Annotated in this window: 55 protein-coding genes and 1 riboswitch (2 of these 56 cut by a window edge); of the genes, 41 read left to right on the top strand and 14 right to left on the bottom strand. The window is 70.9% G+C overall.

All coding sequences use genetic code 11. The annotated features are described in order from the left end of the window. Both cobJ and ACYVF3_RS15440 read left to right on the top strand, forming a co-directional pair. Positions 1-1,119: the 3' portion of a precorrin-3B C(17)-methyltransferase gene (gene cobJ / locus ACYVF3_RS15445; RefSeq protein WP_461154913.1), read on the top strand. Its footprint begins 639 nt before the window's first position; only the last 1,119 of its 1,758 coding nucleotides appear in the window; its start codon lies off the left edge, out of view; the stop codon is at positions 1,117-1,119. Between the two features lie 50 nt (positions 1,120-1,169). Further along, positions 1,170-2,594: an aminotransferase class I/II-fold pyridoxal phosphate-dependent enzyme gene (locus tag ACYVF3_RS15440; RefSeq protein WP_461155003.1), complete on the top strand. Its 1,425-nt coding sequence runs from the start codon at positions 1,170-1,172 to the stop codon at positions 2,592-2,594. Here ACYVF3_RS15440 and ACYVF3_RS15435 read toward each other — a convergent pair whose 3' ends face one another. After that, positions 2,595-3,515 carry a DMT family transporter gene (locus ACYVF3_RS15435; protein WP_461154912.1) on the bottom strand — a complete coding sequence of 307 codons (921 nt, stop codon included), beginning with the start codon at positions 3,513-3,515 and terminating at the stop codon, positions 2,595-2,597. 92 nt (positions 3,516-3,607) lie between these two features. Between ACYVF3_RS15435 and ACYVF3_RS15430 the strand changes: the two genes are divergently transcribed. From ACYVF3_RS15430 to ACYVF3_RS15420, 3 genes are all read left to right on the top strand, one after another. Then, on the top strand, positions 3,608-4,462 hold the full coding sequence (locus ACYVF3_RS15430) for a LysR substrate-binding domain-containing protein (RefSeq protein ID WP_461154911.1): 855 nt from the start codon (positions 3,608-3,610) through the stop codon (positions 4,460-4,462). A gap of 277 nt (positions 4,463-4,739) precedes the next feature. Beyond that, a complete protein-coding gene (locus tag ACYVF3_RS15425; protein ID WP_461154910.1) occupies positions 4,740-6,530 on the top strand; it encodes a sensor histidine kinase in 1,791 nt (596 codons plus the stop codon). Further along, on the top strand, positions 6,515-7,153 hold the full coding sequence (locus tag ACYVF3_RS15420) for a LuxR C-terminal-related transcriptional regulator (RefSeq protein ID WP_461154909.1): 639 nt from the start codon (positions 6,515-6,517) through the stop codon (positions 7,151-7,153). Before ACYVF3_RS15425 ends, ACYVF3_RS15420 begins: the two co-directional genes overlap by 16 nt. A 48-nt stretch (positions 7,154-7,201) precedes the next feature. Here the strand turns inward: ACYVF3_RS15420 and ACYVF3_RS15415 are convergent, their stop codons facing one another. Beyond that, the gene (locus tag ACYVF3_RS15415; protein WP_145737584.1) at positions 7,202-7,471 is read right to left on the bottom strand and encodes a DUF1876 domain-containing protein; all 270 of its coding nucleotides are present in this window, start codon (positions 7,469-7,471) and stop codon (positions 7,202-7,204) included. A 182-nt stretch (positions 7,472-7,653) separates the two neighbouring features. Continuing rightward, positions 7,654-7,777, top strand: a riboswitch (cobalamin riboswitch). A gap of 79 nt (positions 7,778-7,856) precedes the next feature. Here ACYVF3_RS15415 and ACYVF3_RS15410 point away from each other — a divergent pair. Next, complete coding sequence (locus tag ACYVF3_RS15410) at positions 7,857-8,912, top strand: HoxN/HupN/NixA family nickel/cobalt transporter (protein ID WP_461154908.1); 1,056 nt, start codon at positions 7,857-7,859, stop codon at positions 8,910-8,912. 417 nt (positions 8,913-9,329) lie between these two features. Continuing rightward, a complete protein-coding gene (gene cobA, locus ACYVF3_RS15405) occupies positions 9,330-10,541 on the top strand; it encodes a uroporphyrinogen-III C-methyltransferase (protein WP_461154907.1) in 1,212 nt (403 codons plus the stop codon). 199 nt (positions 10,542-10,740) lie between these two features. Here the strand turns inward: cobA and ACYVF3_RS15400 are convergent, their stop codons facing one another. From ACYVF3_RS15400 to yaaA, 3 genes are all read right to left on the bottom strand, one after another. Beyond that, positions 10,741-12,231, bottom strand: coding sequence for a DEAD/DEAH box helicase (locus tag ACYVF3_RS15400; protein WP_461154906.1), 1,491 nt, complete (start codon positions 12,229-12,231; stop codon positions 10,741-10,743). A 219-nt stretch (positions 12,232-12,450) separates the two neighbouring features. After that, positions 12,451-13,380: a serine protein kinase RIO gene (locus ACYVF3_RS15395; RefSeq protein ID WP_461155002.1), complete on the bottom strand. Its 930-nt coding sequence runs from the start codon at positions 13,378-13,380 to the stop codon at positions 12,451-12,453. 257 nt (positions 13,381-13,637) lie between these two features. After that, positions 13,638-14,378, bottom strand: a complete 741-nt coding sequence (gene yaaA / locus ACYVF3_RS15390) for a peroxide stress protein YaaA (RefSeq protein ID WP_461154905.1) — start codon at positions 14,376-14,378, stop codon at positions 13,638-13,640. A 140-nt stretch (positions 14,379-14,518) separates the two neighbouring features. On the opposite strand from yaaA, the gene ACYVF3_RS15385 reads away from it, so the two are divergent. The 4 genes from ACYVF3_RS15385 (at position 14,519) to ACYVF3_RS15370 (ending at position 19,250) form a co-directional block, all read left to right on the top strand. Continuing rightward, positions 14,519-15,463 carry a hypothetical protein gene (locus ACYVF3_RS15385; RefSeq protein WP_461154904.1) on the top strand — a complete coding sequence of 315 codons (945 nt, stop codon included), beginning with the start codon at positions 14,519-14,521 and terminating at the stop codon, positions 15,461-15,463. Positions 15,464-15,612: 149 nt separating this feature from the next. Then, positions 15,613-16,356: a DUF4352 domain-containing protein gene (locus ACYVF3_RS15380; RefSeq protein ID WP_461154903.1), complete on the top strand. Its 744-nt coding sequence runs from the start codon at positions 15,613-15,615 to the stop codon at positions 16,354-16,356. Positions 16,357-16,598: 242 nt separating this feature from the next. Further along, complete coding sequence (locus tag ACYVF3_RS15375) at positions 16,599-18,344, top strand: proline--tRNA ligase (protein ID WP_461154902.1); 1,746 nt, start codon at positions 16,599-16,601, stop codon at positions 18,342-18,344. Between the two features lie 81 nt (positions 18,345-18,425). Further along, positions 18,426-19,250 carry a phosphatidylinositol-specific phospholipase C/glycerophosphodiester phosphodiesterase family protein gene (locus ACYVF3_RS15370; protein WP_461154901.1) on the top strand — a complete coding sequence of 275 codons (825 nt, stop codon included), beginning with the start codon at positions 18,426-18,428 and terminating at the stop codon, positions 19,248-19,250. A gap of 166 nt (positions 19,251-19,416) precedes the next feature. Here ACYVF3_RS15370 and ACYVF3_RS15365 read toward each other — a convergent pair whose 3' ends face one another. Further along, a complete protein-coding gene (locus tag ACYVF3_RS15365; RefSeq protein ID WP_461154900.1) occupies positions 19,417-19,827 on the bottom strand; it encodes a YjbQ family protein in 411 nt (136 codons plus the stop codon). Between the two features lie 57 nt (positions 19,828-19,884). Between ACYVF3_RS15365 and ACYVF3_RS15360 the strand changes: the two genes are divergently transcribed. Further along, positions 19,885-20,910: an aminotransferase class V-fold PLP-dependent enzyme gene (locus ACYVF3_RS15360; RefSeq protein WP_461154899.1), complete on the top strand. Its 1,026-nt coding sequence runs from the start codon at positions 19,885-19,887 to the stop codon at positions 20,908-20,910. 61 nt (positions 20,911-20,971) lie between these two features. Beyond that, positions 20,972-21,814: a hypothetical protein gene (locus tag ACYVF3_RS15355; protein ID WP_461154898.1), complete on the top strand. Its 843-nt coding sequence runs from the start codon at positions 20,972-20,974 to the stop codon at positions 21,812-21,814. Here ACYVF3_RS15355 and ACYVF3_RS15350 read toward each other — a convergent pair whose 3' ends face one another. Further along, complete coding sequence (locus ACYVF3_RS15350) at positions 21,815-22,261, bottom strand: ferritin-like domain-containing protein (RefSeq protein ID WP_461154897.1); 447 nt, start codon at positions 22,259-22,261, stop codon at positions 21,815-21,817. Next, a complete protein-coding gene (locus tag ACYVF3_RS15345; protein ID WP_461154896.1) occupies positions 22,258-22,746 on the bottom strand; it encodes a hypothetical protein in 489 nt (162 codons plus the stop codon). Before ACYVF3_RS15345 ends, ACYVF3_RS15350 begins: the two co-directional genes overlap by 4 nt. Before the next feature lie 335 nt (positions 22,747-23,081). On the opposite strand from ACYVF3_RS15345, the gene rimP reads away from it, so the two are divergent. From rimP to ACYVF3_RS15310, 7 genes are all read left to right on the top strand, one after another. Next, on the top strand, positions 23,082-23,639 hold the full coding sequence (gene rimP / locus ACYVF3_RS15340; RefSeq protein WP_461154895.1) for a ribosome maturation factor RimP: 558 nt from the start codon (positions 23,082-23,084) through the stop codon (positions 23,637-23,639). Further along, positions 23,636-24,706: a transcription termination factor NusA gene (gene nusA, locus ACYVF3_RS15335; protein ID WP_461154894.1), complete on the top strand. Its 1,071-nt coding sequence runs from the start codon at positions 23,636-23,638 to the stop codon at positions 24,704-24,706. The genes rimP and nusA overlap by 4 nt, the downstream gene beginning before the upstream one ends. A 104-nt stretch (positions 24,707-24,810) precedes the next feature. Beyond that, a complete protein-coding gene (locus ACYVF3_RS15330) occupies positions 24,811-25,134 on the top strand; it encodes a YlxR family protein (RefSeq protein WP_461154893.1) in 324 nt (107 codons plus the stop codon). A gap of 92 nt (positions 25,135-25,226) precedes the next feature. Continuing rightward, positions 25,227-28,235 carry a translation initiation factor IF-2 gene (infB, locus tag ACYVF3_RS15325; RefSeq protein WP_461154892.1) on the top strand — a complete coding sequence of 1,003 codons (3,009 nt, stop codon included), beginning with the start codon at positions 25,227-25,229 and terminating at the stop codon, positions 28,233-28,235. A gap of 64 nt (positions 28,236-28,299) precedes the next feature. Then, positions 28,300-28,593 carry a DUF503 domain-containing protein gene (locus ACYVF3_RS15320; protein WP_461154891.1) on the top strand — a complete coding sequence of 98 codons (294 nt, stop codon included), beginning with the start codon at positions 28,300-28,302 and terminating at the stop codon, positions 28,591-28,593. 123 nt (positions 28,594-28,716) lie between these two features. Further along, positions 28,717-29,217, top strand: a complete 501-nt coding sequence (gene rbfA, locus ACYVF3_RS15315) for a 30S ribosome-binding factor RbfA (protein ID WP_461154890.1) — start codon at positions 28,717-28,719, stop codon at positions 29,215-29,217. Between the two features lie 71 nt (positions 29,218-29,288). Further along, positions 29,289-30,311, top strand: a complete 1,023-nt coding sequence (locus ACYVF3_RS15310) for a DHH family phosphoesterase (protein WP_461154889.1) — start codon at positions 29,289-29,291, stop codon at positions 30,309-30,311. Between the two features lie 122 nt (positions 30,312-30,433). Here ACYVF3_RS15310 and ACYVF3_RS15305 read toward each other — a convergent pair whose 3' ends face one another. Then, on the bottom strand, positions 30,434-30,973 hold the full coding sequence (locus ACYVF3_RS15305; protein WP_461154888.1) for a CGNR zinc finger domain-containing protein: 540 nt from the start codon (positions 30,971-30,973) through the stop codon (positions 30,434-30,436). A 67-nt stretch (positions 30,974-31,040) separates the two neighbouring features. Here ACYVF3_RS15305 and ACYVF3_RS15300 point away from each other — a divergent pair, with 67 nt between their 5' ends. The 15 genes from ACYVF3_RS15300 (at position 31,041) to ACYVF3_RS15230 (ending at position 47,167) form a co-directional block, all read left to right on the top strand. Next, positions 31,041-32,369, top strand: a complete 1,329-nt coding sequence (locus tag ACYVF3_RS15300; protein ID WP_461154887.1) for an MATE family efflux transporter — start codon at positions 31,041-31,043, stop codon at positions 32,367-32,369. A gap of 55 nt (positions 32,370-32,424) precedes the next feature. Continuing rightward, positions 32,425-33,333 (top strand): tRNA pseudouridine(55) synthase TruB, encoded by a 909-nt coding sequence (truB, locus tag ACYVF3_RS15295; RefSeq protein WP_461154886.1) that lies wholly within the window; start codon positions 32,425-32,427, stop codon positions 33,331-33,333. A 127-nt stretch (positions 33,334-33,460) separates the two neighbouring features. Beyond that, a complete protein-coding gene (locus ACYVF3_RS15290; protein WP_461154885.1) occupies positions 33,461-34,447 on the top strand; it encodes a bifunctional riboflavin kinase/FAD synthetase in 987 nt (328 codons plus the stop codon). A 122-nt stretch (positions 34,448-34,569) separates the two neighbouring features. Then, a complete protein-coding gene (locus tag ACYVF3_RS15285; protein WP_461154884.1) occupies positions 34,570-35,052 on the top strand; it encodes a helix-turn-helix domain-containing protein in 483 nt (160 codons plus the stop codon). An 18-nt stretch (positions 35,053-35,070) separates the two neighbouring features. Beyond that, positions 35,071-35,631: a 2'-5' RNA ligase family protein gene (locus ACYVF3_RS15280; RefSeq protein ID WP_461154883.1), complete on the top strand. Its 561-nt coding sequence runs from the start codon at positions 35,071-35,073 to the stop codon at positions 35,629-35,631. Positions 35,632-35,763: 132 nt separating this feature from the next. Further along, the gene (gene rpsO, locus ACYVF3_RS15275; RefSeq protein ID WP_461154882.1) at positions 35,764-36,051 is read left to right on the top strand and encodes a 30S ribosomal protein S15; all 288 of its coding nucleotides are present in this window, start codon (positions 35,764-35,766) and stop codon (positions 36,049-36,051) included. 255 nt (positions 36,052-36,306) lie between these two features. Next, a complete protein-coding gene (locus tag ACYVF3_RS15270; RefSeq protein ID WP_461154881.1) occupies positions 36,307-38,553 on the top strand; it encodes a polyribonucleotide nucleotidyltransferase in 2,247 nt (748 codons plus the stop codon). 99 nt (positions 38,554-38,652) lie between these two features. Then, a complete protein-coding gene (locus tag ACYVF3_RS15265; protein WP_461154880.1) occupies positions 38,653-39,993 on the top strand; it encodes a M16 family metallopeptidase in 1,341 nt (446 codons plus the stop codon). A gap of 190 nt (positions 39,994-40,183) precedes the next feature. Next, complete coding sequence (gene dapB, locus ACYVF3_RS15260) at positions 40,184-40,927, top strand: 4-hydroxy-tetrahydrodipicolinate reductase (protein ID WP_461154879.1); 744 nt, start codon at positions 40,184-40,186, stop codon at positions 40,925-40,927. Between the two features lie 16 nt (positions 40,928-40,943). Next, on the top strand, positions 40,944-41,393 hold the full coding sequence (locus ACYVF3_RS15255; protein ID WP_461154878.1) for a hypothetical protein: 450 nt from the start codon (positions 40,944-40,946) through the stop codon (positions 41,391-41,393). 386 nt (positions 41,394-41,779) lie between these two features. Further along, positions 41,780-43,600: a hypothetical protein gene (locus ACYVF3_RS15250; protein WP_461154877.1), complete on the top strand. Its 1,821-nt coding sequence runs from the start codon at positions 41,780-41,782 to the stop codon at positions 43,598-43,600. Positions 43,601-43,696: 96 nt separating this feature from the next. Then, positions 43,697-45,337: a hypothetical protein gene (locus ACYVF3_RS15245; protein WP_461154876.1), complete on the top strand. Its 1,641-nt coding sequence runs from the start codon at positions 43,697-43,699 to the stop codon at positions 45,335-45,337. 9 nt (positions 45,338-45,346) lie between these two features. Beyond that, on the top strand, positions 45,347-46,585 hold the full coding sequence (locus ACYVF3_RS15240) for a YeeE/YedE family protein (RefSeq protein ID WP_461154875.1): 1,239 nt from the start codon (positions 45,347-45,349) through the stop codon (positions 46,583-46,585). Positions 46,586-46,630: 45 nt separating this feature from the next. Further along, complete coding sequence (locus ACYVF3_RS15235; RefSeq protein ID WP_461154874.1) at positions 46,631-46,822, top strand: hypothetical protein; 192 nt, start codon at positions 46,631-46,633, stop codon at positions 46,820-46,822. Between the two features lie 69 nt (positions 46,823-46,891). Then, entirely contained in the window at positions 46,892-47,167 is a 276-nt protein-coding gene (locus ACYVF3_RS15230; protein ID WP_461154873.1) for a hypothetical protein, read from the top strand. A 153-nt stretch (positions 47,168-47,320) separates the two neighbouring features. On the opposite strand, the gene ACYVF3_RS15225 is transcribed toward ACYVF3_RS15230, so the two are convergent. Both ACYVF3_RS15225 and ACYVF3_RS15220 read right to left on the bottom strand, forming a co-directional pair. After that, complete coding sequence (locus tag ACYVF3_RS15225) at positions 47,321-47,812, bottom strand: VTT domain-containing protein (protein WP_461154872.1); 492 nt, start codon at positions 47,810-47,812, stop codon at positions 47,321-47,323. A gap of 22 nt (positions 47,813-47,834) precedes the next feature. Further along, positions 47,835-48,398 carry a GNAT family N-acetyltransferase gene (locus tag ACYVF3_RS15220; RefSeq protein ID WP_461154871.1) on the bottom strand — a complete coding sequence of 188 codons (564 nt, stop codon included), beginning with the start codon at positions 48,396-48,398 and terminating at the stop codon, positions 47,835-47,837. A gap of 100 nt (positions 48,399-48,498) precedes the next feature. Between ACYVF3_RS15220 and ACYVF3_RS15215 the strand changes: the two genes are divergently transcribed. Next, on the top strand, positions 48,499-49,728 hold the full coding sequence (locus tag ACYVF3_RS15215) for a winged helix-turn-helix domain-containing protein (protein WP_461154870.1): 1,230 nt from the start codon (positions 48,499-48,501) through the stop codon (positions 49,726-49,728). Between the two features lie 4 nt (positions 49,729-49,732). On the opposite strand, the gene ACYVF3_RS15210 is transcribed toward ACYVF3_RS15215, so the two are convergent. Together ACYVF3_RS15210 and ACYVF3_RS15205 are read right to left on the bottom strand one after the other, a co-directional pair. Further along, positions 49,733-50,707, bottom strand: a complete 975-nt coding sequence (locus ACYVF3_RS15210) for a DUF4097 family beta strand repeat-containing protein (RefSeq protein ID WP_461154869.1) — start codon at positions 50,705-50,707, stop codon at positions 49,733-49,735. Positions 50,708-50,737: 30 nt separating this feature from the next. Beyond that, positions 50,738-51,349: a toxin-antitoxin system HicB family antitoxin gene (locus tag ACYVF3_RS15205; RefSeq protein WP_461154868.1), complete on the bottom strand. Its 612-nt coding sequence runs from the start codon at positions 51,347-51,349 to the stop codon at positions 50,738-50,740. A 142-nt stretch (positions 51,350-51,491) separates the two neighbouring features. Here ACYVF3_RS15205 and thyX point away from each other — a divergent pair, with 142 nt between their 5' ends. The 5 genes from thyX to ACYVF3_RS15180 all read left to right on the top strand — a co-directional run bounded on the left by thyX (position 51,492) and on the right by ACYVF3_RS15180 (position 56,378). Continuing rightward, positions 51,492-52,244, top strand: a complete 753-nt coding sequence (gene thyX, locus ACYVF3_RS15200) for an FAD-dependent thymidylate synthase (protein ID WP_461154867.1) — start codon at positions 51,492-51,494, stop codon at positions 52,242-52,244. Between the two features lie 136 nt (positions 52,245-52,380). Next, positions 52,381-53,007: a TIGR03085 family metal-binding protein gene (locus ACYVF3_RS15195; RefSeq protein WP_461154866.1), complete on the top strand. Its 627-nt coding sequence runs from the start codon at positions 52,381-52,383 to the stop codon at positions 53,005-53,007. 135 nt (positions 53,008-53,142) lie between these two features. Further along, the gene (gene dapA, locus ACYVF3_RS15190; protein WP_461154865.1) at positions 53,143-54,075 is read left to right on the top strand and encodes a 4-hydroxy-tetrahydrodipicolinate synthase; all 933 of its coding nucleotides are present in this window, start codon (positions 53,143-53,145) and stop codon (positions 54,073-54,075) included. Between the two features lie 43 nt (positions 54,076-54,118). After that, positions 54,119-55,807, top strand: a complete 1,689-nt coding sequence (locus ACYVF3_RS15185) for a ribonuclease J (protein ID WP_461155001.1) — start codon at positions 54,119-54,121, stop codon at positions 55,805-55,807. A 382-nt stretch (positions 55,808-56,189) separates the two neighbouring features. Continuing rightward, positions 56,190-56,378, top strand: coding sequence for a hypothetical protein (locus ACYVF3_RS15180; protein ID WP_246537957.1), 189 nt, complete (start codon positions 56,190-56,192; stop codon positions 56,376-56,378). A gap of 58 nt (positions 56,379-56,436) precedes the next feature. Here ACYVF3_RS15180 and ACYVF3_RS15175 read toward each other — a convergent pair whose 3' ends face one another. Further along, positions 56,437-56,875, bottom strand: partial view of an ESX secretion-associated protein EspG gene (locus ACYVF3_RS15175; protein WP_461154864.1) — the 3' portion only. Its footprint extends 386 nt past the window's final position; only the last 439 of its 825 coding nucleotides appear in the window; the start codon falls outside the window, past its right edge — the gene reads right to left on this strand; it ends in the stop codon at positions 56,437-56,439.

Raw genomic sequence — 56,875 nt, 5'->3', positions numbered from 1 at the left:
ACCGCGGTCACCGAGACCATCGCCAGGCTCGACAGCGAGCGAGGCCTGGATCCGCGCGCCATCCGCGCGTTCGCCACCGCCGACGTCAAGGCGGAGGAGGCGGGCATCCTCGACGCGGTGCAGGACCTGGGGTTCTGGCACTCCAGCGACGGCGGCGACGAGCTGTCGCTGCTGACCTACCCGTCCGAGGTGCTGGCCGGCGTCGTCGTGCCCAACCCGAGCGAGGTGGTGCGGTGCGAGGCCGGAACTCCCAGCGTCGCCGAGGCGTCCGCGCTGCACGCCGCCGCCGAACTCGCCTACGGGGCTCCGGTCGAGCTGGTCGCGGACAAGATCAAGGGCGAGGGCGTCACCGCGGCCGCCGCGCGCATCCGGCCGCGCGGCAGGCTCGCCATCGTCGGCCTCGGACCCGGCGCGCCCGATCTGCGCACGCCTCGCGCCGACGCCGAGCTGCGCCGCGCCTCGGTGGTCGTGGGCCTCGACCGGCACCTCGACCAGATCCGGCACCTGCTGCGGCCCGGCACCGAGGAGCGCGGCACCCCGCTGGGGGCCGATGACGCCCGCGCGGCCGATGCGGTGGAGCAGGCCGAGCGGGGCCGTGCGGTCGTGCTGATCGGCTCGGGCGACTCGGGCGTGTTCGCGATGGCCAGCCCGGCGCTGGAGAAGGCCGACGTGGACATCGAGGTCGTCGGGGTTCCGGGTGTCACGGCGGCGCTGTCGGCATCGGCGTTGCTGGGTGCGCCGCTCGGCCACGACCACGCGCTGATCAGCCTGTCCGACCTGCACACGCCGTGGGAGGTCATCGAGCGCCGGATCCGGGCGGCCGCCGAGAGCGACCTGGTGGTCTGCTTCTACAACCCGCGTTCCCGCAACCTCCACTGGCAGCTGGCCCGCGCGCTGGAGGTACTCGCCGAGCACCGCCCGGCGACCACGCCGGTGGGTGCGGTGCGCCAGGCGAGCCGCGCGGACCAGACGGTCTGGTGCGCCCCGATCTCCGAGTTCGACCCGGCTGACGTGGACATGCTCACCACGGTCGTCGTCGGCTCCTCGCAGTCCACTGTGGTCGGACGCCGGATGGTCACCCCGAGCGGCCACCGCTGGATGGCCGACGACGCGGGCTGACGCTGGGATCGCCGCGCCCGGGGTGGCAGGCTGACGGCGTGAGCGGAGACATGTCGCCGGAGGAGTTCCGGCGGGTCGGCAAGCAGGTCGTGGACTGGATCGCGGACTACCGGGCGGGGATCGAGTCGTTGCCGGTGCGATCGCAGGTGGAACCGGGCGAGGTGCGGGCGCAGCTCCCGGCGCACCCGCCGGAGCGCGGAGAGGGTTTCGAGCAGGTCCTCCGCGACCTCGACGAGATCCTGCTGCCCGGCGTGACGCACTGGCAGCACCCGGGTTTCTTCGCCTACTTCCCGTCGAACTCGACCGGGCCGTCGATCTTCGGCGATCTGCTCTCCAGCGGCCTCGGCGTGCAGGGCATGGTGTGGGCGACGAGCCCGGCGTGCACCGAGCTCGAAACCACCGTGATGGACTGGCTCGTGGAACTGCTCGGCCTGCCCGCGCACTTCCGCACCGACGCGGCCGGTGGTGGCGTCATCCAGGACTCGGCCTCCAGCGCGGTGCTGGTGGCGTGCCTGGCCGCGCTGCAGCGGACCGGCGAGGACGTCGCCCGCCGGGGCCTGCGCCGCAGGCACACCCTCTACGCCTCCGAGCACACCCACTCCTCGCTGGAGCGGGCCGCGCGGCTGGCGGGCATCGGCTCGGACAACGTGCGGGTGGTCGGCACCGACCCGGACACGCTGGGCATGGATCCGCGTCAGCTGGACGAGCTCATCGCCGCGGACGTGGAAGCCGGTGCGGTGCCGACGATGGTGTGCGCGACGATCGGCACCACCTCGACCACCGCGATCGACCCGGTGCGCGAGATCGGGGAGGTGTGCCGCGAGCGGGGAGTCTGGTTGCACGTCGACGCCGCCTACGCGGGTGTCGCGGCGGTGTGCCCGGAGCTGCGCTGGATCAACGACGGCGTCGCCGAGTTCGCCGACTCCTACTGCACCAACCCGCACAAGTGGCTGCTGACCAACTTCGACTGCAGCGCGATGTGGCTGGCCGACCGGGCGCCGATGATCGAGGCCCTGTCGATCCTGCCGGAGTACCTGCGCAACGCGGCCACCGAATCCGGCGAGGTGATCGACTACCGGGACTGGCAGGTCCCGCTCGGCCGCCGGTTCCGGTCGTTGAAGCTGTTCTCGGTGCTGCGCTGGTACGGCGCCGAAGGGCTGCGCGCGCACATCCGCGGCACCGTCGCGCTGGCCCAGGAGTTCGCCGGCTGGGTGCGCGAGGACCCGGATTTCGAGCTGCTGGAACCACATCCGCTGGCGCTGGTCTGCTTCCGGCCGCGCTACCCGGACCTGTCCGACGCCGAGGCAGACGAGCGCACGCACCGGGTGATGAACGCCCTCAACGACTCCGGCGACCTCTACCTCACCCACACCAAGATCGGCGGGCGAACGCTGCTGCGACTGGCGATCGGCTCCCCGGCGACCGAACGCCGCCACGTCGAAGCGGCGTGGGAGCGGATCCGGAGGGCCGTCTGATCAGACGCGCGGCTCGGCTCCCGACGCCCGTTCCGGGATCGGCGAAGGATCGCGCGTCCCCGAACGGGTGCCCAGCACGCACGCGGTGGCCGCCAAGGCGATTCCGAGAACCGCGGCGGCCGAAGGAGTTTCGCCGAGGATCGGCCACGCGAGCACCGCGGTGACCGGTGGAACGGCGCTGAACAGGGCGCTCGCTCGCGCCGCGCCGCCGACGGCCACCGCTCGCAGGTAGCAGCTCACGCCCAGCACCGAGCCGGTGATCGTCAGCCACAGCACGGAGATCCCCGCCTGCGCCCAATGCGTGACCTGTCCGTGCTCGAACAGGGCGATCAGCCCGACCACCAGCGCCGCGGTGGCGGTCTGCACCGCCGTGCCGGAGCGGAGGTCCACGCCACCGCAGTAGCGCTGCTGGTAGAGGCCGCCGACCGAGAACCCGAGCAGGCCGAGCAGCGTCAGCAGGACCGCCGGGTTCCACTCGCCTTCGGCGGCGACCTGGCCGCCGAGGGTCACCAGCACCGCCAGCACGCCCAGCACGAGGCCGAGCAGGCGCCGCCGGCTCAGCTTCTCCCGCAGCAGCACCGCCGCGAGGGCCGCCGTGAGCACCGGGTTCATCGAGATCACCAGGGCCGTCACCGAGGCGGGCACTCCCGCGGCCATCCCGCCGTAGCAGCCGCCGAACTGCGTCGCCTGCGTGAGCAGGCCGGCCGCGGCGCAGTGGCCGAGCCCGCCGCCTCGCGGCCACACCGCTCCGCTCGCCAGCGCGATCACCGCCAGCACCGCTGTCGCGAGAGCCAGGCGCACCGCGGTGAGCAGGAACGGCGGTGCGGCGGCGACCCCGAGCGCGCCGGTCGGATAGCCGCTGGCCCAGAAGAAGACGATGGGAGTGGCGAGCGAGAGCGGGATCGACCGCGACCGGTGCATGCCCTTGAGGCTTCAGCCCGCGCGCCGCTGTGTCCAACGAGGATAAGAGATCGCGACCGATCGCGGTTGCTTATCGGTCTAGGATGGCGGGCATGAGTGCGGTGCTCGACGTCGTCGCGTTGCGCAGCCTGGTGGCCGTCGCCGACTGCGGCGGGTTCCACCGAGCCGCGGCGGCGCTGTACCTGACGCAGTCGGCGATCAGCCAGCACCTGCGCAAGCTGGAGCGGGTGACCGACCGGAAGCTGGTGGTGCGCGAGGGCAGGCAGGCCCGGTTCACGGCCGAGGGCGAACTGCTGCTGGCCGAGGCCCGCCGCATCCTCGACGTGCACGACGACGCGATCCGCAGGCTCGGCGCCGAAGGACGCGGGACGCTGGTGTTCGGCTCCACCGAGCACGCCGCCGACCGCTTCCTGCCCGAACTGGCCTCCGGGCTGCGCGCCGCCTTCCCGGCCAGGGAGATCCGCTTCCGCCTCGACCGCACCGCCCGGCTCGCGGACTCCGTCGACGGCGGCAGCATCGACATCGCGCTGCTCATCGACGACACCGTCGGCGCGCGCAGCATCGACGCGGGTCAGTTCCGGCTGGAGTGGTTCTCCGCACCGGACTGGCAACCGCCGGATGAGGAGCAGCCGCTGCCGCTGGTGGTGTTCGACCAGCCCTGCACGCTGCGCAGGCACGCGATCGAGGCGATGGACGCGCTGGGCAGGGCGCCGGACCTGGTCTGCGAGGCCGCCGACCTCTCCGGCGTGCTCGCCGCGGCCCGCGCGGGACTGGGCGTGACGTTGTTGCCCTCCACCAGGTCTCGGCCGATCGGGCTGGTCGAGCGGCGCGACCTGCCGCGCCTGGATCCCGCTCAGCTGCGGGTCCGGGCCCGGCCCGGGCTGCCTGCCGACGTCGCCGAAGGCGCGGCGAAGGTGGTCCGCGACGTCCTCGCGGAGGTCGCGTGAGCGGCAGGCAGCGCCAGGGCCGTGGCCGCGATGGTGCCCGGCTCGGCACCCAGCAGCACCAGCACGATCAGCACCACCGCGCCCGGCAGCACGACCGGGTCCGTGGCGAAAGCCCGCGCTCTGCGCAAGTTCCGGTGATCCCTCATGCTCTCGACGCTAGGAATCGCCCGGGCCCCGCGGAATCCGGCTGGCTCCCGCTCGGGGTGGAGCTAGCTCCACCCCTGTCGGGGACGCAGCAGCAGTGTGCGAGCCGTCCCCGGCGGAAAGACTCGGCATCGTGAGAACACGACTGAAGATCGGATCGAGCCTGCTGTTCCTGGGGCTCGCCGGGCCGCTGCTGTTCGCCGGCTACGTCGCGGGACTGACCGCGATCTCGATCGGCGTGCCCGGATCGGGTTGGCTGATCGGCAGGTGCCGCGCCGCCGCCGACCTCTCCCGGCGACTGGCCCGGGACTGGAGCGGGGTGCAGGTCGACGACCCGTACCGCCCCGAGCCGCCCGAACCGCAGCCCGACGCCGAAGGCTGGTACCGCTACGACAACACCGTCTACCGGCGGCCGACCCTGGTCCGCTACCTGCAACGCGTCATGTGGATCGGCGAAGATCCCGCCACCGGGCGCGATCTCGACTTCTTCCTGGTCAACACGATCATCGGTCCGGTGCTGGGGCTCGGGGTCGTGCTGCTCGGACGGGTGCCGCTGGAGCTGCACGGCCGCTGGGTGCGCAGCCGGCTCGGTCCGCGCACCGAACGAGGCTGGCAACGCTGGACGGTCCGCGGCCTCCGCGACCTGTGGCGGCTCGCGGTGCTGTTCGCGCTGTCGCTGCTGAACCTGCTGGTCGCCGCCCTGGTGATCGCGCTGTTCGTGCTCAGCCACGTGCTGTTCGTGCTGCAAGCCTGGCCGGTCGCCGCGGGGCTCTCCGCGCGAGCCGCGGGCCTGGGGCGCAGGCTCGCGGGCTCCTGGTCGGGGGTGCCGACGGCGCAGACCTACCTGCCGCTGGTCGAACCCGAACCCACCAGCGACGGGCTCTACCGGGTCGGCCGCTCGCTCAAAAGGACGCCGACGGCGGCGCTGTGGCGCGCCCGCTACCGACGCACCACGACCGATCCGGCGACCTGGCGAGACCTGCTGTGGCTGCTTGGGGACGCCCCGGTCACGGCCGCGCTGTTCGCCCCGGCGGTCCTGCTGGTCTGGGTCTTCGGCTGGGGAGCGTGGATCTCGGTCTGGGTCCGCCTCGGTGATCTGCTGCTGGGCACCGGCGAGCCGTGGGCGGAGGTGTCCGGGCCCGCGCGGTGGCTCGCGCAGGTACCGCTCGTCGGCATTCCGCTCGGGCTCGCGTGCGGCATCGCGGTCCTGGCCGCGGCTCCCGCGCTGCTGCGCGCCCACGGCCGCTGGACCCGCTGGTTGCTGTCGCCGACCCGCCGCGCCGAACTCGCCCAGCGGGTCGGTGAGCTCTCCCGCACCCGCGCCGACGCCACCGACGCCGAGGACGTCGAGCTGCGGCGGATCGAACGCGACCTGCACGACGGCACCCAAGCCCGGCTGGTGGCGCTGGGGATGAAGCTCGCCGCAGCCGAGCAGCTGCTCGCCCACGACCCCGATCGCGCGCGGGACCTGCTCGACCAGAGCAAGACCGACTCCGGGCACGCGCTCGCCGAATTGCGCGCGCTGGTGCGCGGAATCCGGCCGCCGGTGCTCACCGAGCGAGGCCTGGTGGACGCGATTCGCGCCCTGGCCCTGGATCTCGACGTGTCCGTCGCCGTCGACGGCGACCTGCCCGGTCGGTGTCCGTCGGCGGTGGAGGCAGCCGCCTACTTCACCACCCGCGAGCTGATCACCAACGCGCTCAAGCACGCTCGCGCGAGCACCGTGCGGGTCCGCATCGCCCACGAGGGGCGGTTGCGGATCTCCGTCGACGACGACGGCGTGGGAGGCGCGGATCCCGATCGCGGGAGCGGCCTGCGGGGGATCCGCACGCGGCTCGGTACCTTCGACGGGACCTTGCAGCTCAGCAGCCCACCCGGCGGTCCTACCGAAGCGATCGTGGAGATCCCGTGCGCGTTGTCCTAGCCGAAGACCTGTTCCTGCTGCGGGACGGGCTGAGCACCCTGCTGGCCGCGCACGGCTTCGAGATCATCGCCGCCGTCGAGACCGGACCGGAGCTGGAGCGGGCGCTGCTGGACCTGCGACCCGACATCGCGGTCGTCGACGTGCGCCTGCCTCCCACCCAGACCGACGAAGGGCTGCGCGCCGCGCTGGTGGCGCGCGAGCGGACCCCCGGGCTGCCGGTCCTGGTGCTGTCCCAGCACGTCGAACAGCTCTACGCGCGGGAACTGCTCGCCGACGGCAGCGGCGGCATCGGCTACCTGCTCAAGGACCGGGTGTTCAACGCGGAGCAGTTCGTCGACGCCGTGCGCCGCGTCGCGGCGGGCGGGACCGCGATGGATCCGGAGGTCATCGCCGCGCTGCTCGCTCGTCGATCGACACCGCTGCAGCGGCTGACCGACCGCGAGAACGAGGTGCTGTCGCTGATGGCGGAGGGGCGCTCCAACGCCGCCATCGCGGCCCACCTGCACCTCAGCGATGGCGCGGTGAGCAAGCACATCGCCGGGATCTTCACCAAGCTCGACCTGGCCGCGACCGACGACACCAACCGCCGGGTCCTGGCCGTCCTCGAATACCTCCGGCGCTGACCGGGTGCGGGGGAAGCTCCGAGGCGGAACTTCCCCCTTCCCCTCGGCTCAGGCCGGGAGGTGGACTCGCCGGTGCAGGCGGTCGCCGATGTCGCTGGAGGCGTTGTCCAGGAGCTTGTGCGCGAGTTCGAACAGGGCGCGGGCGATGGCGATCTCGTCGCCGATCTGCGGCACCTCCGGGTCCTCGGGGTGCCTGCGCGCCGTGCCGTGACCGTGCAGCGCCTGGCCGCCGGGCGTGGTGAAACCGACGTCGGCGGTGGTCTTCGCGCCTGCCTCCACGACCTGCAGGTTCAACGTGATCGAGTGCGTCTCGTTCATGGTGGCCTCCTCGAGGCAGCGTCGAGCCCGAGCGCCGGGCTCACCGACCGAATACCCGGATCGAGCCGGTTGAAAGCGCCCCGGACGGCCCGATTCCCCTTCCGAGATCACGGAACGTGATCGAGTTCACCGTGTTTGACCTCGGACCGTTGATCAGGCAAGGATGTCCGTCGCCGACAGTGCAGGAACCCGGTGCGAATCCGGGACGGTCCCGCCACTGTGACCGGGAAGTGGTCCCCACCATCGCCACGGCTGTCACCAGCCGGAAGGCGGGGGAACCACGTCGATCCGGGAGTCAGGACACTGCGCGCCGGCCTCGTGCCGCGAACCCGCGGTGCGGGTCCACCGAGCCCCGGGCGGGAGAACCCAGGAGGTCGGAGATCCCATGATTCGGGATGCCGAAGCGAACCGGACCACCACCACCGGCTGGGGAGCGCGCGAGCGCCGCAAGGCCGCGTACCTGCTGGCCGCGATCGGAGCCCTGCACCTCGCGGGGTGGGGCGCCTACCTGCTGCACCAGCAGGCCTTCAGCGCCGCCGGTGGCCTCGCCGCCGCAGGCACCACCGCCTACCTCTTAGGCCTGCGGCACGGCTTCGACGCCGACCACGTGGCCGTCATCGACGACGCGACGCGGCTGCTGATGCAGCGCGGCAGGCGACCGGTCTCCACCGGCATGTGGTTCGCCCTCGGCCACGCCAGCGTCGTGATGCTGCTGGCGTGCGCGGTCGCCTTCGTCGCCGGACCGGCCGCTCAGCAGTGGGCCGAGGAGACCGGTGTGCAGATGGCCACCGCCGTGGATCTGATCGTGGTCACCGTGCTGCTGACCCTCGCCGTGCTCAACGCGTTCGTGCTGCGCGACGCGTGGCGGCTGCTGCGCCGCGCCCGCTCCGGCGACGTCGACGAGGAGGAGGTCGAGGTCGTCCTCGGGCGACGCGGCCTGCTGGCGCGCGTGCTGCGCGGCCGGATGCAGGGCGTGGCCCGGTCCTGGCACCTGTTCGGCATCGGCCTGCTGTTCGGCCTCGGGATGCAGACCGCCACCGAGATAACCGTGCTGGCGATGGTCTCCCCGGCCGGCGACCTCTCGGCCATCGCCGTGCTGAGCCTGCCCCTGCTGTTCGCCGCGGGAATGTGCACTGTGGACAGCGTGGACGGAATCCTCATGTCCCGCGCCTACACCTGGTCGCTGGCCCGCCCGATGCGCCGGCTGTGGGTAAACGTCACCACCACCGCGCTCACCGTCGGACTCGCCGCGCTGGTCGCCTTCGTCGTGCTCTGCGGGGTCCTGGCCGAGTCCGGACTGGACTTCCTCAGCGGGATCGCCGCCATCTCCGAGGAGTTCGAGCTGCTCGGATACCTGACCCTGGGGCTGTTCCTGCTGGTCTGGGGCGGGGCGGCGATGTGGTGGCGGTTCTCCTCCCGCAAGGGCGCGGAAGTCGCGTGACGACCGACCCGGAGGTGGCCCGAGCGCCGGGAGCGGCCCGCCCGCAGCCGACGCCGAGGTGTGCAAGGTCTCACGCCTCTTGCAGGAGACCTGCCGCTTCGACACTGTTGAAAGAACGTTCATCTCTCAGGCGCCGACGGACACCGGCGGTGGGCTGGGCAGGGCTCGCGGCAGCGGGCCCGGACCGCAGCGGGGCTCGGGCAACGGCCCCGCCGACCACCTGGGAGACTGCGGTGCCCCGGTAGGCCTCGTCGTGGAGCCCACCACGAGATCTCGCACGACGCCCGGATCAACGGCGACACCCGCGCACACCGGGTGCTGCCGCCGGGATTCGAGGACAGACTGGGCGCAGCGCGGACACCCGCACCACCACCCGGACGAACCTGACCGGTCACGGTCACGCACACGGACACGGACATGGCCACTTCATCGGATAACCACTACCTCGCGGGACTCGACCTCAACGAACGCCGCGTCGTGGTGATCGGTGCCGGGACCGTCGCTCAGCGGCGGCTCCCCCGGCTGATCAGCACCGGCGCCGCCGTCGAGGTCATCGCCCCGCTGGCGACGCCCGCGGTGGAAGCGCTGGCGGACTCGGGCGAGATCACCTGGAGCCCTCGCGAATACCGCGACGGCGACCTCGACGGCGCCTGGTACGCGGTCGCCGCGACCGCGTCGGACGAGGTCAACGCCGCCGTCGTCGCGGAGGCCGAGCGCCACCGCGTCTTCTGCGTCCGCGCCGACCACGGCGCGGGAGGCAGCGCGGTCACGCCCGCCGTGGCCGAGCACGACGGACTGCTGTTCGGCGTGCTCTCCGGCGGAAAACCGCGCCGCAGCGCGGGAGTTCGCGACGCGCTGCTCGAAGCCGTGCAGTCGGGAGTGATCGACGAGCACACCGAGCCGCACGCACCCGGCGTCGCGCTGATCGGCGGCGGCCCCGGCGCACCCGACCTGATCACCGTGCGCGGGCGGCGACTGCTGGCCCAGGCCGACGTGGTCATCACCGACCACCTGGCGCCCCGCGAACTGCTGGAGGAGCTGGGCCCGGACGTCGAGGTCATCGACGCCTCGAAGATCCCCTACGGCCGGGCGGCCAGCCAAGCGGTGATCAACGAGACGCTCATCGAGAGCGTCCGCGCCGGCAAGTTCGTGGCTCGGCTCAAGGGCGGCGACCCGTACGTGTTCGGGCGCGGCTTCGAGGAATTGCTGGCCTGCGACGAAGCCGGTGTCCCCGTGACCACGGTCCCGGGCGTGACCAGCGCGTTCTCCGCTCCTGCGATGGCGGAGGTGCCGGTCACCCACCGCGGCGTGGCGCACGAGGCCGTCGTGGTCTCCGGTCATGTCGCCCCCGACGACGAGCGCTCGCTGGTCGACTGGGAGGCCCTGGCCCGGCTGCGCGGCACGCTGGTCCTGCTGATGGCGGTCAAGCGCATCGACGCCTTCGCCGAGACGCTGATCAAGCACGGACGCCCGGCCGACACACCGGTCGCCGTCGTGCAGGAAGCCACCACCGGCACGCAGCGCACCCTCCGCACCACGCTCGCCCGGGTGGCCCAGGACATCCAGGACCAGGACATCAAGCCCCCGGCGGTCATCGTGATCGGCCCGGTGGCAGGCCTCAAGGACTGACCCGCCCGAAGCACACCAGCCCAGCCCAGCCCAGCCCGGCCCAGCCCAGCCCGGCCCAATTTCGCGCGAAATTGAGCCCGATATTTCGCACGGTTGGGTGTGTTTTACGAGTTCAGAGACAGGCCCGGCGCGGTACCGCTCCAATTTCGCGCGAAATTGGAGCGGTACCGCGCCGTCGTGCGTGCAGCCGTCGCTGGAGTCAGCGAGGGGAGTTGGAGCGGCGCGGGCGCTGCTGCCCGCCCGCACGACCACCGCCGCCGGCGGATCCCCGGCGGTTGCGGTTGGCGTGGGAACCGCCGCCTCGGCGGCTCGGCTCGGTGCCTCGCGGCGCGCGCTGCGGGCGGTGCTCACCGCGGGACTTCGACGGCTGCTGCTGCCGCTGCGGAGCGGCCAGCGGCTGACCGGACGGCTCGCGAGCACCGGTGACGCGGGCGAGCTCGGCGTCCTCCGGGCGGATCTCGGTGGTGATCGCCTTGACCCCGGCCTGACCGGCCATGGCCCGGAACGCCTGCTTCTGGTCGTCGGTCACCAGCGTGACCACGGTTCCGCTGGAACCCGCGCGCGCCGTGCGCCCGGCCCGGTGCAGGTAGTCCTTCGGGTCCGCCGGCGGCTCGACGTGCACGACGAGGCTCACGTCGTCGATGTGGATCCCGCGCGCCGCCACGTTCGTCGCCACCAGCGTGCTGGTGGAGGCGTTCTTGAACTCGTCGAGGATGCGGGTGCGGGCGTTCTGGGCCTTGCCTCCGTGCAGCGCACCGGCTTCCACGCCCACCGCGCGCAACTTCTTGGCGAGCCGGTCGGCGTGGTGCTTGGTCCGCACGAACATGATGGTGCGGCCCTCGCGGGCGGCGATGCGCGCCAGCACCGACTGCTTCTCGGTCGCCGACACCAGGAACTGGTGGTGCTCCATGCTGTCGACGCTCGCCGACGGCGGCGCCAGCGAGTGCACGACCGGGTCGGTCATGTACCGCTCGACGAGCTTGTCGACGTCACCGTCGAGCGTCGCAGAGAACAGCAGCCGCTGACCGTCGGACGGGACCATGTCGAGGAGTTCCCGCACCTGCGGCAGGAAACCCATGTCGGCCATCTGGTCGGCCTCGTCGAGCGCGGTGCGCTCCACTTCGGACAGATCGCAGGTGCCCTGCCGCACGTGATCGGCGAGCCGGCCCGGCGTGGCGACCAGGACGTCCACGCCGCGCCGCAGCGTGTCGACCTGCCGGTTGAACGAGGTGCCGCCGACGACCTCGCGAACGTACAGGCCGAGGGCCTTGGCCAGCGGCTTGAGCGAATCGGTGACCTGGGTGGCGAGTTCGCGGGTGGGCACCAGCACCAGACCGCGCGGGCGCATCGGGCGCGCGCTCCCGGTCTGCAGCGCCAGCAGCGGGAGGCCGAACGCCAGCGTCTTGCCGGAACCCGTCTGGCCCCGGCCGAGGACGTCCCGCTCGGTCAGCGCGTCCGGGATGGTGGCGGCCTGGATCGGGAACGCTTCCCGCATCCCGTTGTCGTGCAGCGCGCGCACCAGGCGATCGGGCAGGCCGAGATCGGCGAACGGCGCCGGGTCGACGGCCGTCACACCGACCTCGTCGAACAGGCTCCGCTTGACCGGCTGCGCCTTGGCCTGCGGGCGACGTCGACGCGGACGTCCCTGTCCCTGCTGGTTTCGGCGTGCGGGCGTGGAAGAAGAAGGCACGAAGGAACTCCCCGGGAGGTTGGCACGTCACGGGGAGGCGTCGCGGGTCTTCCCGCGGGCGATCACGAGGACGAGCCCGGCGCGAGGCACGCGCCGATGGGTGGGCGAACGCGGCGGACGCCGCTCGCATTGCGGCCAGGTTCCGGCCGCGGACATCCCGCAGTCTATCCGACCGGGCCCGGCTCCGGTGCGGCGCATCCGAGAGCCGGGCCACATCGCTCAGCGCGCATTCGCCTCGGCTGCAAGCACAACTGCCAGCTCGTCGGGGGCGAAGCGGGACTCGTCACCGCTGCGGGAGCGGAACCACCCCGCGATGTTGCGCACGTCACGCCGCAGGTAGTCCAGGCCCTGCGGGTTGGCCACCACGTCGACCGCCTGAGGCAGGTCGATCAGCACCAACCGGCCGTCGTGCACGAGCACGTTGTAGGCCGACAGGTCGCCGTGGGTGAACCCGTGGCGGGCCAGGGCGGTGAGGGCGTCGACGAGCTGCGCCCAGAGCTCGTCGAGCTCCGCGTCGGACGGGCGCAACGCGGCGAGTCGTGGCGCGGCCGTGCCGTCCGGGCTGCCGATGAACTGCATCAGCACCTCGGTGCCGACCCGCTGCGCCGGGTAGGGGACCGGTGCGCCCGCCTCCCACAGGGCGCTGAGCACCGTGAACTCGGCCACCGCCCACTGCTGGGCGATCATGCCGCGACCGAACGACGTGCGGTTCTCGATGGCCCGCATCTCGCGGGAACGGCGCAACCGCCTGCCTTCCAGGTAGCCGCCGTCGCGGTGGAACATGCGGTGCTCGAGGTCGCGGTAGCGCTTGGCCGCGAGCAGGCACGCATCGCCGCCGGGGACCGAGCGGCGCAGCAGGTGCACGTCGGCCTCCTTGCCGGTCTTGAGCACGCCGAGCTCGTGATCGACCGCTGCCAGCTCGGTCACCAGCCATTCCGGATGCGGCTGCGGTCCGTGGCCGCCGGAATCCCAGGTGGACCAGCGGTCGGCGTCCTCGGGCAGCGGAAGCGGTTCCGACTCGTCGCGGAGATCGGCCAGGTGGCCGCGCTCCTCCTCGGTCAGCCGGCCGCGCCGCACCGGTTCGTCGTCGAAGCGACGACGCTTGGCCGCAGCGGACTTGCGCTGCTTGAACTGCTTGGTGGTGCGGATGAAATCGGGATCGTCGTACAAGACTGAGCGCTCCTCGGGCGGATTCCTCCGCTGGAGCAGCCTGTTTCAGCGCACGCGAAGCGGAGGAAGGTGGTTTGGGGTGTCACAGCGCGGGAAAATCGCGCGCACAACCGTCACTTCGGCCACCACGGCAAACCTCCTTCCCTCAGGGCGTTGTCGGGTGGGGAGGTTTTCATGAGAACTTCCCCATCGACGACCAGTGTCGAGCAGCCCGATGACCGCCCGCAACCGATTTTTCACCGCACGACGATGCAGAGCTTCCGGTCGGCCTCGCGCTCCACGTCCAGCCCGGCGCCGCTCGCGACGTCGAGCACGTCCTCGACACTCGCGGGTTCGTCCGGCGCGCAGGCCAGGGCTCGCGCCAGCCGGCCCTTGTGGGACTTGTTGTGGTGGCTGACCACCTTGCGCTTGCCCGAGGCGTCCTCGGACAGCACGCGCACCTCGACCGCTCCGCCGACCTTCGCCAGCGCCGCGTAGGCGCCCGAGCGCAGGTCCACCACCAGCTCGTCGGCCGAGGCGAGCACGGGTTCCAGCACCGGCCGCCACACGCTGCGCAACGTCCCCAGCTCGGGCAGCGAGCCGCCTCCGGAGAGCCGGTAGGCGGGGATCGAGTCCGTGCCGCGCACCAGCCCGAACAGCGCCGAGGCCACGGCCAGCCGCGCATCGGCCTGCTTGCGCTCGGCCGATTCCAGCGATCCGACGTCCAGGGCGTCGTAGAGCACCCCGGTGTAGCGCTCCAGCGCGGGGGCCGTGGGCGAGGTCCACAGCTCGGCGTTGCGCTGCACCTCGTCGGCCTGCCGCTCGGAAAGCCCCAGAACGTCCAGGCTTCGTGGAACATCACCGGCCAAAGTGGACAGAGCGTCGACCAGCGCGCGCCGGGTCTCGTTCAACTCCGGGTGCGACAGGTTCGCCAGCGACAGCGGCGCTCCGTCTCCACCAGCGGCTTTCGTCTCCGAAGGGGGCAGCAGAACCAACACGGCCCCAGGGTACTCAGGCCGCACCGCGCCTCCGACGCCCGATCAGCGCGGCTCGGAGGCGCGGTGGGCAGCCGTTGTCCCCGCGCGGCGGGCGAGGTGGGGGACACTGGTGGCGCACACCCAGCCCCTGGAGGAACGAGATGGCCTTCACCCCGCAGACCTGGCCCGGCCGGGTCATCCCGGCGGACCGGGAGCAGGCCGAGCTGGCCACCAGGAAGCTCTTCGGCGAGCTCTTCCCAGGTCACCCGGTGACCTCGGAGGCCGTCGCGATCCTCAACCGCTGGTTCGACGCGGGCTGGTGCGTGGATGCGATCAAGGTCGCCCTCGACAACCTCCCGGAGGGCCGGGAGGGTTTCCAGCCGCGACGGGGTGACCGGGAGTCGCCGGAGGACTTCCTGGTCCGGCGGTTGCGGAAGTGGTTCCGCGATGCCGACGACGACCTCGAGCGCAACGCGCGGCTGGCCCCGCCCCGAGCCGGGCAGTCGCTGGACATGCACCTGCGGCTCAAGCGCCAGCAGCAGATCAACGACGGGCTCGTCACCCGGCCCCGGCAGCTGTCCGCCGCCGGGCAGCAGGCCCGCGAGCAGGTGCGGGAACGCGCGAGCAGGGGTCGCCCGGACGCGATCGCCCGTGCCCGCGCCCGGGATGCCCGCGTGCAGCGGGCGATGGACGCGCTCGACGTCGAAGTGCCGCCCGCCCACGCCGAGAACGGCCCGAGCGCACCGGACGATCGGCGCGGGTCGCAGCTGGTGGCCGCGTACGCCGCGCGGACCGCGACGGTCCGCAACGACCCGACCGTGCGCCGCATCCTGGCCCGGCTCACCGAGGAGCGCCGCCGCCCGAACGCGCAGGAGACCACCATCCTCCGGCGCGCCGTGCGCGGCGCCCAGCAACGCGCGAGCCTCGGCACCCTCGACGCCGCGACCGCGGACTCCACCAACGCGGTCCTGGGTGAGGACGCGCAGCGGGTCCTCACCTACCTCGACCACGCCATGAACTCCGGGCTGACCCTCGACCAGACCCTCGCCCTGATGCACACCCAGGTCGAGGCAGTGACGGAACACCCGCAACCCGACCAGCAGTAGCCCGCCCCGCACCACGACCAGTGCTCGGCCGAACGGCCGCGGACAAGATCGCCCGAACGCGAACTCGTTCCGCCATTCCGCGGACGGCGGGCCATGTTCGCACGGTAATGTCCTGACCTCGAAGAGTAACTTCCCTGAAGGAAGAGGTCATGACGACTTCGGTTCACACGCCTCACCAGGCTCCGGTCCAGCCGCGCAACGGAATGGGAACCGCGGCACTGGTTCTGGGCATTCTCGGACTGCTGCTGGCCTGGATCCCGATCATCGGTTTCATCGGGTTCATCTTGGGCGCGCTCGCGATCGTCCTCGGGATCGTCGGCATCGTGCGGGCTCGCGGTGGACGCGCCACCAACCTCGTCGTCGCGGCTGTCGGCACCGGTCTCGGCGGCCTCGCGTTCGTCCTCAGCATCGTCGTGTTCGGACTGTTCGCCACGGCGGTCAACGAGCAGATCAACGCTCCCGGCTCGGTCGTGGGGACCGGGATCACGCAGGGAGAACCGGCGGAACCGACGATGATCGCGTTCGGGCAGGGCCACACCTGGAGCGGCGGCGAGACGGTGAGCCTCTCCGCTCCTCGCGAGTTCACCCCGAACAACCCTTACCTGCAGGCGCCTTCGGGCAAGCGGTTCGTCTCGGTGGACGTCGCGGTCAAGAACGGCACCAGCCAGCCGTACCAGGTGATGCTGGCGCAGCTGACCGCGCAGCACTCCGGCCGCGTCGCGCAGGAGAACTTCGTCGCAGGCGATCCGCTGCCCAACACCGAGATCCCGCCCGGCGGCGAGGTCGCGTTCACCAAGGTCTGGGAGGTCGACCAGCGGGAAGGCGACCTGCAGGTGTCGGTGAAGCCCAGTCCCTTCGCCGGTCAGACGGTGTTCTTCCAGGGCCGCTTCTGATCATCGCCGGTGAGCCCCGGTGCGACTCGATCGGTGGAAGTGCGTTTGCCCGCCGGGGTGATCTCGGCGGGCGGGGGAGGGCTGGGGCGACAGGTGTTCGGATGGGGTGGAAATGGTTTGACCTGGTTGTTCGGGGTTGGGGAGGATGGCGGGATCGGGTGGTTCGACCGCGCAGCGGTGCTGGTCGGGGCGGTCGCTACCCTGCCTGTATTCCCATCGGGCCGAACTAGGAGCCAGTAGCCGTGATCACGAGGATGTCGACGTTGTTCCTGCGTACCCTGCGCGAGGATCCGGCCGACGCCGAGGTGCCGAGCCACAAGCTGCTCGTGCGGGCCGGCTACGTGCGGCGCATCGCGCCGGGCATCTACTCGTGGCTGCCGCTGGGCCTGCGCGTGCTGCGGCGGGTCGAAGAGGTCGTGCGCGAGGAGATGGACGCCATCGGCGCGCAGGAGATCCACTTCCCCGCGCTGCTGCCCAGGGAGCCCTACGAGGCGAGCAACCGCTGGACCGAGTACGGGCCCACCCTGTTCCGCGTCAAGGACCGCAAGAACGCCGACCTCCTGCTCGGGCCCACCCACGAGGAGCTGTTCACCCTCACCGTGAAGGGCGAGTACAGCTCCTACAAGGACTACCCGGTCATGCTGTACCAGATCCAGACCAAGTACCGGGACGAGGAGCGTCCCCGCGCGGGCATCCTGCGCGGCCGCGAGTTCGTCATGAAGGACTCCTACTCCTTCGACATCGACGACGAGGGCCTGTCGCAGTCCTACCAGCGCCACCGCGACGCCTACATCAAGCTCTTCGACCGGGTCGGCCTGCGCTACGTGATCGTGGCGGCCACCTCGGGCGCGATGGGCGGCTCGGCCTCGGAGGAGTTCCTGGCCGAGAGCCCCACCGGTGAGGACACCTTCGTCCGCAGCACCGACTCCGGTTTCGCCGCCAACGTCGAAGCCGTCGTCACCCCCGCGCCGCCCGCGGAGTCCATTGAGGACAAGCCGGCCGCGGAGGTGCACAACACCCCGAACACGCCGACGATCGACTCGCTGGTCGACTTCCTCAACGCCAACACCGACCGCAAGTTCACCGCTGCGGACACCCTGAAGAACGTGCTGGTCAAGACCCGCCGGCCGGGTGCGAAGGAGTGGGAGCTGCTGGCCGTCGGCGTTCCCGGCGACCGCGAGGTCGACATGAAGCGCCTCGAAGCGTCGGTGGAACCCGCCGAGGTGTCGCTGCTGGAGGAGTCCGACTTCGCCGCCAACCCGTTCCTGGTCAAGGGTTACATCGGGCCGAAGGCGCTGCAGGACAACGGTGTTCGCTACGTCGTGGACCCGCGCGTCGTCGAGGGCACGGCCTGGGTCACCGGTGCCGACCGGACCGACCATCACGTGATCGACCTCGTCTGCGGCCGCGACTTCACCCCGGACGGCACCATCGAAGCCGCTGAGGTGCGCGAAGGCGACCCGTCGCCCGACGGCCAGGGCACCCTGGTGACGGCCCGCGGCATCGAGATCGGGCACATCTTCCAGCTGGGCCGCAAGTACGCCGACGCGTTCGGCCTCGACGCGCTCGGCCAGGACGGCAAGCCCAAGCGGATCACGATGGGCTCCTACGGAGTGGGCGTGTCGCGCCTGGTCGCGGCCATCGCCGAGCAGACCCACGACGACATGGGCCTGGCCTGGCCGCGCGAGATCGCACCCGCCGACGTGCACGTGGTCATCGCGGGCAAGGACGAGACCGTCCGGGCGCGCGCCGAGGAGATGGCCGCCGAGCTCGACCGGGCAGGCGTGCAGGTGATCCTCGACGACCGCACGGTCTCGCCCGGTGTGAAGTTCGCCGACGCCGAGCTCGTCGGCATCCCCTCGATCCTGGTCGTCGGCAAGGGCCTGGCCAACGGTGTCGTCGAGATCCGCGACCGGATCTCCGGCGAGCGCACCGAGGTCGCCGCCGACGACGCGGTGGCCAAGCTCGTCGACGTCGTCCGTGGCTGATTCTGGTCAGCGCACGCCCTGACCAGGGCGATCGCACTAGCCTCCGGTGGTGATCAACTGATCACCACCGGAGGCTTTGTCATGCGGTCCCTCTCACGTTTCCTCCTGCCCGCGCTGGCGGCGCTCACCCTGATCGCGCCCGCCGCTGCCAGCGCCGCACCGGCCGTCGCCGAGCCGTTGGCCCAGGCCCACGCGCACAACGACTACCTGCACGAACGCCCCCTGCTGGACGCCCTGGACCACGGGTTCACCAGCGTCGAAGCCGACATCTACCCGCTGGGCGACTCGCTGCTGGTCGGTCACGACCCGTTCCAGCTCCGCCCCGATCGCACCATCGAATCGCTGTACCTGGACCCGCTGGTGGAGCGGGTCAACGCGGATGGCCTCTACCCGGGGCACGACGTGAAGTTCCAGCTGCTGGTCGACTTCAAGACCTTCGGCGAGGACGGCTACAAGCGGTTCGACGAGATCATGCGAGACCCCAAGTACGCGGGCCTGTTCACCCACTACGAGAACGGCACCGTCACCGAAGGACCCGTCACCGTGGTGATCTCCGGTGAGAAGCCGACCGAGTTCATCGAGGGCCAGAACGACCGCTACGCGTTCCTCGACGGTGGTGTCGGAGGCTCGATCGGCGCCGATCCCGCGCTCGTGCCGCTGGTCTCCGACGACTGGACGCAGGTGTTCAGCTGGAACGGCTCCGGCGACATGCCCGCCGAGGAGCGCGACGAGCTGGAGCGGATCGTCGACGACGCGCACGCCGCCGGTCAGCGAGTCCGCTTCTGGGCCACCCCCGACGACGCGGGTGCCGAGCGCGACGCCGTGTGGAAGGTGCTGGAGGAGGTCGGCGTCGACCACATCAACACCGACGACCTCGCCGGACTCCAGGAGTTCCTGAGCAGCTGACACGAGGAGTTCCCGGGCGGACGACACGTTCCGTCTCTCGTGGGGGTGGGGAAGTTTTCATGAAAACTTCCCCACCCCCCACAAGAGGTCCCGACATCCGACGACCTGATCGGACTTCCGCCGAGTCCAACCGAGTCCAACCGAGTTCATTCGACGTCGTTCGGCCTCACCCCGCCAGGAAGCTCAGACGGACCTTCCGGACCGGGTTGTCGACGTTGGTGTCGACCAGGCAGACCGACTGCCAGGTGCCCAGCGCCATCCGCCCGCCCAGCACCGGGATCGTCGCGTAGGGCGGCACGAACGCGGGCATCACGTGGTCGCGACCGTGGCCCGGTGAGCCGTGGCGGTGCCGCCAGCGGTCGTCCGCGGGCAGCAGGTCCCGCAGCGCCATCAGCAGATCGTCGTCGCTGCCCGCGCCGGTCTCGATGATCGCCAGACCGGCGGTCGCGTGCGGCACCCACAGGTTGAGCAGCCCGTCGGCCGCTCCGGCCGAGCTCAGGAACCGATCGCACTCGTCGCGCAGATCGCGCACCGCTTCGCTGCTGCCGGTGCGGATCTCGATCTCTTCGCTGTGCATGCCTCAACCGTAGGCAGACAGGACCGCAGCGGCCCGATCGGTGCGAGGATGGTGACCATGCGGAAGGCTTTCGACGCGGTTTTCGACGTTCCGGACGGCTACCTCAACACCGCCAGCATCGGCATCCCGCCGACAGAGACCGTCCGGAAGGTCTCCGAAGCCGTCCGGCGCTGGGGCAGCGGCCTGGACGGGCCCGGCGATTTCGACTCCCACGTCGCCACCGCCCGCGAGGCCTTCGCCCGCCTCATCGGCGTCCCCGCCGACCGGATCGCCATCGGCGCCAGCGCCTCCCAGGTCGTCGGTCTGGTCGCGGCCAGCCTGCCCGACGGCGCGCGGGTGCTGGTGGCCACCGACGACTTCACCAGCGTGCTGTTCCCGTTCGCCGCCCAGTCCGGACGCGGGATCACCGTCACCGAGGTCGACCTCGACGAGATCGGCGACCGCGCAGCGGAATTCGACCTCGTGGCGGTGAGCGCCGTGCAGTCCAAGGACGGTCGCATCGCCGATCTCGAAGCCCTCGAACTGGCCGGGCAGGAGCGCGGCACCCGCGTCCTGCTCGACGTCACGCAGGCGGCGGGCTGGATGCCGCTGCGGCTGGACTGGGCGGACTGGGTCGCGGGAGCCGGTTACAAGTGGCTGATGGCCCCGCGCGGTTCGGCCTGGCTGGCGGTGCACCCCGATGCGCCGCGACCCGTTCCGCACAGCGCCAACTGGTACGCCGCGGAGGACCCGTGGGAGGCCACCTACGGGCTGCCGCTGCGGTTGGCGGAGGGCGCTCGCGGGCTGGACATCTCGCCGGTGTGGCTCGCGCAGGTCGGCGCCGCCGCGTCGATGGAGTGGCTGGCCCGCCTGAACCTCGACGAAGTCGCCGCGCACTGCAGCGGCCTCGCCGACGGGTTCCGGGCCGAGCTCGGGATGCCCGCGGAGGGGTCCGCGATCGTGTCCGTGACCAGCCCGGACGCCGTGGAGAAGCTGACCGCGGCGGGGGTGGCCTGCGCCAGCCGGGGCGGCAGCGCGAGGGTGTCGTTCCACCTCTACAACACCGCCGACGACGTCGAACGGGCGGTCCGTGCGCTGCTCTGATCAGCGCAACAAGGCATCGGGTTGTCCGTCCCGTAATCCGGAACCGCTACCGTAGGCACTCGTGTCAGACCGACAGGGTGTGCCCGAGGGCATGACGGGAGCACGCGACAACACGCAGCGTGATACCGCCCCGCTGCGGCGGGACAACTCCCAGATCAGGCAGGACCGCCAGGTGGCCGCACCGACCCCGGACCACGCCACCAGGCCGGTGATCACGCATTCGCCGACGCCGCAGCAGGCACCTCACCAGGCGCCTCCGCAGTCCTACCCGGGCACCAGCAGACAGGCCGCGCCGTTGCCCCCGCCGCCGCCACAGCAGCAGCCGCGGGGCGTCACGCCGATGGGCTGGGCGCTGCGCGGACTCGTGCTGGTGCTCGTCGCGCTCGTGTCCGGCCTCATCTGGAGCGCCATCAAGCCGGATGACGAGCAGGAGGCGGCCGCGCCGCCGAAGCTGCGCTACGACTTCACCCTCGTCCGCAAGGAAGAGGCCTTCCAGGGCTGCAAGAACGTCTCCAACGACGACATCCAGAGCTACTTCGGCAAGCAGGAGTGCGACCACCTCACCCGCGCGCTCTACACGACCACGCTCCCCGACGGCCGCCGCGTGCTGACCTCGGTGATCACCGTGCTGATGCCGACACCGCAGTTCGCCGCCAAGCTCAACGAGCTGACCACCAAGGACGGCACCGGCAACATCCGGGACCTGGTGGACGACGAGCGCGACGGCACCAACGACATGCCGGACCTCGACGACGCCGCTTACGCCTCGGCGCGGCAGGACCGGCTGGTCGTCATCGGTGACTCGGCGTACTTCGGCAAGACCTCGAAGCAGGACCCGACGCTCAGCGACGTCACCAACGAGGCGCTGAAGCTCGGCTGGCCGCAGGACCAGGCCCCGCGCTGATCAGGAGGGCCGGCCGGGGAAGTTCTCGACGGCCGGCTGCCTGCCGACGGTCAGCCGCCAGCGGGTGGCCCTGGTCGCCGAGGTGGTCAGGCCGTCCAGCGCGAGGCGGCGCAGGCCGGGGTCCTCGGAGTTGTCCAGCACCGAGCGCCAGCCGACCTGGCAGTCGCCCTCGGCGGTGATCAGCAGCTCGATCGCCTGCTTCTGGTCGCCCACGTCGCCGACGGCGTAGGCGGGTTGCGCCGGGGTGGGGGTCAGACCCGCCTGGCGCATCGCCTCCTCCGCCTGGTCGCGCAGCCGGAGGTGCTGGTCGGTCGCTTCCTCGATCGCGGCGCGCACCCGCGCCTCGCCGACGAAGGCGTTGGCCAGGCCGTGGACCCACATCGCCGCGTGCTCCGCGCCCAGCGCGTCGCCGAGCGCCTGGGCGGCCTGATCCGAGAGCTCGCTCATCCGAGAACCTCCTGAAGGCTCGCGCAGCTGGCCGACACCGAAGCGACCAGGCCGGCTCGGTGGGAGGGCAGCGCGGGGACGAGCGCCGCCGACTCCTCCTGCCCCTGGCGCATCGCGGAGCGCAGCGCCTCCGCCGCGGCACCGGCCGAGGACGGGGCCTTCCGGGGACCGGGGTCGGGGACCGACGGCGGTTCGTCCGGGTCGCGCGGCGTCACCCGGTCGATCTCCTGCTGCAGCGCGGTGGCGTGCGCGGTCCGCGCCGCGGCCAGCTCGCGCGCCGAATCCGCGATCCCGGAGTGCACCCGGGCGATCGCGTTGGCCAGCGCGGCATCGGCCTTCGCGGCGGTCGCCAGGGGCAGCAGCCGGTCGGGCTCCTCGTCCCCGGAGCTGCACGCGGCGAGCGCGGCCGCGGCGGGCGCGGCGGCCAGCAACCGCAGCACGCGCCGACGCGGGAGGACCGGCAGGGATGCGCGGGGGAGTTCCACGAAGATCTATCCTGCCAGGCACCCGGACGATCGCGTTCCAGTGGTCGTCGTGCGCTGCCCCCGTGTCGCGGGCGCAGCGGCCACGACACGGGGAGGGGCAGCGCAGCGGCGCGCCGAGGCCCGCATCCGCTCAGCGATCGGTGATCCGTTCAGGGTCCCCGCCAATCCGCCGATCGTTGGGGTCCCGCGTCGCGCTCGGGTGCGGGACGACGCGATACCCTGGGCGACCGCGGCCGGGGACGATCGGACGTGGGCCGTTCGCGCCCGCAGGTCGGCCCGGGTCGCGACGCATGGGGCCCGAACGAGGCCACGAACCGAAACCTAGGAGTGCCAACGTGTCCAGCCCGCCGCGCGGTGAGATCACCGCGCAGCTGGAGCCCGTCGTCGCCGAGGCCGTCGCCGAAGAGGGCTTCGACCTCGAAGAGCTCGACGTGCAGCAGGCCGGTCGTCGCCGGCTGGTCAAGGTCGTCATCGACTCCGATGACGGTGTCGGCCTCGACGACATCACCGAGGTGAGCCGCTCGGTCGCCAAGGTCCTGGACGCGCACGAGCACGTGCTGGCCGGTTCCTACACGCTGGAGGTCACCTCTCCCGGCGTCGACCGGCCGCTGACCAAGCAGCGACACTGGAAGCGCGCCCGGAACCGGCTGGTCAAGATCCGGCTGGTGGACGGCGAGAAGCTGGTGGCGCGGGTCGGCCGAGCGGATGATGAGAACGTGCAGGTGCTGGTAGGCGCTGAGATCCGCCAGGTGGCCTACCGTGATGTGGAGCGCGCGGTGGTCGAGGTGGAGTTCCAGCAGCCACCGGCGGAAGACCTGGTCAAGCTGGAGCGGGCTGCGAGCGGCGTTTCCCAGCAGGGGGACGACCGGGAAGACACGGAGGAGTCGAGGTGAACGTCGACATCGCGGCGCTGCGGGCGATCGAGCGCGACAAGGACATCCCGTTCGAGACGGTCCTTGAAGCGATCGAATCGGCCCTGCTCACCGCTTACCGTCACACCGAGGGGCACCAGCCGCACGCGCGGGTGGAGGTCGACCGCAAGACCGGCATCGTGCGGGTCATCGCGCACTCCCTCAACGCCGACGGCAGCGTTTCGGAGGAGTGGGACGACACCCCGGAGGGGTTCGGGCGGATCGCGGCGACGACCGCGCGGCAGGTCATCCTGCAGCGGTTGCGCGACGCGGAGCACGAGCGGACCTTCGGCGAGTTCGCCGCCAAGGAAGGCGAGATCATCGGCGGCGTGATCCAGCGCGACGCGCGGGCCAACTCGCGCGGCATGGTGATCGTCCAGATCGGTGACAGCGAGGGCGCCATCGCCGCGGCCGAGCAGGTGCCGGGCGAGAACTACGAGCACGGCACCCGGATCAAGTGCTACGTCTACGGCGTCGCGCGCAGCGCCCGCGGGCCGCAGATCTCCTTGTCGCGCACCCACCCGAACCTGGTCCGCCGGCTGTTCGCGCTGGAGGTCCCGGAGATCGCCGACGGCACCGTTGAGATCCCGGCGGTGGCCCGCGAGGCCGGGCACCGCTCGAAGATCGCGGTGCGCTCGACGGTCAGCGGCGTCAACGCCAAGGGCGCCTGCATCGGGCCGATGGGCGCCCGCGTCCGCAACGTGATGAGCGAGCTGGGCGGCGAGAAGATCGACATCATCGATCACTCGGAGGACCCGGCGACGTTCGTCGGCAACGCGCTGTCGCCGGCCAAGGTCGTCTCGGTCGAGGTGGTCGACGAACGCACCAAGACCGCGCGGGTGATCGTGCCGGACTTCCAGCTGTCGCTGGCGATCGGCAAGGAAGGTCAGAACGCGCGGCTGGCGGCCCGGCTGACCGGCTGGCGGATCGACATCCGCAGCGATGCCGACCCGTCGTCGCCGACCACCACCAGCGGTCAGGCGCCCGTGCAGCCGACCGGGCCGGACCCGGCGGTTGAGGGACTGCCCACCGTGGGTTCGGCCGAGTGACGCCCTCGGGTTAGAATCGTTAACGAGGCTCGACGCGAGGGGAGCGATCAATCCACACGAGGCAATCCGGGAATGGTGAACGCCATGCGCCGGTTCGTACGTGTGTGGGTTGTCGTACTCGGACGTCGGCCGTTGAGCTGCTACGTGTGGTGGCTGAGGTCGGTGGTTCGGGTCCCCTCGCGGTTCCCGATCCGCGGCATCGGCGACCGGGTCGGGGAGCCTGGCTGCACCCTGATCCGGCTTGCCTTCGTCTGGCCGAACGGCGCCGGGCTTTTCCGCGGGCACTTCGAGTGCCGGGATCTCTCGACACCTCAGCCGTGCAACACCACTTGAGTGCCGGGCACCCGCCTGCGGCGGCTCAGGACATGACCGACGCGGGATCCGTCCCGCGCCAGGCAACCGAAGGAAAGCAGGTCGACCCGTCATGAATCAGCCGTGAAGCTGAAGCCATGAACGCGCATCGGCGATAGGACGAGGTCGTGCGGGACTGCCGCCCGGCCTCACCCAGATGAGGAGAGCAGTGGCAGGCAAGGCCCGCGTGCATGAGCTCGCTAAAGAGCTCGGTGTAACCAGCAAGGAAGTTCTGAACAAGCTCGCCGAGCAGGGCGAGTACGTCAAGTCTGCGTCCTCCACCGTGGAAGCCCCGGTGGCGCGCAGGCTCCGTGACGCGTACGCCAAGTCGTCGAAGAAGAGCGGCGACAGCGGCAAGCCCGCTCAGAGCGAGCCCAAGGCGGCCAGCGCCGGATCCTCGGCGCCCAAGCCCGGCCCCAAGCCCGGCCCGCGTGCCGAGGCACCCAAGCCCGGCCCCAAGCCGGGTCCGAAGCCGACCCCCAAGCCCGAGCCCGAGCCGCAGGCGGCGGAGCCGGCTCCGGCCGCCGAGCCCAAGGCCGCTGAGCCCAAGGCCGAGGCCCCCAAGGTCGAAGAGCCCAAGTTCGAGCAGCCCAAGGCCGACAAGCCCCAGGGCGACGCCAAGCCCGCGCCCAAGCCGGGTCCGAAGCCGGGGCCCAAGGCTCCGAGCGGTCCGAGCGGCGAGGGTGACGCCGGTGCGCGTCCCAAGGCTCCCAAGCCCGGTCCGAAGCCCCCGCGCGTCGGCAACAACCCGTTCGGCGTCGGTCAGGGTGCTCCGCAGCAGCGCCCGGGCCGTCCCGGTCCCGGTCCGCGGCAGGACCGCGGTGGCCAGCAGGGCCCCGGTCGCGGTCGTGACGACCAGCGCCGCGGCGGCGGTCAGGGTGCCGGTACCGCTCCGGCCGGCGGCGGCAACAACGCCCCGCGCGGCGAAGGCGGCGGCGGTGGCGGCGGCGGTTCGCGCCCGAACCCGGGCATGATGCCTCCGCGTCCGAACCCGGGCATGATGCCTCCGCGTCCGGCCCGTGGCGGCCCCGGCGGTGGCCCGGGTGGCGGTCGCGGTCGTGGCGGTCCCGGCGGTGGTCCCGGTGGCGGCGGCGGTGGCCGCGGTCCCGGTGGCGGCGGTCGTCCCGGCGGCGGTGGCGGTGGATTCCGTCCCGGCGGTGGCGGCGGCGCTCCGGGTGGAGCTCCGGCCGGCGGCGGCTTCCGCGGTCGTCCCGGCGGCGGTGGCCGTCCGGGCGGTCCCGGTGGTCGTGGCGGCACGGCGGGCGCCTTCGGCCGTCCCGGCGGTCCCGCGAAGCGCGGTCGCAAGTCGAAGCGGCAGAAGCGCCAGGAGTACATGGAGAACATGCAGGCGCCGTCGGTCGGCGGCGTCCGCCTCCCGCGCGGTAACGGCGAGACCCTTCGCCTGCGCCGCGGTGCTTCGCTGACCGACTTCGCCGAGAAGATCAACGCCAACCCGGCTTCGCTGGTGCAGGCGATGTTCCACCTCGGTGAGATGGTCACCGCGACCCAGTCCGTCTCCGACGAGATCCTCGAGCTCCTCGGCCAGGAGATGAACTACAAGGTCGAGATGGTCTCGCCCGAGGACGAGGACCGGGAGCTGCTGCAGTCGTTCGACATCAGCTACGGCGACCCGGGCTCCTCCGAGGAGGAGCTGGCAGCCCGTCCGCCGGTCGTGACCGTCATGGGTCACGTCGACCACGGTAAGACGCGACTGCTGGACACCATCCGCAAGGCGAACGTGCAGGCCGGCGAGGCCGGCGGCATCACGCAGCACATCGGTGCCTACCAGGTCGTCACCGAGCTGGAGGGCAACGAGCGGCCCGTCACCTTCATCGACACCCCTGGTCACGAGGCGTTCACCGCCATGCGTGCCCGCGGTGCGAAGTCGACGGACATCGCCGTGCTGGTGGTCGCCGCGGACGACGGCGTCATGCCGCAGACGGTCGAGGCGATCAACCACGCCCAGGCCGCAGGTGTGCCGATCGTGGTCGCGGTCAACAAGATCGACGTCGAGGGTGCGAACCCGGACAAGATCCGCCAGCAGCTGACCGAGTACAACCTGGTGGCCGAGGAGTACGGCGGCGAGACGATGTTCGTCGAGATCTCCGCCAAGCAGGGCACCAACATCGAGGCGCTGCTGGACGCGATCCTGCTGACCGCCGACGCGTCGCTGGACCTCCGGGCCAACCCGGCTATGTCGGCGCAGGGTGTGGCGATCGAGGCGCACCTGGACCGCGGTCGCGGTCCGGTGGCCACGGTGCTGGTGCAGCGAGGCACGCTGCGCGTCGGTGACTCGGTCGTCGCCGGTGACGCCTACGGCCGCGTTCGCCGCATGATCAACGAGAACGACGAGGACGTCTCCACGGCGACCCCGTCGCGGCCGGTCCAGGTCATCGGCTTCACGTCGGTGCCCGGTGCCGGTGACTCCTTCCTGGTGGTCGACGAGGACCGGGTCGCCCGGCAGATCGCCGACCGCCGCGGAGCCCGCATCCGCGAGGCGCAGAACGCCGCCAAGCGCAAGCGGGTCAGCCTCGAGGACCTGGACAAGGTGCTCAAGGAGACCAACCAGCTGAACCTGATCATCAAGGGTGACAACTCGGGTACCGTCGAGGCGCTCGAAGAGTCCCTGATGAAGATCGAGGTCGGCGACGAGGTCGAGCTCCGGGTCATCCACCGCGGCGTCGGTGGCATCAACGAGTCGGACATCAACCTCGCCACCGCGGAGAACACCATCGTCCTGGGCTTCAACGTCCGGGCCGAGGGCAAGGCGGCCGAGGTCGCCAACCGCGAGGGCGTCGAGATCCGGTACTACTCGGTGATCTACCGCGCCATCGAGGACATCGAGCAGGCCCTCAAGGGCATGCTCAAGCCCGAGTACGAGGAAGTCGAGCTCGGCCGCGCCGAGATCCGCGAGGTCTTCAAGTCCTCGAAGGTCGGCACGATCGCCGGTTGCATGGTCACCGACGGCATCGTCAAGCGGAACGCGAAGGCGCGCCTGCTGCGGGACAACGTGGTCGTCGCCGAGAACCTCACGGTCAACTCGCTGAAGAGGTTCAAGGACGACGCCACCGAGGTCCGCGACGGGTTCGAGTGCGGTCTCACCCTGGGGTCGTACAACGACCTCAAGGTCGGCGACATCATCGAGCCGTACGAGATGCGCGAGAAGCCTCGCGACTGACACCGCACCTGCGCAGGGGGTCCGCGACGGACCCCCTGCGCGGGCTCGGGGGAAGATTCCGCCCATGTACGTCGGTGCGCTCGAACTGGACGTGCTCCTCGGTGACGTCCACTCGTTGAAGCAGAAGCGGGCCGTGGTCCGGCCGGTCCTGGCCGAACTGCGCCGCCGCTTCGAGGTCGCCGTCTCCGAAGCCGGCGACCAAGACCTCCACCGCCGCGCCCTGCTCGGAGTCGCGGCGGTCTCCGGCGACGCCTCGCACGTCCGCGAGGTGCTGGATGCCTGCGAGCGCCTGGTGGCAGCTCGCCCCGAGCTCGAACTCCTCTCCGCTCGGCAACGCATGCTGGGGCCGGAGGACTAGGAGGAGTGCGTCGGGGTTGTTCTGGGGAAGTTCTCATGAAAACTTCCCCCACCCTCGAAAAGAAGACCCACCCGCCGGACCACCGCGGGTGTGTGAAGCTCTCTTGCAAGAAGGAGGTGCGTCGTGGCTGATACGGCGCGCGCCCGCAGGCTGGCCAAGCGCATCGCGCAGATCGTCGCGTCCGGGCTGGAGCACGAGGTCAAGGACCCGCGGCTGGCGATGGTGACGATCACCGACGCGCGGGTCACCCCGGACCTGCGGGACGCAACGGTCTACTACACCGTCTTCGGCGACGACGCCGACTACGCTTCGACGGCGGCCGCGCTCAACAGCGCCACCGGCGTGCTGCGCTCCCGCGTCGGCGACCAGACCGGTGTGCGGTTCACCCCCACGTTGAGCTTCGTCGCGGACACGGTTCCGGACCAGGCCCGCCGGATGGAGGAGCTGCTCGCCAAGGCCAAGGAGGCCGATGACGAGGTCGCGCGACTGGCCTCGGGGGCGGTCCCGGCAGGCGAAGCCGATCCGTACCGGTCGAGCACCGATGATGAGGACGACGACACCGACGGTGTCGATGACGAGGACTTTTCCGACGCCGATGTGCGTCGTGGCCCACAAGGTGGTTGAGTCGCGGCGCCGGATCGGGTGCGTTGGTCATCGGTGACCGGAGCAGGCCGCCGATGACGTGGAGGTGACGTGTGCGCGGGCAACCCGACTCGGGCGGTTCCCTGGCGAAAGCCGTCGCGGTGGCCGCGGGCAAGCTCGCGGCGGCACCCGACGTGACCCTGTTCGGGCACGTCAACCCCGATGCGGACGCGCTCGGCAGCGCGCTCGCGCTGGGCAGGGCGCTGAAGAAGCGCGGTAGCGCGGTCCGGGTGTCCTTCGGGCATCCGGACGAGCCCGCTCGATCGCTGCGCGACCTCGACGCCGACGGTCTCGTCGTGCCCGCGTCGGAGGTGCCCGCCGCGCCTCCGCTGCTGGTCGTGTGCGACACCGGCAGCCTCGGTCGGCTGGGCAAGCTCGCGGACCGGGTCAAGGCCACCATCGCCGCCGGTGGCGAGGTGATCGTCCTCGACCACCACGTCTCCAACACCCGCTACGGGACGCTGCACGTGATCGACGAGTCGGCCGAGGCCACCGTCCTGATCGTGCAGCGGGTCCTCGACGAGCTGGGCGCGGAGCTGGACCTGCCGATCGCGCGCTGCCTGTACGCGGGCCTGGTCACCGACACCCGTTCCTTCCGCCACGCGAGCGCCGACGTGCACCGCGTGGCCGCGCGGCTGCTCGACGCGGGCGTCGACCCGGAGGCCACCACCAAACCGCTGCTGGACACCCACCCGTTCGCGTTCATGGGGAAGCTCGCGAGCGTGCTGGCCGAGGCCGAGCTGGAACCGTCCGCGGCCCAGGGCTTGGGGCTCGTGCGCGCCACGGTCCGCACGTCCCAGTCGGAAGGGCTCGGGGGCGAGGACGTCGACAGCGTCATCGACCTCCTGCGGACCTCCAGCGAGGCCGAGGTCGCCGTCGTGCTCAAGGAGATCGGCGCAGGTCAGTGGTCGGTGTCGATGCGCGCCGACAGCCGCGTCGACGTCAGCCACGCGGCCAACGCCTGCGGTGGCGGCGGGCACCGGCTGGCCTCCGGGTTCACCGCGCGCGGTGAGGAGCAGGAGGTCCTGACGGCGATCCGCAACGCCCTGGACGAGGCCCCCCTTCTCACCCCCTGACCCCGTTCAATTTCGCGCGAAATTGAGAATCCGTCCCCCGAACGGGTGCTGGCGCGCTCGGCGTTTCGTCGTGGTTCGGGGTGTGACCCGGCCTGGTCTCGCGGAAGAGGGGAACGCGGTGCTCAGGAGCGTTTGCGGGCTCGGAAGGCGGCGACGTGAACCCTGTTCGCGCAGCGCGGCGAGCAGAAGCGCTTGGCCTGGTTGGTGGAGGTGTCCAGGTAGTAGGTGCTGCAGCCCTCGGCTTGGCATCGCCCCCAGCGCTGGGTGCCGTGGTGGACCACGCCCTGCGCGAGTCCCCATGCCGCTGCCGCGACGACCTCGTCCACTGCCGGCGCGTCCGGTCCGGCCACGTGCACGTGCCAGTTGGGAGCGCCGTCGTGGCCGCCGTGCCCGGAGAGCCGGGGTCGCGGGGGATGGGTGTTGAGCAGCGCGTTGATCTCCGCGCGGACCGTCTCGTCCTGAGCGCGCCCGGGGTCCTCGACCATGGCCGTCAGTGCCCGGCGCAGACCGCCCGCGACCTCGCGCAGCAGCGGCAGGTCGGACTCGCGCAGCCGGTCGGCCCACCAGGGCTCGTCGTGCAGCGCGGCGCGGACCGATTCGATGTCGGTCAGCTCGGCGTTGGCCAGCCGGAGCGCGACCTCCGTGTAATCGGCGCTATCCACTGTCGCTCCTTACCGCTACCCTTTGACAGGGGCGAACCCACTAGTCGTAGCTTACCGGGGAGATGCAGTGTCAGAGGTCGGGGAACGGGTGTCACCGCGCAAGGTGCTGGGGCTCGCCGTCCCGGCCCTGGGCGTGCTCGCGGCGGAACCGCTGTACGTGCTGGTCGACACCGCCGTGGTCGGGCACCTCGGCGCGATCCCGCTGGCCGGGCTCGCGCTCGGCGGCACGCTGTTCACGCTCATCTCCAGCCAGCTGACCTTCCTCACCTACGGCACCACCGCCCGCACCGCCCGGCTGCACGGTGCCGGTCGGCGTACCGAGGCGGTTGCCGAAGGCGTGCAGGCCACCTGGCTCGGCGTCGCCGTGGGCGTGGTGCTGTCGCTGATCGCCCAGCTGGTCGCCACGCCCGTCGCGGAGCTGCTGGCCGGGCCGGGCCCGGTGGCCGACGCCGCCGGGACCTGGTTGCGCATCGCGCTGTGCGGTGCCCCGCTGGTGCTGATCACGATGGCGGGTAACGGCTGGATGCGCGGCGTGCAGGACACCGTCCGGCCGCTGCGCTACACGCTCATCGGCAACGGCGTCTCCGCCGTGCTCTGCCCGATCTTCGTCTACCCGATGGGATTCGGGCTGGAGGGCTCGGCGTTCGCGAACCTGATCGGCCAGAGCATCGCCGCCGCCCTGTTCATCCGCGCGCTGCTGGTGGAGAAGGCGCCGCTGCGCCCCGACTGGGCCAGGATGCGCGCCCAGCTCGGTCTCGGTCGCGACCTCGTGCTGCGCACCCTGGCCTTCCAGGTCTGCTTCCTGTCCGCGACGTCGGTGGCGGCCCGGACCGGTGCCGAGACGGCTGCTGCCCACCAGGTCGTCTGGCAGCTGTGGATGTTCCAGTCGCTGGTGCTGGACTCGCTGGCCATCGCCGCCCAATCGCTGGTCGGAGCGGCCCTGGGCAGCGGTTCGGTGCCCAGGGCGAAGGCCGTTGCCAAGCAGGTGACCTGGTACAGCCTGGTCTTCGGCTGCGGCCTGGCGGTCTTCTTCACGGCCGTGTCCGGGGTGCTGCCGTCGGTGTTCACCACCGACGCGGCCGTGCTCGCCGAGATGCCGCACGCCTGGTGGTTCTTCGTGGCGGTGCAGCCGGTGGCGGGCGTGGTCTTCGCGCTGGACGGCGTGTTCCTCGGCGCGGGCGACGCTGCCTACTTGCGCACGGCGACGATCCTCAGCGCCGTCATCGGCTACCTGCCGCTGATCTGGCTGGCGCTGGCGTTCGGTTGGGGTCTGGTCGGCATCTGGACCGGGCTGAGCCTGTTCATGGTGCTGCGGATGGTCACGTTGCTGCTGCGGGCCCGCTCCGGCAAGTGGGCCGTGGTGGGTGCGACCCGTGACGCACCCGCGACGGCCTGAGCGATCCGCACCCCTGGGAGCGCGGTGGCCGGGGGGTCGGGAAAAATGGCCCGCCGTGTCCGCGCAATCCCGCAAACAGAGTCCCGCCGTTCCGCCAGGCCTGCTGGTGGTCGACAAGCCGGCGGGGATGACCTCGCACGACGTGGTGTCCCGAGTCCGCCGCATCATGGGCACCCGCCGGGTCGGACACGCCGGGACGCTGGACCCGATGGCCACCGGCGTGCTCGTGCTCGGCCTGGAGCGGGCGACCAAGCTGCTCGGCCACCTCGCGCTGGACACGAAGGCCTACCTGGCGACCATCACCCTCGGTTCTTCGACCACCACCGACGACGCCGAGGGCGAGATCGTCTCCTCCGCCGACGGCTCGGCGGTGGACGAGACCGCGATCCGCGACGGGGTCGCCGCGCTGACCGGTGATCTCCAACAGGTGCCGAGCGCGGTCAGCGCCGTCAAGGTCAACGGCCGCCGGGCCTACGACATCGCGCGCAGCGGTGAGACCGTCGAGCTGGACGCCCGGCCGGTCACCGTCTCGCGCTTCGACGTGCTCGCGCTGCGGCGCACCGAGGACGCCACCGAGCTGGACGTGCTGGTGGAGTGCTCCTCGGGCACCTACGTGCGCGCGCTGGCCCGCGACCTCGGTGCCGGGCTCGGCGTCGGCGGGCACCTCACGGCGCTGCGCCGGACCAGGGTCGGACCGTTCGGCCTCGCCACCGCGCGGACGCTGGACCAGCTGGAGGAGGAGCCCGCGCTGTCGATGGACCTGGACCAGGCCGTCGAGACGGCGTTCCCCCGCCGCAACGTGGACGCCGCCACGGCCAGGGCCCTCTCGCACGGGCAGGTCGTGACCGCTGCCGGGGTCGAGGGCACCTACGGGATGTTCGGTCCTGACGGTCGCGCCGTGGCATTGGTCCGCGACCGCGGCCGCACCGCGAAGGCCGTTCTGGTCATCGTCCCCGGCAACTGACCGCTGCTGCGAGGTCGGCCTCGCGCGGCGTGGTGGGGATCCGAACTTCGCGCGAAATACGGGTCCTGCCCCGGTTCGGATCCACCGCTGAGTGCGTGGTGGTTCGGGGGAAGTAGGCTGCTGGACCGTGCAGCGTTGGCGTGGTTTGGAGCAGATTCCCGGTGGTTGGGGCCGTTGCGTCGTCACCATCGGGGTCTTCGACGGAGTGCATCGCGGTCATCAGAAACTCATCGCGCACGCGGTGCAGCAGGCCCGGCGGCGCGGGGTTCCCTGCGTGCTGATGACCTTCGACCCGCATCCGGCCGAGGTGGTGCGCCCCGGGAGCCACCCGGCGCAGCTGACCACGCTGCGGCGGCGGGCGGAGCTGGCCGAGAAGCTGGGCGTCGACGTGTTCTGCGTGGTGCCCTTCACCCGCGAGCTGTCGCGGGTGCCCGCCGAGGGCTTCGCGCACGAGATCCTCGTCGAGAAGCTGCACGCCGCCGAGGTCGTGGTGGGCGAGAACTTCACCTTCGGGCACAAGGCCGCGGGCAACATCGAGCTGCTGACCAAGCTCGGCGAGCGCTTCGGCTTCGACGTCGCCTCCGACGCGCTGGTCTCGGGCCCGGTGGAGCGTTCCGACGACACCGATGCCACCTCGGTGACCTTCTCCTCGACCTACATCCGCGCGTGCATCGACGCGGGTGACGTGGTGGCCGCGGCCTCGGCTCTGGGACGCGACCACCGGATCGAGGGCATCGTGGTGCGCGGCGACGGTCGCGGCGGCAAGGAGCTCGGCTTCCCGACGGCCAACCTGTCCACCCCGGACTACACGGCGATCCCGGCCGACGGCGTCTACGCGGCCTGGTTCACCCACCGCAGGCGCGGCGCGTCGCAGCCGGGGCCGGCGATGCCCGCCGCCGTGTCGGTGGGCAGCAACCCGACGTTCTCCGGGACCGAGCGCACGGTCGAGGCATTCGTGCTCGATGTGGACGCTGACTTCTACGGCGAGCACGTCGATCTCGACTTCGTGCAGCGGTTGCGGGCCATGGAGCGCTACGACTCGGTGGACGCGCTGATCGATCAGATGAACGCCGACGTCGCCGAGACCCGCCGGATTCTCGGGGTGCGGGAGTGACCTCCGCGCCGAGGATGGAGAGGTTTTCGGATTCTCAACCCCGCGGGGCCGGTGAGCTGGCAGGATTCGAGTCCGGATCACCTCGGGTTCGCCGGGGTGGCGGCCACGCAGGGGGAGTGAAGGTGTCGGAGAGCAGCAGCGTCCAGCGAAATCTGGCTCTGCAGCGGCAGTGGTACGGCGAGCCGCTGGGTGACCGGGTGCGCCGACTGGTCGTGGCCTTCCGCATCTCGCAGGCGCAGCTGGCCGACGTGCTCGGCATCAGCGCGCCGATGCTCAGCCAGGTGATGAGCGGTCGCCGCGCCAAGATCGGCAACCCGCAGGTGCTGGCCCGCCTGGTGATGCTGGAGCGCAAGGTCCTCGTCCCGGGCGTCGCCGCCGGTGAGTCGGACGCGATCAAGCAGGCGCTGGAGGACGTCCGCGGTTCGCAGCCCTCGGTCGGCAGGGACAACCTGCCGGTCAAGCAGGCCACCAACGGCGAGCAGATCGCCTGGCCGGTCCTGCTGGACGTCGCCAAGCCCACCGAGCTGGAGGCGGCGGCGTCGTTGCTGGAGGGCCGATACCCGCGTCTCGCGGGCCTGCTGCGCCGGGCCGCCGACAGCGGCTGACCGGGCCAGACTCGAAGCATGCGGCTGTTCACCGCGCTGCGGCCCTCGGAGGAGGCGGTGCAGCACCTCGCCGGTGCGATCGCCGATCTCGACCGCGATCGCGTGGCCGAGGTGACGGCGGGCCTGCGCAAGTTCCGCTTCACCGCGGCCGAGCGCTGGCACCTGACGTTGTGCTTCCACGGCGACGACGCCGACCCGCAGCGGGTCGCCGAGCGCCTGGACCGGCGGATCGCCCAGGTCGGCGCACGAGCTCCCGACCTCCGCCTGGCGGGGTCCGGAACGTTCCGCGGCGTGCTGTGGATCGGGGTCGAGCCGGCGGCGGAGGCCGACGGGAGAGTCCTCGGCGGGCTGGTGCGGGCCGCGGGCGGCGACCCGGACGGGTTCCGGGCTCACCTGACCGCCGCCAGGTGGGCGTCCGGAAGCGCCGACCGGCGAGCGTTGGCGGAGCTGCTCGCCGGCTACACCGGTCCGTGGTGGACGGCGGGGGAGCTCGCGGTGATGCGCAGTGACCAGGGCGAAGGCGGTCCGGTGCACCGCGCGGTGCACGGTGTGACGCTGACGCGCGAAGGGTCGGGGTAGCCGGGGCGAGCAGGGCTTCCCTGTTATCCTCGCTCTGTGGAACGGCTGCAGTCCGTGGTGGCCGATTTCCGGGGTAACCAGTCCTCACGGCGGTGGCGCCGCAAGGCAGCTCGCCGCTCACCGACACGGGACATGCAGAAGGAGAATGACGTGGCGCTGTCCACTGACGAGAAGAAGCAGATCCTCGGCGAGTACGGCCTGAAGGACGGCGACACCGGTTCGCCGGAGGCCCAGGTGGCCCTGCTGACCAAGCGGATCACCGGCCTGACCGAGCACCTCAAGCAGCACAAGCACGACCACCACTCGCGTCGTGGCCTGCTGCTGATGGTGGGTCGCCGCCGTCGTCTGCTCAACTACCTGACCAAGGTGGACGTCGAACGCTACCGTTCGCTGATCAAGCGACTCGGTCTGCGTCGTTGACATGACACCGGGGGGAGTGGCCGCGGCCGCTCCCCCCGGTGCGTAAAACCCGGACGGCGCCTGGGAGGCGCCGTCAGCAACTCAATAGAGCGCTCACGGTGGCAAGCACTGGTTCCAGGCGTCCGCCGGTCCTCGGTAGTGGCTGCCGGGCATGTCGTCGCGAGACGGTCCCGGGAGCTTCGATCGATGGCCGGCCTTGTCGGATCACCGGTCCGGATGCTCCTGCCGTGGGCGTTGTGACGATAGGGAGTCACCTTGACTGAAGCGATCGAAGAGGGCGTGTACGAGGCCACCGCCGTGCTGGACAACGGCGCGTTCGGCACCCGTACCGTCCGTTTCGAGACCGGCCGGCTCGCCAAGCAGGCCGCCGGTAGCGTCGTCGCCTACCTCGACGACGAAACGATGCTGCTGTCGGCCACCACGGCCTCCAAGCAGCCGAAGGAGCACTTCGACTTCTTCCCGCTGACCGTCGACGTCGAAGAGCGGATGTACGCCGCGGGTCGCATCCCCGGCTCGTTCTTCCGCCGCGAGGGCCGGCCGTCCACGGACGCGATCCTGACCTGCCGCCTGATCGACCGCCCGCTGCGCCCGTCGTTCGTCGACGGCCTGCGCAACGAGGTCCAGGTCGTGGTCACGGTCATGAGCCTGAAGCCGGGCGACCTCTACGACGTGCTGGCGATCAACGCCGCGTCGGCGTCGACCCAGGGCTCGGGCCTGCCGTTCTCCGGCCCGATCGGTGCCACCCGCATGGCGCTGATCGACGGCCAGTGGGTCGCCTTCCCCAGCCACGAGCAGCTCGAGCGCGCCGTGTTCGACATGGTCGTCGCGGGCCGCATCGTCGGTGACGACGTCGCGATCATGATGGTCGAGGCCGAGGCCACCGAGAAGACCGTCGAGCTGGTCGACGGCGGCGCCCAGGCGCCGACCGAGGAGATCGTCGCGGCGGGCCTCGAGGCCGCCAAGCCGTTCATCCGCAACCTGTGCGTGGCCCAGCAGCAGCTGGCCCAGGCCGTGGGCAAGGACACCCAGGACTACCCGGTGTTCCCCGCCTACCAGGACGACGCGTTCTCCGCCGTCGAGCAGTCCGCGTCCACCGAGCTCGCCGAGGCGCTGAAGATCGCGGGCAAGCAGGAGCGCGAGACCCGCCTCGACGAGATCAAGGCGTCGGTGCTGGAGAAGGTCGGCACCGGTGAGGGCGAGGCCTTCGAGGGCCGCGAGAAGGAGATCGGCGCGGCGTTCCGCTCGCTGACCAAGAAGCTCGTGCGCCAGCGGATCATCCGCGACCAGGTCCGCATCGACGGCCGCAGCCTGACCGACATCCGCAGCCTGTCCGCCGAGGTCGGCGTGATCCCGCGGACCCACGGTTCGGCGCTGTTCGAGCGCGGCGAGACCCAGATCCTGGGTGTCTCCACGCTGAACATGCTGCGGCTGGAGCAGACCATCGACTCGCTCTCCCCGGAGACGACGAAGCGGTACATGCACCACTACAACTTCCCGCCCTACTCGACCGGTGAGACCGGCAGGGTGGGCAGCCCGAAGCGTCGCGAGATCGGCCACGGTGCGCTGGCCGAGCGCGCGCTGATGCCGGTGCTGCCCTCGCGCGAGGAGTTCCCCTACGCCCTGCGCCAGGTCTCCGAGGCGCTGGGCTCCAACGGTTCGACCTCGATGGGTTCGGTCTGCGCCTCGACGCTGTCCCTGCTCAACGCGGGTGTGCCGCTGAAGGCGCCGGTCGCGGGCATCGCGATGGGCCTGGTCTCCGACGAGGTCGACGGCAAGACCCACTACGTGGCGCTGACCGACATCCTCGGTGCCGAGGACGCCTTCGGTGACATGGACTTCAAGGTCGCGGGCACGAAGGACTTCGTGACCGCGCTGCAGCTGGACACCAAGCTGGACGGCATCCCGTCCGAGGTGCTGGCGCAGGCGCTGGGCCAGGCGCGCGACGCCCGGTTCACCATCCTGGAGGTCATGGCCGAGGCGATCGGCAAGCCCGACGAGATGAGCCCGCACGCCCCGCGCGTGACCTCGGTGACCGTCCCGGTCGACAAGATCGGCGAGGTCATCGGGCCGAAGGGCAAGATGATCAACTCGATCACCGAGGAAACCGGCGCCGAGATCAGCATCGAGGACGACGGCACCATCTACGTGGGCGCGGCCGACGGCCCGTCCGCGGAGGCGGCGATCGACAAGATCAACGCCATCGCGAACCCGCAGCTGCCGAAGGTCGGCGAGCGCTTCCTGGGCACCGTGGTCAAGACCGCGGCGTTCGGCGCGTTCGTCTCGCTGCTGCCGGGCAAGGACGGCCTGGTGCACATCTCCAAGCTCGGCCAGGGCAAGCGCATCGGCAAGGTCGAGGACGTGGTCAACGTCGGCGACAAGCTGCGCGTGGAGATCGCCGACATCGACAACCGCGGCAAGATCAGCCTGGTGCTGGTCGGCGACGAGGACGAGAAGGCGGAAGGCGAGTCGGCTCCGGCCGAGTCCGCTGCGGCTTCCGAATGATCCTCTGATCTTCACCGATACGGCCCGTCCCGGTCTTCCGGGGCGGGCCGTATTGTCGTGAGTGCGCGGGGTTCGCGCGGAGGCGACGAGAACAGGGATATGAAGCAGCAGAAGCAGACAGCCGGGCACCTGCAACGTCCCGGGACCACCCGGGTTCTCGGGCACAACGGTGCCGCGGAGGTGCGGCGGACGGTGTTGCCGGGCGGGCTGCGCGTGGTCACCGAACCCGTTCCCGGTGTTCGTTCCGCGTCGGTGGGCATCTGGGTCGGCGTCGGATCGCGCGACGAGACCCGGGCTCAGGCGGGCGCCGCGCACTACCTGGAGCACCTGCTGTTCAAGGGCACCGCGAAGCGGACCGCCGTCGGCATCGCGCAGGAGATCGACGCGGTGGGGGGTGAGCTCAACGCCTTCACATCCAAGGAGCACACCTGCTACTACGCGCACGTGCTCGACGAGGACCTGCCGCTGGCCATCGACATGCTCTGCGACGTGGTCTTCGACGCGGTCAACGACGCGGCGGACGTCGACGTCGAGCGCAGCGTGGTGCTCGAGGAGATCGCGATGCGCGACGACGACCCCGAGGACCTGCTGCACGAGAACTTCGCCGCCGCCGTGCTCGGCGACGGCCCGCTGGGACGCTCGGTGCTGGGCACCGAGGAATCGATCAGCGAGATGACCCGCAACCGGGTGCACGGCTTCTACCGGCGTCGGTACCGGATGCCGACGATGGTGGTGGCGGTCGCGGGCAACGTCGAGCACGCGAAGGTCGTGCGGTTGCTGCGCAAGGCGCTGGGCGACCGGCTCACCGGCGACGACCGGCCGGAGGAGCCCCGGGCCGGCCGCGCCCGCCTGCCCAAGCAGGAGCCGCTGGTCCTGCAGCCCGACGACACCGAGCAGACCCACCTGCTGGTGGGCTGCCGCGGCCTGGACCGCTACGACCCTCGGCGCTTCGCCCTCGGCGTGCTCAACGCGGCGCTGGGCGGGGGCATGAGCTCGCGGCTGTTCCAGGAGATCCGGGAGAACCGGGGGCTGGCGTACTCGGTGTACTCGTCGAGCGCGGCCTACTCGGATGCGGGCACGTTCTCGGTCTACGCCGGCTGCACGCCGGAGCGGTTGGGCGAGGTCGCCTCGGTGATCCGCTCGGTGCTCGCCGACGTCGCCGCCCACGGGATGTCGGCGGAGGAGGTCGAGCGCGGTCGCGGTCAGCTGCGCGGCGGTCTGGTCCTGGGGCTGGAGGACAGCGCGGCGAGGATGAGCCGCATCGGCAAGACCGAGCTCAACTACGGCCGCCACTACACGGTCGAGGAGACCCTCGCCAAGATCGAGGCGGTCACCCCCGAGGACGTGGCCGACCTGGCCCGCGACCTCCTCAACCGCCCCGTCACCACCGCAGTCGTAGGCCCCTACAAGACCCCGGAAGACCTCCCCGACGGCGTCTAACGCACCCCAGTAGGACCTCAATTTCGCAGGTATTTGAACGTCACCCGGGTGACATGCAAATACCTGCGAAATTGAGATCCCCACCGGGCTGGATGGTGTTGGTCACTGGGTGGGGTGGGTTGTCCGGTGTCGTGCGGTGCGGTGCTTAGAATTCTGGTGAGCAGCGTCGGTGCGGAGAGGTGTTTCCACGGTGATCAAGGTTGGTGTGCTGGGCGCCCGCGGGCGGATGGGTTCCGAGGCCGCTCGGGCCGTCGGCGAGGCCGCCGACACCGAGCTGGTCGCCGAGGTCGACCAGGACGATCCGATCGAGCGGCTCGTCGAGTCCGGCGCGCAGGTCGCCGTCGATCTGACCCATCCCGATTCGGTGCTCAACAACATCAAGTTCTGCGTCGAGAACGGCATCAACGTCGTGGTCGGCACCAGCGGTCTCGGTCCCGCCGAGCTGGACTCCATCCGCACCTGGCTGGCGGATCACCCGCAGGTCGGCGTGATCGTGGCCCCGAACTTCGCCATCGGTGCGGTGCTGTCGATGCGGTTCGCGGAGCTGGCCGCCAAGTACTTCGAGTCCGCGGAGATCGTAGAGCTGCACCACCCGAAGAAGGCCGACGCGCCCTCGGGCACCGCGGCGCGCACCGCGCACGTCATCTCGCAGGCCCGCGAGCAGGCCGAGCTGGGCGCCATGCCCGACGCGACCACCAAGGACCCGGACGGCGCTCGCGGTGCCGAGGTCGACGGAGTGCGCGTGCACGCGGTGCGGATGACCGGTCTGGTCGCGCACCAGGAGGTGCTGTTCGGCACCGAGGGCGAGACGCTCACCATCCGGCACGACTCCTACGACCGCCGCTCGTTCATGCCGGGCGTCCTGCTGGGCATCCGCGAGGTGCCCGGCCGTCCGGGTCTGACAGTGGGACTCGACGCGTTGATGGGCATCTGAGGTGGCCGCTCGGCTGTTGACCGCGCGGAACGCGGCCTTCGTGGTCGCGCTCGTGCTGCTGGCCTACCTGCTGCTGATGAGCGGTCGCGCTGTGACGATGATCTCCAGCGGTGAGCCGGTTTTCATCGCGCTCGGCCTGGCGATCCTGGTTTTCCCGGTGCTGGGCGCGATTCTCGTCGTCGACCAGCTGCGCTTCGGCGCGTCCACCGAGCGGCTCGCCCGCAGGCTCGACGACGAGGACGCGCTGCCGGACGTGTCGCACCTCCCGCGACGGCCTTCGGGCAGGGTCGAGCGGGAGGCCGCGGACGCGTGGTTCGACGCCAAGCAGTCCGAACTGGAGGCGTCGTCGCAGGACTGGCGTCGCTGGTTCGCCCTCGCGCAGGCCTACGACCTCGCCGGTGACCGCAACCGCGGGCGCAAGGCGATGCGCAAGGCGATCGAGCTGGAGCGCGACGAGAAGTCCTGAGCGGAACCGGGAACCCACCAACGTAAAGCGGTCGATGATCGTCCGCATACCGCCGTTCAGGCTACTGATCGATTTTACCAGGCGATTCTCAGGGTTTGACCGGGTTGAATCTCAGAGAGTGGTTGAAGATTGACACCTGATGGGCGCTTCTTGATTATTACTGGCATGTCCAGGTTTGCCGGTCTGGTGGCTCGCCTGCATGTCGATCTTCGGCAGCAGGCCAGCGCACTCTGTCACGCTTAAGGCACCTCGTTCACCCGCCACTGCAGGCGTTCTTTCTCTCTCCGAGGCGAGCACGGCCAGTTCATTTGGAATTCCGCGCATTCCAAATGAACGGATTCGTCGTGCCCGATTTTGGAACTCTCCACGAATAACCGGAGTGCACAATGAAAAAGAGTCTTCGAAGGCTCCCGATCGGGCTGGCCGCCCTAGCGGTGGCGGTCAGTGCGGTCACGTTACCGGTGCCGGACGCCAACGCAGGCGTCGATGTGTCCACGCAGTCCGTCAAGGGGCAGGACGGCAAGGACTACACGATCACCAACCACATCGACAAGAAGGCCCTCGCGAAGTCCACTTCGGACGGTAAGCCGAAGGAATGGCTCGTCGTCTGGGCCGGTGACGAAAACATCGCCGACACAGTGGTTCCCGACGTCCGCAACCTTCCGGGCTCGCTGTCCGGCGGCACGGGCAAGGTGGCCAACGCGCTGCCCGGACCGGACTTCCTCGCGGTGATCGACGCGACGAAGGGATCGCCCGGTTACGGCGAGGTGGTCAACACGATCACCGTCGGCCCGCTGGTGGAGAACGAGCCGCACCACATGCAGTACGTGTGGCACAAGGGCGACACCATCTTCGCCGGCGCGCTCTTCCTCGGCGCCACCTACGCGTTCGACGTCTCGGCGCTGCCGAACGTCAAGCTCAAGGGAATCAGCCTGCCCACGCAGACGCTGGGTGGTTCGGTCCCGGACGCGTACTGGACGCTCAAGGACGGAAGCGCCTACGGCACCTACATGGGTGGTCCGGTCGTGCCCGGCCCGTACAAGTACTCGGACGGTTCGGTGCACGTGGGCAACGGCTTCGCCGGTAGCCCTGGCGAGGTCGTGCGGTTCGACCCGAACGGCCAGGTGCTCTCGGAATCCCCGGCCGCGACGCCGGGCGGGGACAACAAGAAGCTGTGCGACAACCTGCCGCGGCTCGGGGAACCGACCTGCGCCAACCCGCACGGCGTTCAGGCCCGCGAGGACCTCAACACCCTGGTGACGTCGGACTACGCCGAGCCGAGGAACATCATCCTCGACCCGGTCAAGACCCCGTCGCCGTACCTGCGGCGTCCGACGGTGCGGACCTGGGACATCTCCGACCGCAACCACCCGAAGCTCAAGGCGGTCTCCTACCTCCCGGACGGCCCTCGGGCCAACCCGAAGGACCCGCTGCACAACGAGTCTCGTGCGGCGATGGAGACGACCGTGACCAACCAGCCTGGTCACAAGGGTGCTTTCGCCCAGACCATGCAGGGCGGTGCGGTGTTCTACACGCCGGACATCACGGCTCCTGAACCGCACTGGACCCAGGTCTTCGACGACGGCGCCGCGGCCCAGCACTTCGACAAGGCCAACGACGCCAACGGTGGCAGCTCCAACGGTGGCTGGCTCCAGACCAGTCCGGACGACCGGTTCCTGTACCGGGCGATCCAGGGCCGCGCTCCGGGCACCTTCGGCAAGGACGATCCGGGCACGACCGGTGGTGTGTACACGCTGGACATCTCGAAGCTGGTGAACGCGGGCACCGGTTTCCAGTGCAACATCGATGACATCGGGGAATCCGAGAACGGCGGTGCCGAGCCCGACTGCCCGACGCTGGCCGGGACGACCCCGATCAACCCGGGCAAGGCCGCAGGTGGCCCTCACTGGGGCGCCTACGACAACTTCAAGCTCGGGGCTGATGGCAAGTACTCCGAGACCCAGGTTCCGGGACGGCTCGCCGTGTCGAACTACTTCGTCGCTCGGACCGGGAACGACGGTGACCACAAGGTCAACCTCGTCGACCTGGGCCCGGACGGCAAGGTCTCGGTGGACGACACCTTCCGCGACGAGGTGACCGGCGAGGTCGGCGTCAACTTCAACCGGCGGTCGTGGCCGCACGGTGAGTTCGGCAACGCCAAGCCGCACTCCCAGCTGTTCGTGGTGTCCGACGGCGACCTGAAGTAGTTCGCACGACAGACGCCAGACACCTGGACGCAGTGGCGAACGGGGGTGGCCGCCGTCCCGCGGCGGCCACCCCTGCCCGGAGGAATGAGAGCGGACATGGGAGACATGCACACCCACACCGGTGTGTCCAGTGTGGATTTCCTGGCGCTGGCCCTGCGCGTGCTGCTGCTGACCAGCACCGCGCTGGTCGCAGGCATCGGCCTGCTGCGAGCGGGCGCGCAGATGCGAGCGCTGCCGGCCTGGATCGCCGGCGGCACCACCGCGGCGCTGGCCGGGCTCTCGGCCGCGTTCCTGCACATCAACATCGGTTTCGCGATCGCGCACGTGGTGCTGGCCCTGGCCGTGCCGCTCGCGCTGCGCTGGCGAGGCCCGGCCACCTTCGTCGGGTTCGCCCTGGCGCTGCTGCTGATCGCCGAGGCCGCGCTCGGCCACACCTCGCTGGCCTTCTTCATCGACACGATCTTCGTCGCGGTCGCCGTGGTCTGGTTCGGCCTGGCGCTCGCCAAGTCCTGGAACTCCGACGGCGGCCTCCGTCCGCGACCCATCGCGCTGACCGCCTCGGTCGCGCTGGTCGGAGCCGGGATCGGGCAGCTCGTCCTGTCCGGGCTGTTCGACCGCAGGCTGTGGGACACCGGCTACGGGATCACGGTGCTGGTGCTGCTCATCGGGGCCGTCGCGGTGCTGGCGGTGACGCTGGCCGTGCGCGAGACCGAGCGGGTGTACCGCTTCGGGGCCGTCGGTGTGCTCGCCGCGGTCCTCGCCTGGGCGACGCTTCCCGGAATCCCCCTGCCGCACGACCTCCCGGTGCCCGGCGTCGGCCGGCTCGCCCAGTCCGCCGGAACCCCGGTTCTCGTCAGCCCGAACCGCGTGGGCCGCAACCTCGTTCACTTCCCGGAGACCGCCGGAGCGGGCATCACCGTGGAGCAGGGCGACCAGATCTCCCGCGCCGTGGCCAGGCCGGGAACCTCCGGGACCTGGGCCGAGGTCGAGCTGCCGCCCGGATCCAGCGAGCTGCTGATCCGCAACGGCGAGGACACCGGGACCGTCGACGTCGACACCGGTGATCTGCCCGAGCTCCCCGGCTCGGCCGAACCCGAATGCGCCAGCGCCGCGCTGGGAGCCGCCGCCGCGGGCTCGGCCAGGCCGGTGACCTGCCCGGACACCGAACTGCTCCCCGAGGACGCCGACGCCCTGCGCAAGAACGTGGGATTCCTGGCCGGCATGCGGGTCCCCGCCATCACCGTCGTGGGCGACGAAACGCCGCGCGGGAAGGCAGCCGCCGACCTCGTCCGGGGTGAAGCCGCCCGACGCGGAATTCCGGTGGCCGACAACCCGGACGGCGCGCTGGTGCAGGTCTCGGGCTGGGAGAAGGCCGGCGAGACGCTGGCCAACGCCCACTACCTCTACGGAATTCACCTCGCGCCGTGGCTGTTGCACGGGCCGGTGGTGACCGCGTCCACGGGCGCGTCCATCCCGCTGCGCTTCGACCCCCGCGACCGCGCCGCGCTCACCTACGGCATGACCCAGTCCGCCGCGTTCGGTGATCCGCCCTCGCTGTCCGGCTACCGGCAGTGGGCGGCGGCTCGCGGCGAGAGCATCGGCGGCGAGGTCACCATGTACGCCTCGGCCCAGGTCGACATCATGCAGATGCCCGGTCACCAGCACGGCGGGAATCTCGGGCAGTGGATCCCGCACGGAACGATCGTGGCCGTCTCCGGCCCGCTAACGCAGAAGTAGGAGTGAGCAATGTCTGTTGTGGACGTTGAGAGACCAGCCCCGCCGCCGGTGCGCACCGCGCCCGCCGCGCAACGAGGAGTGGTGGCGATCGGCATCGCGATCGCCGTCGTGCTCGGGCTCGCGGTCGCCAACGCGGCCGGCTGGAAGATGACCGTGCTCTACGCCGTCGGTCTGGGCTTGGGACTCGTGCTGTTCCACTCGCGGTTCGGGTTCACCTCCGCGTGGCGGCAGCTGATCACCGTCGGGCAAGGCCGTGCGATCCGCGCGCACATGCTGATGCTCGGCGTCGCGGCCGTGCTGTTCGCGGGCATCCTGGGCAGCGGGTACTCGTTGTCGGGCACACCCGAACCCCAGCTCCAGACCGCCGGGCTGGGCGTGGTGTTCGGCGCCTTCCTGTTCGGCGTGGGCATGCAGGTCGGCGGTTCGTGCGCCTCCGGGACGCTCTTCGCGGTCGGCAGCGGTCAGACCGCGATCATCTTCACCCTCGGCGGATTCATCGTCGGGTCCGTGTTCACCGCGTTCATCTCGCCCTTCATCAAGACCGTGCAGGGCATCGGCCCGAAGGTCTCGCTCGCCGACACCCCGCTGGGCTACACCGGCGGAGTGCTGATCACGTTGGTCATCATCGGTGTCGTCGTCGGGGTCTCGCTGCTGGTCGAGCGGCGCCGCACGCCTCCGCCGATCGAGCAGCCGCCGATCGCCACCGGGCTGCTGCGCGCGCTGCGCGGTTCGTGGCCGCTGTGGGTCGGTGCGGTGCTGCTGGCCGTGCTCAACGCCGCGACGCTGTTCGTCTCCGGCAGCTCGTGGGGGATCACCTCCGCGTTCGGGCTGTGGGGAGCGAAGATCCTCGGCTGGGTCGGCGTCGACATCTCCGGCGCCCCGTTCTGGCAGGACCCGGACAACGCCGCGAAGCTCACCGCGTCGGTGCTCACCGACCGGATCTCGGTGATGGACTTCGGGATCATGGCAGGCGCCCTGATCGCCGCCGCGCTGGCCGGTGCGTTCACCCTGCACCGCAAGATCCCGTGGCGGATGGCCGTCGGCGCCGTCATCGGCGGAATCCTGATGGGCATCGGCGCGCGCTTCGCCGGCGGCTGCAACATCGGCGCCTACTTCTCCGGCATCGCGTCCTTCAGCCTGCACGGCTGGCTGTGGGGGCTGACCGCCATCGCCGGCACCTACGCCGGTGTCGCACTGCGACCGCTGTTCGGGCTCGGCAACCCCAAGCCGTCGGACGCCGTCTGCTGATCTTCCACCGGCTGCGGCCGGTGGTGAGCAAAAGAGGAGGAAAACATGTCCCAGTCCATCCGCCGTGCCGCAACCGCGGTGACCCTCGCCCTGGGTGCGGTCCTGGTCACCGGTGGCGTCGCCAACGCCGAGTCGGTGTGGCTGCTGCCCGGGGTCGACCTCGGTGCCGTGCTGACCCCGACCATCCAGCTGCCGACGCAGCTGCTGGCCCCGGTCGTCGCGATCCTGGCCGGCTGACCAGGAAGTCCTGACCCGCTGCGTGGACCGCGCACCGCGCGGCAGGTCGAGAAGAGAAAGGCACTTCGCATGAAGCACACCGCATCCCGCGCCATCACCGCCTCGCTCCTGGTCGGAGCGGCCCTGTGCACCGCCGCACCGGCAGCCCTGGCAGCCCCGGACGCTCCGGCTCCGGCCGCCGTCACCGCTCAGGACGGCCCGGCCGTCGTCGACGAGCCCGACACCGGCGACCTCAACGACAAGTGGACCTTCGCCCCGCTGGGCATCCCGGTCTTCGGCCTGGTCGACTCGGTCCTGGGAATCCCGGGACGTCTGGGCCTCCCGGCGCTGCCGACCCTCCCCTGAATGAGCTGGACGCCCCCTCGCACCCCACTGCGAGGGGGCGTCCGCCTTCGGCGGTGGGGGGAAGTTTTCATGAAAACTTCCCCCCACCCCCGAAGGGCATCAGGTGGGTGGGGGCGTCCGCCTCCGGCGGTCAGGCGCTCGGGACTCGGCCCGTCAGAGCCAGCCGGCCATCGCTGCCGGGGCCGCGGCGAGCGCGCCGAACCGGACGAAGCGGCCGACGAACCCGGTGATCAGGAACGTCGAGACCGGCACCTTCGCCCAGCCCGCGACGATCGCCACCGCCGCGAACGGGGGCAGGCTCGCCAGCGCGCTGATCAGCAGAACCCCGCCGGCCCAGACCGGGCGCGTACGGCAGCTCTCGCGGAACGATTCGAGCCAGGTCTTCCAGCGGCCCTTGCTCGCCTTCTCCTTCTTCTCCCTGCGCATGAACTTCGGCAGCCGGATGGATCCGCGGGCCGCGTAGTAGTGCAGCAGCTTGCCGCCGATCTGACCGGTGGCGATGACGAGCGCGAGGACCCACCACGGGATCCCGGGTTCCTTGAGCACCAGACCGATCGCGAACAGCTCGACGCTGATCAGCGGGAGCAGCGCGGACGCCACCGACACACCGAAGGTGGTCGACAGCAAGCCGATGATCGTCAGCACACGAGGCTCCTGGGGACGGGCATCAGTCCTGCTCGAACTCGAACTCCAGCGGTCCGGTCAAGCGCATCTCGCGAAGCGGCCGCCCTCCCGCGTCCAACGTGCGAACCGTACCGTCCGGAGCCCAACCCGCAGCGCGGTAGAACGACAGCGACGCCGAATCCGACTCGGGCACCCAGGTGATGCCACGCGTCGCACCGCGCTCGGCGAGCCGACGCCCGATGGTGCCCAGCAGGCGCCCGGCGTGGCCGCGACGGCCCCAACGCGGTTCCACCAGAAGCGCGCTGACCAGCACGGTCGTCGACGCGTCTTCGGGCAGCGCGCCATCGGCGGCGGCGACCTCGGATTCCGGGGCGGGGCCCGCGGCGCAGAAACCCACGGTCCAGCGACCCTCGATCGCGAGCAGCACCGTGGCCGCGCCGGAGGTGACCGCTTCTCGCCATTCCCGCTCGGCGCCGGCGCTGTCCAACCCTGCCAGCACCGCGGGTGAGAGGACCTCGGCGTAGGCGGTCTGCCACGTCTCGACCTGAATGCGTGCGATCTCGGCGGCGTCGGACGCCACCGCCTCGCGCACATCGGCTTCAGCCATGCGCGCCAACCTAACGTGTCCGCTCGCGGCACCGGCGAGCAGTCCCGGCTCTCCCGCCCGCGGGGGAGGTGTTGTCGGGGCGTGCTGGCACGATCGCCGTGTGCAGACCATCAGCAACGACACGGCGCGCCGAACGGCGCTGGCGGCGCAGGGCTTCGCGGATCCGCGACCACGAGGTGCGGTGACCCGGCGGCACCTGCAGCGGGCCCTGTCCCGGACCAAGCTGCTGCAGCTGGATTCGGTGAACGTCGCGGTGCGCGCTCACTACATGCCGTTGTTCAGCAGGCTCGGTGCCTACCCGGCGGAACTGGTCGACACCGCCGCGTGGTCGCACACCGCGCGACAGCCCAGGATGCTCGTCGAGTACTGGGCGCACGAGGCATCGCTGATCCCCGTCGAGGACTGGCCGCTGCTGCGCTGGCGGATGCGCGAGTACGGCGGTGCGTGGCGCAAGCGCTCACGCGAGCTGCTGGAGCAGAACCCCGAACTGGTCAACGACGTGATGACCGCGGTCAAGGAGCTCGGACCGATCGGTGCCGGCCGACTGGAGCGCGAGCTCGGGGGCGGCGAGCGCCAGGGGCGCGGTCCCTGGTGGAATCGCACCGACACCAAGCGGGTCTGCGAGCTGCTGTTCGCGATGGGGGAGCTGACCACCGGTACCCGTCGCGGGTTCGAGCGGCTCTACGACCTGCCGGAACGGGTGCTGCCCGCCGCGGTCCTCGCCCACGAGCCCGAGGACTCCGAAGCGGTCCGCGCGCTGGTGGAGCGCTCCGCCCAGGCCGTGGGCATCGGCACCGAGACCGACCTGCGCGACTACTACCGGCTGGGCCCGGACCAGTCGAAGCAGGCCGTGGCCGAACTCGTCGACAGCGGCGTGCTGGAGCCGGTCGAGGTGAGCGGATGGCGTCAGACCGCCTACCTGCACGCCGAGGCGCGGACCCCGCGCAAGGTCAGCGGTCGTGCGCTGCTGTGCCCGTTCGACCCGCTGATCTGGGAACGTGCGCGCGCCGAGCGGATTTTCGGCTTCCGCTACCGCATCGAGATCTACGTCCCGGGTCCGAAGCGGCAGTACGGCTACTACGTCTTCCCCTTCCTCCTGGACGGCGAGCTCGTCGCGCGCGTCGACCTCAAGGCCGACCGGGCGGCGGGCGTGCTCCGGGTCCCCGGAGCGTTCCTCGAACCCGGCCGCGACGCCGTGCGCGTCGCACCCGAGCTGGCCGCCTCGCTGCGCGAGATGGCGACCTGGCTCGGGCTCGACGACGTCGTGGTGGGCGAACGAGGCGAGCTCATCCGCCCGCTCAACGCCGAACTCGCTCGCGGCACCCAGTAGCGGATCAGCCGGCGGTGGTCAGCACGGCGTCGCCGCTGCCGGTGCGCCCGAAGATCCGCAGCGTCGGTTCGGTCTCCGGTGGCTGATCGGCGACGTCGAGATCGCTGCGAGCGGCACCGGTTGACGAGGTCAGATCGACCTCCGCCGCCGTTCCGCGGTGGATCGACACCTGCAGCTCGCCGGATCCGGTGATCAGCTCGACCTGCCCGTCGACGGCGTCGGCGAGGGTGATGTCGCCGCTGCCGGTGCGCACCAGCACGTCGGCGGACACCTCGCCGAGCCAGATGGCACCGGAACCGTTGGCCACGGAGGACGATCCGCCGATGGCGCTGACCTCGATGTCACCGCGCCCGGAGCGCGCGTGCACGCCACCGCGCATGGTGCCCAGCCGCAGGTTCCCCGATCCGCTGCGGACGGTGGCCCGGTCGCCTGCCTCGGCGACCGCCACCGCGCCCGTTCCGGCCTGCACGTTGACCTTCCCGGCGGCGCCGGTCACCGCGACCTCGGCCGAGCCGCTCTGCACGCCGACCTCGGAACCGATCGGTGCCGTCACCCGGACCGCGAGCGGAACTCCGCGCAGCGGTGCGTTGGACGGAGCGCGCACCACCAGCCGACCGCTGGTCATGTCGATCCGCGTGCGGCGCACCGCTTCGACGATCGGTTCCTTCGACAGGGCGCTCGGGTCGAAGCCGCCGCGCGTGCCGGGCTGCCCGAACTGCTCGGTGACCCAGCTCAGCAACCCCGTCAGCCCGCTCTGCCAGTCCTGGCCGCTCGATCCGAGGTCGTGCCGGATCTCGACGTGCGTCACCGCCGTCTCGGCCAGCTCCACCACGACCGAACCGCGGTTGTTCCCGATGTCGATCCGGATCGGGCTGTCGGAGTCGAAGTCCTGGCTGCGCAGCAGATCCGCCAGCTCTTCCTCGGCCGCGGACCACTCCCGGCCGAGGTCGGGCTCGTCGTCGTTGTTCTTGTCGCTCATCTCAAGTCGCCCTTCCGCCACGTGATCCGGTCAGCCCTGGACCCAGCCGCGGACGTGGGAGCCGCCGCCCTCGCCGCCGGGCCATCCGCCGCGCGGGCCGCCGAAGCCGGGGCCGTCCCACGGTCCACCGCGGCCACGCCCGTGTCCGTGCCCGCGTCCGCGGCCGCCGCGCCCCGGCCGGTCCCACGGCCCGCCGCGCTCGCGCCCGTGCAGTGCGCCCTGCACCGCCTGCGCGACGAAGGTGTTCAGCGACACGCCCTGCGTGGACGCCGCCTGCTCGGCCTGGGACTTGATCTCCTCCATCAGCCGGAGCGTGATCCGGCTGATGTCGCCGTTGTCGCCGCTGGGCGGCGGGGGAGGCGGTGGCTCGGTCTCCTCGTCGTCGACGGGGGCCGGTCCGCGGCCACCGCTGACCACGACGCGGAGGTCGCGGCCGTCCAAGCGGAGGTCCACGACCTGCCCGTCGAGGTTCGTCGTGACCTCGGCCGCCAGGTCGGACAGCGCGTTCATGATCGCCAGCCTGGCGGCCGGCTCGATCGCGCCGGACAGCACCGCCGCCGTCTGCCGCGTCTGGTCGTCGCCGGCGGCAGCGGCCGAGGTGAGGTCTTCGCGAAGCTGGTCGATGTAAGGGTTCAGATCCATGACGCCACTATGGCGGCACATGTGACGTCATGCAACCGCCCGATGGTGTCAACTGGCGTCAGGCGATCTTGTCGGGTCCGGCGGTTAGGCTTTCGGGCAACACATGGGGAGTCGTGAGAGCAGGGAAAGGGGCGCGCCAGTCGTGACCGAGATCGTGCGGCCGAAAGTGCAGCTGATCGGCAAGACCGAGTTCTTCCCGCCGGAAGACGTGGACTGGTCGACCGACGCCGACGGTGGGCAGGCGCTGGCCGAGTTCGCCGGTCGCGCGTGCTACCAGTCGTGGCGCAAGCCGAACCCGGCGACCGCCACCAACGCCGGATACCTCAAGCACATCCTGGAGGTGGGCCACCTGTCCGTGCTGGAGCACGGTTCGGTGTCCTTCTACCTGACCGGGATGTCGCGCTCGTTGACCCACGAGCTGATCCGGCACCGGCACTTCTCCTACTCGCAGCTCTCGCAGCGCTACGTCCCGGAGCGCGACGCCGCGATGGTCGAGCCCGACGTCATCGCCGAGGACCCGGAGCTGCACGAGAAGTTCGTGCAGGCCGCCGAGGCGAGCGTGCAGGCCTACAGCGACCTGCTGGCGGCGCTGGAGGAGAAGTTCGCCGACGAGCCGAAGATGACGCTGCGCCGCAAGCAGGCGCGGCAGGCGGCGCGCTCGGTGCTGCCCAACGCCACCGAGACCCGCATCGTGGTCACCGGCAACTACCGCGCGTGGCGCCACTTCATCGCGATGCGCGCGTCCGAGCACGCCGACGTGGAGATCCGCGGCCTGGCCGTGGAGTGCCTCAAGCAGCTCCAGAAGGCCGTGTCGAACGTCTTCAGCGACTTCGAGATCACCACGCTCAAGGACGGCACCGAGGTGGCCTCCAGCCCCTTCGTCACCGAGGGCTGATCATCGGTTTGATCTGTGGTCGGCTCGCAGCCGCCACGGGGTTGAGAACGGCGCCCGGGGAAACCCCGGGTGCCGTTTTCGTTTCGATAGCCGCCACGTCCGACGCCCCGGAAGATCGGCGTTTAGAGTGGGCGCCATGGGTGTGGCCAGCGATGAACGCAAGCTGTTGTGCGAGCTGTTCGATCAGATCGGTCCGGACGCGCCGACTCTGTGCGAGGGGTGGAAGACCAGGGACCTCGCGGTGCACCTCGTGGTGCGCGAGCGCCGGCCCGACGCGATGGCCGGTCGTCTGATCAAGGCGCTCGCCGAGCGCGGTGAGCGCGCCGAGCAGGAGCTCCGCCAGCTCGCCTGGCCGGAGCTGGTCGACCAGGTCCGTCAGGGGCCGCCCAAGTGGAACCCGATGAGCATCGGCGGGGTCGACGAGACCGTCAACGCCGCCGAGTTCTTCGTGCACCACGAGGACGTTCGCCGAGCTCAGCCGGGCTGGCAGCCGCGCCCGTCCGAGGAGGTCCGCGACGAGGCGCTGTGGAAGTCGCTGAGCAGGGTCGCGCGGATGTTCTACGGCCGCAGCCCGGTGGGCGTGGTGCTGCGCCGCCCCGACGGCACCGAGATCCAGGCCAAGCGCGGTCCGCGCACCGTCCGCATCGTCGGCGAGACCTCCGAACTCCTCCTGTACGCCTTCGGCCGGAGTGAAGCGAAGATCACCTTCGAGGGCAACGAGGCCGACATCATGGCGATGCAGGACCTGCGCCGCTCGTTCTGAAAAACTCCTCGTCATAGGCGTGATCAACCGAAAGAAACACGCCTGATCGGGCCTGTCGGAAACGGCTTTCCGGCGGGCTCGGTTCAGCTCGGTCGGCTGTCTTCCGCAGGCCCCTGACCAGGTAGCGTCGGGGCCATGACCGACTGCCCTACCGCCATTCCGGGCCGCCCGTTCGGCCGCGTCCTGACCGCCATGGTCACGCCGTTCGACGAAGACGGGAAAGTCGATCTGAAGGTGGCCCAAGAGCTCGCCGCCTACCTGGTCGACAACGTCGGCAACGACGGGTTGGTCGTGAACGGCACCACCGGTGAGAGCCCCACCACCACCGACCGGGAGAAGGAGCAGCTCCTGCGCGCGGTGGTCGAGGCCGTGGGTGACCGGGCGACCGTCGTCGCCGGTGCCGGCACCAACAACACCGAGCACTCCGTGGAGCTGGCGCGCTCCGCCGAGAAGGCCGGTGCGCACGGCCTCCTGGTCGTGACCCCGTACTACTCCAGGCCGCCGCAGGAAGGCGTCTACCAGCACTTCTGGACCGTCGCCGACGCCACCGAGCTGCCGGTGATGCTCTACGACATCCCGCCGCGCAGCGTCGTGCCGATCCAGGTCGACACCCTCAAGCGGCTGGCCGAGCACCCGCAGATCGTCGCGGTCAAGGACTCCAAGCACGACCTGTGGGCGGGCAGCGAGGCCATGAACGACGCGGGCCTGGCCTACTACTCCGGCGAGGACCCGCTGAACCTGCCGTGGCTGTCGGTGGGTGCCGTCGGCTTCGTCAGCGTGATCGGCCACGTGGTCGGCGACCGGCTCCGCAAGATGCTCGACGCGTACGAATCCGGTGACGTCGCAGGCGCTCTGGAAGTCCACAAGGGACTCCTGCCGGTCTACCGGTCGATGAACTTCGTCGGCGGCGTCATCTTCGCCAAGACGGCGCTGCGGCTGTGCGGCTACGAGACGGGCCTGCCGCGGCTGCCGCTGCCGGGCGCCACGGAGGAGCAGGTGCGGTTGATCACCAGCGACCTGTGGGATGCTGGCCTGGTATTGGTCAACCCGGACGCAGCACAGAGGTGACACAGCGTTGAGCGCACAGGCGACAGCCTCCGAGTACCACCCGGTGACGCCGACTTCGTCGGCACCGCCACGCCCGCTGGCCGAAGGTGGTCTCAGGGTCGTCGCGCTCGGTGGCATCGGCGAGGTCGGCCGGAACATGACGGTCTTCGAGTACGAGGGCCGACTGCTCATCGTCGACTGCGGCGTGCTGTTCCCGGAGGACGAGCAGCCCGGTGTGGACCTGATCCTGCCGGATTTCGGTGCCATCGAGGACCGGCTGGACGACATCGAGGCCCTGGTGCTCACGCACGGCCACGAGGACCACATCGGCGCTGTGCCGTTCCTGCTGCGGCTGCGGCCGGACCTGCCGGTCGTCGGTTCCAAGTTCACCCTGGCGCTGCTGGCGGCCAAGTGCCGCGAGCACCGGCTGAGCCCGCAGCTGATCGAGGTCGCCGAGGGGCAGCACAGCTCGCACGGCGTCTTCGGCCTGGAGTTCTTCGCCGTCAACCACTCGATCCCGGACGCGCTGGCGGTGGCCATCCGCACGCCTGCGGGCGTCGTGCTGCACACCGGTGACATCAAGCTGGACCAGCTGCCGCTGGACAGCCGGCTGACCGACCTGGCCGGGTTCTCCCGGCTGGGCGACGAAGGCGTGGACCTGTTCCTCGTCGACTCCACCAACGCCGAGGTGCCGGGCTTCGTCACGCCGGAGCGCGAGATCGGCCCGGTGCTGGACCGGGTGATCGGCCACGCGACGCAGCGGGTCATCGTGGCCTGCTTCGCCAGCCACGTGCACCGCGTGCAGCAGGTGCTGGAGGTCGCCGAGAAGCACAGCCGCAAGGTCTGCTTCGTGGGCCGGTCGATGGTGCGCAACATGGGCATCGCCGCCGACCTGGGCATGCTCAACGTGCCCGAGGGGCTGCTCGTCGACCTCGACCAGGCGCTGGAGATGCCCGAGGAAGAGGTCGCGTTCGTCTCGACGGGCTCGCAGGGCGAGCCGCTGTCGGCGCTGTCGCGGATGGCGCGCGGCGAGCACAAGCAGATCGGCATCCGCGCCGGTGACACCGTGGTGCTGGCGAGCTCGATGATCCCCGGCAACGAGACGGCCGTGTTCGGCGTGGTCAACGGGCTGGTGCGGCTCGGTGCCCAGGTGGTGCACCAGGGCCACGCGAAGGTCCACGTGTCCGGTCACGCCTCCGCCGGCGAGCTGCTGTACCTCTACAACGCGGTCCGCCCGAGCAACGTGATGCCGGTGCACGGCGAGTGGCGCCACCTGCGCGCGAACGCCGAACTGGCCACGCTGACGGGTGTTCCCGCGGACCGGGTGGTCATCGCCGAGGACGGTGTGGTGGTGGACCTGGTCGACGGCATCGCGAGCATCGCGGGCCGCGTCGAGGTCGGTCACGTCTACGTCGACGGCCTGTCGGTGGGCGACGTCGGTGAATCGACGCTGTCGGACCGGTTGGTGCTGGGCGAAGGCGGGTTCATCGCGATCACGGTCGCGGTGGACGTGACGAACGGGCGCGCGGTCTCCCCGCCCACGATCTCCGGTCGCGGTTTCTCCGACGACCCGAAGGCCCTGGACGAAGTGGTGCCGCTGGTGGAGATGGAGCTCGCGCGCACCGAGTCCGAGGGCATCACCGACACGCACCGCATCGCGCAGGCGGTGCGCCGGGTGGTCGGCCGCTGGGTGGCGGAGAAGTACCGCAGGCGCCCGATGATCGTGCCGAACGTGCTGCCCGTCGGATCCTGACCTGCTGACTCGAACGGGGTGGCTCGGAAATCCTTCCGGGCCACCCCGTTCGTCTGCGCGTATCACTCCGGGTGACCGGCTGCGCTGCGGGGCACGTCCTGATCAGTGCCCGGTTCCGATCCCCCGTTACTCGGTCGTGCGAGATGTCCTCCGAGGAATGTCCGAATCCGCTGTGCACCCTGGGTGTTTTCGAACACCTCCCGAGTGGACTGCGTGGCACCTTGGCGTGACCCACCGAGCTGGGCTACAGGTCCGCTGCCAGGGTGAATCCCGCCGGTTCGAGCTTTCTTCGTTCCGCGGGAAAACCACTCGGAGAGATTGGGGTCTGAAGGTGCGTACTTCCGCTCGACTTCTCGGCGCTGCCGCCGCTGCAACTGCACTCATGGCCATCGGGGGCCCGGCATTCGCTGACAGCTCGGACAACGACGGGGTCAACCTGCTCAACGACAACAACGTGAGCGCGGTGCCGGTCCAGCTGTGCGGCAACAACGCGGCCGTCCTGGGGGTGACGGCCCCGATCGCGTCCCCGCAGGACAGCGCCTGCGTCAACGCGCCGATCACCGAAGGCTGACCGGGGAACGCAGGAGCGGGGCGGACCTGTCGAGAACGGGTCGGCCCCGCTTCGCGTCTCAGACCCGCGCGGTCGGGCTCGTGAGGAGCCGGATCATCTCGTTGACGGTCCCGATGAGCTTCCGGGAGTCCGCCGGCGCCAGCGTGTACCACTCCTGCCCGTCCCGGCCGGGCTTGCGCTGGGCGAGGTAGCAGCCGGCCTCGGTGGCGAAGAACTGCACGTTGAACGGCAGCGAACGCGTCCGCCGCACCTTCCGGTCGTAGGCGCGCACGGTGATGAGACCTTCCAGACTGCGCTTCGCGGTGAACGCCTCGGTCAGGGTCGTCGCTTGCGCACCGCGGATTCCCGCGTAGCCCAGCGCGGCCGACAGGGTCCGCGCCGAGCCGCCCATCCGCTTGCTCACCCGCTCGATGTGCGCGTACGGAACGGACACCGACGTGCCGTCGGCCGCGGTGACCTTGCCGAGCAGGTTGACGGCGTTGCCCGCGAGTCCGCCG

This window comes from Saccharopolyspora tripterygii (assembly GCF_054778355.1).
This window is presented reverse-complemented; position numbering and strand designations above follow the sequence as displayed.

What these genes read in the sequence shown, in the direction of transcription:
- ACYVF3_RS15440 (WP_461155003.1), top strand. Translation starts at nt 1,170, where the DNA reads ATGTCGCCGGAGGAGTTCCGGCGGGTCGGCAAGCAGGTCGTGGACTGG.
- ACYVF3_RS15240 (WP_461154875.1), top strand. Translation starts at nt 45,347, where the DNA reads ATGTCTGTTGTGGACGTTGAGAGACCAGCCCCGCCGCCGGTGCGCACC.
- ACYVF3_RS15210 (WP_461154869.1), bottom strand. Translation starts at nt 50,707, where the DNA reads ATGAGCGACAAGAACAACGACGACGAGCCCGACCTCGGCCGGGAGTGG.
- ACYVF3_RS15365 (WP_461154900.1), bottom strand. Translation starts at nt 19,827, where the DNA reads ATGCACAGCGAAGAGATCGAGATCCGCACCGGCAGCAGCGAAGCGGTG.
- ACYVF3_RS15370 (WP_461154901.1), top strand. Translation starts at nt 18,426, where the DNA reads ATGCGGTCCCTCTCACGTTTCCTCCTGCCCGCGCTGGCGGCGCTCACC.
- ACYVF3_RS15320 (WP_461154891.1), top strand. Translation starts at nt 28,300, where the DNA reads ATGTACGTCGGTGCGCTCGAACTGGACGTGCTCCTCGGTGACGTCCAC.
- cobA (WP_461154907.1), top strand. Translation starts at nt 9,330, where the DNA reads ATGGCCACTTCATCGGATAACCACTACCTCGCGGGACTCGACCTCAAC.
- ACYVF3_RS15430 (WP_461154911.1), top strand. Translation starts at nt 3,608, where the DNA reads ATGAGTGCGGTGCTCGACGTCGTCGCGTTGCGCAGCCTGGTGGCCGTC.
- ACYVF3_RS15415 (WP_145737584.1), bottom strand. Translation starts at nt 7,471, where the DNA reads ATGAACGAGACGCACTCGATCACGTTGAACCTGCAGGTCGTGGAGGCA.
- ACYVF3_RS15220 (WP_461154871.1), bottom strand. Translation starts at nt 48,398, where the DNA reads ATGGCTGAAGCCGATGTGCGCGAGGCGGTGGCGTCCGACGCCGCCGAG.
- ACYVF3_RS15410 (WP_461154908.1), top strand. Translation starts at nt 7,857, where the DNA reads ATGATTCGGGATGCCGAAGCGAACCGGACCACCACCACCGGCTGGGGA.
- ACYVF3_RS15435 (WP_461154912.1), bottom strand. Translation starts at nt 3,515, where the DNA reads ATGCACCGGTCGCGGTCGATCCCGCTCTCGCTCGCCACTCCCATCGTC.
- ACYVF3_RS15360 (WP_461154899.1), top strand. Translation starts at nt 19,885, where the DNA reads ATGCGGAAGGCTTTCGACGCGGTTTTCGACGTTCCGGACGGCTACCTC.
- ACYVF3_RS15180 (WP_246537957.1), top strand. Translation starts at nt 56,190, where the DNA reads ATGGCCATCGGGGGCCCGGCATTCGCTGACAGCTCGGACAACGACGGG.
- ACYVF3_RS15280 (WP_461154883.1), top strand. Translation starts at nt 35,071, where the DNA reads ATGCGGCTGTTCACCGCGCTGCGGCCCTCGGAGGAGGCGGTGCAGCAC.
- rpsO (WP_461154882.1), top strand. Translation starts at nt 35,764, where the DNA reads ATGCAGAAGGAGAATGACGTGGCGCTGTCCACTGACGAGAAGAAGCAG.
- ACYVF3_RS15265 (WP_461154880.1), top strand. Translation starts at nt 38,653, where the DNA reads ATGAAGCAGCAGAAGCAGACAGCCGGGCACCTGCAACGTCCCGGGACC.
- ACYVF3_RS15380 (WP_461154903.1), top strand. Translation starts at nt 15,613, where the DNA reads ATGACGACTTCGGTTCACACGCCTCACCAGGCTCCGGTCCAGCCGCGC.
- ACYVF3_RS15250 (WP_461154877.1), top strand. Translation starts at nt 41,780, where the DNA reads ATGAAAAAGAGTCTTCGAAGGCTCCCGATCGGGCTGGCCGCCCTAGCG.
- ACYVF3_RS15350 (WP_461154897.1), bottom strand. Translation starts at nt 22,261, where the DNA reads ATGAGCGAGCTCTCGGATCAGGCCGCCCAGGCGCTCGGCGACGCGCTG.
- ACYVF3_RS15205 (WP_461154868.1), bottom strand. Translation starts at nt 51,349, where the DNA reads ATGGATCTGAACCCTTACATCGACCAGCTTCGCGAAGACCTCACCTCG.
- ACYVF3_RS15195 (WP_461154866.1), top strand. Translation starts at nt 52,381, where the DNA reads ATGGGTGTGGCCAGCGATGAACGCAAGCTGTTGTGCGAGCTGTTCGAT.
- ACYVF3_RS15245 (WP_461154876.1), top strand. Translation starts at nt 43,697, where the DNA reads ATGGGAGACATGCACACCCACACCGGTGTGTCCAGTGTGGATTTCCTG.
- dapA (WP_461154865.1), top strand. Translation starts at nt 53,143, where the DNA reads ATGACCGACTGCCCTACCGCCATTCCGGGCCGCCCGTTCGGCCGCGTC.
- ACYVF3_RS15385 (WP_461154904.1), top strand. Translation starts at nt 14,519, where the DNA reads ATGGCCTTCACCCCGCAGACCTGGCCCGGCCGGGTCATCCCGGCGGAC.
- ACYVF3_RS15230 (WP_461154873.1), top strand. Translation starts at nt 46,892, where the DNA reads ATGAAGCACACCGCATCCCGCGCCATCACCGCCTCGCTCCTGGTCGGA.
- ACYVF3_RS15235 (WP_461154874.1), top strand. Translation starts at nt 46,631, where the DNA reads ATGTCCCAGTCCATCCGCCGTGCCGCAACCGCGGTGACCCTCGCCCTG.